The following is a 57,671-nucleotide window of genomic DNA, read 5'->3' on the forward strand; positions in this document are numbered from 1 at the left end:
CAGCAGCGCAACATCAACACCTGCAACAACAGCAACCAAAGATTAATTTTAGCTCGCCCACCCGTACTGTTTTTTAACGACCTACACGCCATGCTAAGAAAATATTTCATTACCGGTTTATTGATTTTAGTTCCGCTCGCGATCACGTTTTGGGTGATAAATTCGGTGATCGGTACGATGGATCAATCGCTGCTGCTATTGCCGCCTGAATGGCGTCCAGAAAATTTATTGGGCCGACATATTCCTGGCGTGGGCACAATCCTCACCTTGTTGATTATTTTCCTCACCGGCTTGCTGACACGAAATTACGTTGGTAATTATGTCGTGGCGGGCTGGGAATCATTACTCAATCGTATTCCGATTGTGAATTCGATTTACTCCAGCGTTAAGCAAGTATCGGACACATTATTTTCTAGCGACGGTAACGCGTTCCGCACCGCGGTGATGGTGCAATACCCGCGCGAAGGAATGTGGACAATTGCCTTTGTTACCGGCGCGCCGAGCCAACAAGTGCAGCAGCATTTAACCGGTGACTATGTGAGCTTGTACGTGCCCACGACTCCCAATCCGACATCGGGCTTCTTTTTGATGGTGCCCAAAGCCGATGTCATCGAATTAGATATGAGCGTTGATGTGGCGCTCAAACACATTGTTTCTATGGGCGTTGTCGCGCCTGAAAACCATTCAGCAACCAAGCATTAAATCGAACTACCTTTTTAAAATATTAACTGGAACTACCATTATGTCGATGCGAACTCATTACTGCGGTCAAACAACAGAAGCCGCGCTGGATCAAACCGTTAGTTTGTGCGGTTGGGTACATCGTCGTCGTGACCACGGCGGCGTTATTTTTATTGATTTACGCGATCGCGAAGGTTTGGTGCAAATCGTTTGCGCGCCAGAACAAGCGGATGTGTTTGCCGCTGCTGAATCAGTCCGCAATGAATTCTGCTTGCGTGTGACTGGCGTGGTACGAAGCCGTCCAGAGGGCACGATCAACAACAACTTAAAGTCCGGCAAGATTGAAGTCTTGTGCCAAGTTTTAGAAGTCTTAAATCCATCGGTGACGCCACCATTCCAATTGGATGACGACAACTTGTCTGAAACCACGCGCTTGACTCACCGCGTCTTGGATTTGCGCCGTCCGCAAATGCAAAACAATTTACGTCTGCGTCATAAAGTAACCATGGAAGTACGTCGCTACTTAGACGATTTAGGTTTTATCGACGTTGAAACACCGATGTTGACCAAATCAACACCAGAAGGCGCGCGCGATTATTTAGTGCCTTCGCGCGTCAATGCGGGCGAATTCTTTGCCTTGCCACAATCCCCACAATTGTTTAAACAATTGTTGATGGTGGCTAACTTCGATCGATACTACCAAATCACCAAATGCTTCCGCGATGAAGATTTGCGTGCTGATCGTCAACCAGAATTTACCCAGATCGATTGCGAAACATCGTTCTTGTCCGAACAAGAAATCCGCGATCTGTTTGAAAACATGATTCGCTTGATTTTCAATAAATGTTTGTCGGTAGATTTAGACGCTAAATTCCCTGTAATGCAATACAGCGAAGCAATGGCGTTATACGGTTCAGACAAGCCAGACATGCGCGTTAAATTAGCGTTCACTGAATTGACTCACGTCATGAAAGACGTGGACTTTAAAGTGTTCGCTGGTGCGGCCAACATGGTCGGTGGTCGCGTTGTGGGCTTGCGTATTCCGGGCGGCGGCGCAATGCCACGTTCTGAAATCGATGCTTACACACAATTTGTCGGCATCTACGGCGCAAAAGGTTTGGCTTACATCAAGGTCAACGACAAAGCTGCTGGCCGCGAAGGTTTGCAATCACCTATCGTTAAAAATATTCATGATGCAGCGTTAGCGCAAATCGTTGAATTGACCGGCGCTGAAAACGGCGATTTGATTTTCTTCGGCGCCGATAAGGCCAAAGTGGTCAATGACGCCATCGGTGCATTGCGTATCAAGATCGGTCATAGCGAATTCGGTAAAGCCAACGGCTTGTTTGAAGACGTCTGGAAACCATTGTGGGTCATCGACTTCCCCATGTTTGAATACGACGAAGAAAGCGCGCGCTGGTTTGCATGCCACCATCCATTCACCGCACCAAAAGACGGCCACGAAGATTTATTGGAAACCGATCCGGGTGCATGCGTTGCTAAAGCCTACGACTTAGTCTTAAACGGTTGGGAAATGGGCGGCGGTTCAATCCGTATTCACCGTGCGGATGTGCAAAGCAAAGTATTCCGCGCCTTGAATATCGGTGCCGAAGAAGCGCAGCTCAAATTCGGCTTCTTGTTGGATGCGTTACAATACGGCGCGCCTCCACACGGCGGTTTAGCGTTCGGTTTGGATCGTATCGTCACCATGATGGCCGGTGCAGAATCGATTCGCGACGTAATCGCTTTCCCGAAAACGCAACGTGCTCAATGCTTATTGACCCAAGCGCCTTCGGCTGTGGATGAAAAACAATTACGTGAGTTGCACATTCGTCTGCGCGCTACCGAACCGGTAGTCAAAGCATAAACGTGTAGTCTCATGCCAGCTTAGATCGCTAAGTTGATCGTTTTAATAAAAAGGCGCGACTTTACTGTTGCGCCTTTTTTATTTCATTGAGCCTTAAGCATGAACAAACCAAAGAAAATTCCAGAGTCAGTATTAGTCGTCATCCACACGATTGATTTGCAAGTACTGCTCATGGAGCGAGTCGATAAAGAAAATTTTTGGCAATCGGTGACCGGCTCTAAAGACACATTAGAAGAATCGACCCACGCCACGGCAGTGCGGGAGGTGATGGAAGAAACCGGCATCGATGCTAACCAATTCCAACTCACCGATTGGCACACCCAAAACGTGTATGAAATTTATCCAATCTGGCGTCATCGCTATTCAGACGGTGTTACCCACAATACCGAACACGTCTTTGGATTAACCTTGCCTGCGATAACTCCGGTCAAACTGGCCGAACGTGAGCATCGCCAGTTCATCTGGCTGCCTTACCAAGAAGCCGCAGATCGCTGTTTTTCCTCTTCCAATGCTGAGGCGATTTTGCAACTTCCACAGCGCATCAAACGCGCTTGAGGGTTCCATGAAACTGCACATCGCCACCTACAACATTCATAAAGGCGTGAGCTGGTTTGCCCAGCAACCGCGCATCCATGACATGCGCGCCGCGTTAGAAAGTTTAGATGCCGACTTACTGTTTCTGCAAGAAGTCCAAGGCAAGCACGATAGGCGCGCCGCGCGCCATGAACATTGGCCAGTGCAAGGGCAACACGATTATTTAGCAGGCGACCGACGTCAAGCGGCCTATGGCATGAATGCAGTCTATCAACATGGCCACCACGGCAACGCGCTGCTCAGTCGCTACCCAATTCTGCATCATCAAAACCAAGACGTGTCCGATCATCGCTTTGAAGAACGCGGGATTCTGCATTGCATCGTGCAAATGCCAGAGCAACTTGTCCATTGCTACGTCGTTCATTTAGGTCTATTTGCGGCGGGAAGACGGCGTCAAGCCAACCTATTGATTGAAGCGGTTCACAAGCAAACCCCGCCCGACATGCCATTAATAATCGCTGGTGATTTTAACGATTGGCGCAACCACTTAAGCGACTGCTTACGCCATGAGTTAGGTGTTGAAGAAGTATTCGATCATCTGTCCCCGGCGCACCTCCACAAATCGCATAAGGCTGCACTTACCTTTCCTGTCGGCGCTCCGTTTTTGGCATTAGATCGAATTTATGTTCGCGGCCTGAAAGTATGTGGCGCGCGGGTGTTGCGAGGCAAACCGTGGAGCAGCTTATCTGACCATGCGCCCCTAACTACTGACTTGGTGTTGTGATTAGCATTACAATTCTCGTAGCATTTTGTTTAGAGTCGCTTCCCCCCCGTCAGTCATTCATGCTTAGAGAGTGCAATGAACCTGCAACGCCCCGTCATTTTCACCGAGAACAATCAGCTCACTTTATTAAACAGTGGCGCTGAATTTTTTCCTGCTTTGATTAGGGCAATTGATTCAGCCAAAGCGGAAATCTACTTAGAAACGTATATTTTTTCTCAAGACATTACCGCCACCCTGGTGCACGACGCGCTGTGCAGCGCTGCTAAAAGGGGTGTTGCGGTGCATATCGTGGTCGATTGGCTGGGAACTGGAAATACGCGTGCCAAAGCGCTGAGCACTAGCTTTGCCGCTGCCGGAGTGCAGTTTCGGCAATTTAATCCGTGGTTTAGGCGCGGCTTTGCGCGCACCCATCGAAAACTGTTTGTCGCCGATCGGGAAGTGGCCATTATTGGTGGGATTAACATCAATCACGACTTATTCGCCGAGGGACAAAACAAGCGCGTGTTGCCGTTTCCGCGTTGGGATTTTGCCACCCATGTGTCTGGCCCGTTGGTGACGGACATTCATCAATTGATGACCGGGCAATGGGAAAAGCTAGGGCGACTTGATTGGCGCAAGCGCTTGTTAATGCTCAAACCTCCTACTCAAACCTATAAACACCTGCACCAACCGATTGTGGCCGCCCTCGCGCCGCGGGATAATTTTTTTTATCGCCGTACGATTCAAAAAGCCTATTTATTTGCGCTCGGCAACGCTAGACATACCGCCCTTATTGCCACGCCCTACTTCGCGCCGGGTCGCAAATTCCGCACCGCCTTAATCAATGCCGCCCAGCGCGGGGTGGATGTGACCTTGCTCATCGGCTGCGGTGACTTCAAAGCACAGGATGCGGTCGCGCATTCTTACTACCCAAAACTCTTAAAACACGGCGTAAAAATCGTCGAATACCGCAAGTCACAACTGCACGCCAAGGTGGCAGTCGTCGATAACGAGTGGGCCACCGTGGGATCGAGTAATTGCGATGGACTTAGCTTGTTTATCAACCAAGAAGCCAATTTATTAATTAAAAATCACGCTTTTTCTGAGCAACTTTCCGCCGCTATTTCGCAAGGCATCCAAGACGGCGTAGCAATTCATCCGGACGAGTATAAAAATATTTCGTTGGCGAGAAAATTTTGGTACGGATGTGCGTTTTTTATCTATAGTTCTCTAATAAGGTTAATTTCGGTGGAAGATTTGATGTAACAACCCTTTGTTGGCTTTAGTCAACATCGCGACTTTACCCAACGCCAACACTGAGTCTTACTTACTAGAAACTCTCCTCTAAAGTCCAGTTCTCGTTTGACTTTTAGCTCGTAGTGAATAATAGTACGGTCGTTCGTTTAATGTAATCCCGAAGGCTATTGCAACACTCACGTCACAATCAACCAACACACTAATAGACCAATGAGCAGCTCCATCAAAACCATGCGTAAAGGCGAATTAACCCGCTCGGCAATTTTAGAGGCGGCTTTAGCTGTTGCTTCGCGCGATGGTTTGGAAGGCCTCACCATTGGCTTGTTGGCAGATCAAATGCAGATGAGTAAATCAGGCGTGTTTGCCCACTTTGGCTCACGCGAAGATTTGCAATTAGAAGTCATCAAGCTGTACCACGCCAATTTTGAACAAGAAGTCTTTTATCCCAGCCTGAAACTTAAACGGGGCTTGCCGCGTCTAGAATCGATGTTTTCGCGCTGGGTAAAGCGTGTCTCGGTCGAAATCGCTTCGGGCTGTATCTATATTAGTGGCGCAGTGGAATACGATGACCGCCCCGGCGAATTACGCGAGCAGTTGTCGTCCATGGTCACGACGTGGCAACACGCATTACGCCGCGCCGCAGTGCAAGCCATCGAATGTGGCGACTTAAAAGCGGACACCGATCCAGATCAATTAGTGTTCGAGATGTATGGATTGATTTTGGCCTTACATCACGACGCACGGTTTTTAAAAATAGCAGGTAGTTTTGAACGTACACACCAAGGATTTCAGCGCCTGATTGCCCACTATGGCAGTACTGCAATGATTAGCAAAATTGGTGCAGCATCAGTAGCATCGGCAGAACATTTAGCAGCAAGTTCCGTCTCGAATTAATGGTAACTATTTAATACATAGTAAGTACATAGCAGTAAGTAACTTTACTCGAACAATTTCAATTTTCAGGAGAACATCATGGGTCAATACATCGCACCACAGCGCGACATGCAGTTTGTTTTACATGAATTATTAGGTGTCGAAGCCGAGCTCAAACAGTTGCCGGCCTATGAAGAAATCGACGCTGACATCATCAATCAAGTGTTGGAAGAAGGCGGTAAATTTACCTCCCAGGTCCTGTTTCCATTGAATCATTCGGGCGACCGCGAAGGCTGTCACTACGATAAAGAAAACCATACTGTTACCACACCAAAAGGCTTCAAAGCGGCCTACGAGCAATACGTTGCTGCTGGGTGGCCTGCATTGTCTTGCGATCCAGAATTCGGCGGTCAAGGTTTGCCGCTGGTGGTGAACAATTCATTCTACGAAATGATGAACTCGGCCAACCAAGCATGGACCATGTACCCAGGCTTGTCTCATGGTGCATACGAATGTATCCATGAACACGGTTCAGCAGAACAAAAAGCGCTCTACTTGCCAAAATTAATTTCCGGCGAATGGACTGGCACGATGTGCTTGACCGAAGCGCACTGCGGCACTGACTTAGGTTTGCTGCGCAGCAAAGCAGAACCGCAAGCAGACGGCTCCTACAAAATCACTGGTAACAAGATTTTTATCTCCGCTGGTGAACACGACATGGCAGAAAACATCGTGCATTTAGTCTTAGCACGTTTGCCTGGCGCGCCTGAAGGCTCTAAGGGAATTTCCCTGTTCGTCACACCAAAATTCTTGCCAAACGCTGACGGCACAATCGGTGCGCGTAATGCGATTACTTGCGGCGCGATTGAAGAAAAAATGGGTATTCACGCAAACTCAACCTGCCAAATGAATATGGATGGCGCAACGGGTTGGTTAATCGGCGGCCCCCACAAAGGTTTGCAAGCGATGTTCGTGTTCATGAACGCGGCACGTTTGGGCGTTGGTATGCAAGGTTTAGGCTTGACCGAAATCGCTTACCAAAATGCCTTGGTATATGCCAAAGATCGTATCCAAATGCGCAGCTTGTCTGGCGTTAAAGCACCCGATAAAGCAGCAGATCCAATCATCGTGCATCCCGATGTACGTCGTATGTTGTTGACTGCAAAAGCGTACGCTGAAGGCGCACGTGCATTCTGCTCCTACGTTGCGCTGCAATTGGATAAAGAATTAAATCACCCAGACGAAGAAGTTCGCAAAGAATGCGCTGACCAAGTCGCCTTGCTGACACCGATCGTTAAAGCCTTCATCACTGACAACGCGTGGACAGCGACTTCTGAATGTTTGCAAGTCTACGGCGGTCACGGCTTTATCGCTGAATGGGGCATGGAACAATATGTACGCGATGCACGTATCAACATGATTTACGAAGGTACTAACACCATCCAATCGTTGGATTTATTAGGCCGAAAAATCTTGATGGATAACGGCGCTAAATTGCGTAAATTCGGCGCGCAAGTTCAAGCGTTTGTCGAAGAAAACGGCACCGACGAAGCGATGAGCGAATTCATCACGCCATTGGCTGATCTGGGCGACAAAGTCACCAAGTTGACCATGGAAATCGGTATGAAAGCATTCCAAAACCAAGACGAAGTTGGCGCGGCGGCTGTGCCCTATTTGCGCGTCGTTGGTCACTTGGTTTATGCCTACTTCTTTGCTCGCATGGCAAAAATCGCCTTGGCGAAACAAGATTCTGGCGATAATTTTTACAAAGCGAAACTGGCAACCACCCGTTTCTACTTTGCGCGTCTTTTACCTGAGACAGCAACATTAATTCGTCAGGCGCGTTCCGGTTCAGCTAATTTGATGGCACTTGAAGCAGATCTGTTTTAATTAAGATGAAGGGCGTTTTTAAGAAATTAAAACGCCCTTCAATCATTGCAAACTCGAAGGTTTAATGAGGCTAATAATGACCAATTTCATAGTAAAAAAAGTCGCCGTTTTGGGCGCAGGTGTAATGGGTGCGCAAATCGCTGCACATTGTGTGAATGCAAAAGTGCCGGTCGTGCTATTCGACTTGCCAGCCAAAGAAGGTCCTAAAAACGGCATCGTCTTGCGCGCGATTGAGAACTTAAAAAAGCTCAACCCAGCTCCGCTTGGCAACAAAGATGACGCGGCATTTATCGAAGTCGCTAACTACGAAGACAATCTGGACGTATTAGCCGGTTGCGACTTAATCATCGAAGCGATTGCTGAACGCATGGATTGGAAACACGATCTGTACAAAAAGGTCGCCCCGCACATTGCACCAAACGCGATTTTTGCCTCCAATACTTCTGGTTTGTCGATCACTGCGTTGTCCGAAGGCTTTGACGCCGAATTGAAAGCCCGCTTCTGCGGCGTGCATTTCTTCAATCCACCGCGCTACATGCATTTGGTTGAATTGATCCCGACTGTTGCAACGGCTCCAGCCATCATCGATCAACTCGAAGGTTTCTTGACAACCACCCTGGGTAAAGGTGTTGTCCGTGCTAAAGATACGCCTAACTTCATCGCTAACCGCGTTGGTATTTTTGGTATGTTAGCGACGATGTACGAAGCCGAAAAATTCGGTTTGACGGTCGATGTGGTCGATGATTTAACCGGCAAAAAATTAGGCCGTGCTTCTTCCGGCACATTCCGCACCGCCGACGTGGTTGGTTTGGATACGATGGGTCACGTCATCAAAACGATGCAAGACACATTGCAAGACGATCCATTCTTCCCTGTTTATAAAACACCAGAAGTGCTGACTAAATTAATCGGCGCTGGTGCATTAGGTCAAAAATCGGGCGCGGGCTTCTACAAAAAAGTCGGCAAAGATATCCAGCGTTTGGATTTCGCCACCGCACAATATGTCACTGGCGGCGCGAAAGCGGACGATTTGGTTGGTCGGATTTTGAAAGAAAAAGATCCAGTCAAAAAAATGAAAGCATTGCGCGAATCCACTAACGCGCAAGCACAATTCTTGTGGGCGATTTTCCGTGATGCGTTCCACTACATCGCCGTTCACCTCGACACGATCGCTGATAATGCGCGCGACATCGACTTCGCCATGCGTTGGGGCTTTGGCTGGCAAGTTGGTCCGTTTGAGACATGGCAAGCTTCGGGCTGGCAACAAATTGCAACGTGGGTAAAAGAAGACATCGACGCAGGCAAAGCAATCTGCTCCGCACCATTACCAGCTTGGGTATTTGAAGCCGATCGCACTGGTGTGCATACAGCAGCAGGTTCATGGTCCGCGATTAGCAAATCGTATGTTCCGCGTTCGACTTTACCGGTCTACCAACGTCAAGCATTCCGCGCCACTGTGTTGGGCGAAGGCACTGCCACTGGCACCACGGCTGGCACAACGTTCTTTGAAGACGAATCCGTTCGTATCTGGCACAGCGGCACTGTTGAACAACCAGACGATGTATTGATTTTCTCCATGAAAACCAAAATGCACGTCATTGGCCCAGGCGTTATCGCTGGCATGGAAATGGCCGTTGCTGAAGCTGAGAAAAACTTCAAAGGTTTGGTCATCTGGTCAGCCGATGCAGCAGAAGGCGGCGCGTTCTCAGCCGGTGCTGATTTGCAATCGATGTTGCCACTGTTTATGTCTGGCGGCGTGAAAGCGATTGAACCAATGGTCGCAAAATTGCAGCAAGCACACATGGCGCTCAAATACGCCAATGTTCCAGTCGTAGCAGCTGTTGCAGGTCTGGCCTTGGGTGGCGGTTGTGAATTGATGATGCACACAGCAAAACGCGTTGCCTCGATCGAATCCTATATTGGTTTGGTTGAAGTTGGCGTTGGTTTGATTCCTGCTGGTGGTGGTTTGAAAGAAGCTGCATTGCGCGCCGCAGCGGATGCCAAAGGAACTGACATTCTGCAATTCTTGAAAAACTACTTCACCAATGCGGCAACCGCTGCGGTATCGAAGTCTGCATTAGAAGCCAAGAAAATGGGCTACCTAGCAGCCAATGACGTAATCGTATTTAACCCATACGAATTGCTGCATGTGGCCAAAGTAGAAGCTCGCGCCATGTTCGACGCAGGTTATCGCGCTCCGTTGAAAGCCCAAGTCGCTGTTGGCGGTCGCTACACCATGGCAACAATCACAGCACAATTGGTCAACATGCGTGACGGTGGCTTTATCTCAGCACATGACTACAAACTCGGCGCGATGATTGCAGAAATCGTCTCGGGCGGCGAAATTGAAAATGGCAGTATCGTCAACGAACAATGGTTATTGGATTTGGAACGCAAAGCCTTTATGGAATTGCTCAACCATCCAAAAACGCAGGAACGCATCATGGGCATGATGCAAACCGGCAAACCTGTTCGTAACTAATTGGCCAACCAAGCAATCTATTCGGAGCAATGAAAAATGACTAAACAACTTCAAGACGCTTACATCGTCGCTGCCACCCGCACCCCAATTGGCAAATCCGGTCGCGGCATGTTCAGAAATACTCGCCCAGACGATTTGCTAGTGCGCGTATTGCAAAACGTGGTCGCACAAGTACCCAATCTGGACCCTAAATTAATCGAAGACGCCATCATCGGCTGTTCTTTCCCAGAAGCTGAACAAGGTAGTAACTTAGCGCGTATGGCCGTGTTATTAGCTGGTTTGCCACAATCCATTGGCGGAGTAACGATTAACCGTTTCTGCGCATCCGGCATTACTGCGGTTGCGATGGCCGCAGATCGTATTCGCGTTGGCGAAGCCGATGTGATGATCGCGGGCGGCGCAGAATCGATGTCGATGGTGCCTATGATGGGTCACCACCCATCAATGAATATGGGCATCTTCAAAGACGAAAACATCGGCATGGCCTACGGTATGGGTTTAACCGCAGAAAAAGTCGCGCAACAATGGAAAGTCTCGCGCGAAGAGCAAGACGCCTTCGCTCTGCAATCCCACCAACGCGCTATCGCAGCCCAAAACGCCGGCTACTTCGATGCTGAAACAACCTCAGTCGATATCATCGAACGTATCCCGAATTTGGCGACCGGTCAGATCGAATTAAAAACTCGCACCGTCAACCGCGACGAAGGTGCACGTCCTGACACTTCCATCGAAGGTCTGGCAAAACTGAAAGCGGTGTTTGCTGCTAAAGGTACAGTCACTGCCGGTAATAGCTCACAAACATCCGATGGCGCAGGGGCATTGTTGTTGGTCAGCGAAAAAATCTTGAAGCAATTCAACCTGACTCCATTGGCACGTTTTGCGTCCTTTGCAGTACGCGGCGTTCCACCAGAAATCATGGGTATCGGCCCGAAAGAAGCCATCCCAGCAGCGTGCCGTGCAGCAGGTATTACGCAAGATCAAATCGACTGGTTTGAACTCAACGAAGCCTTTGCAGCACAATCGTTAGCGGTAGTTAAAGATTTAGGCTTGGATCCAGCCAAGGTGAATCCAATGGGCGGCGCGATTGCATTAGGCCATCCACTGGGCGCAACCGGCGCGATCCGCTCCGCAACTGTCATTCACGCCATGCACCGTAACAACCTCAAATACGGCATGGTCACCATGTGCGTAGGAACAGGTATGGGCGCAGCAGGGATTTTTGAACGTATGTAAGAGCAAGAAAAATAAGCCGCCGAGTGCGGCTTATTTTTTAGCGGTGAAATGATTTGTAATCGCCTCAAGTAACGTTGGACCTTGGCAGCTCAGTCAAATTTAATTTGCCAAGGCAGTTAAGCTAACGGATACCAGCAACCGAAAATCAGCTGAATCACGAATCAATGCGACACAAAGCACAGCGCAATCCAGTAAATCCAATTCAGATCAAAAATCAGATTTCATAAAATTCATCAGGAGCAAAAATTGGACATCCTAACCAAGATAGAAAACAGCACCCTAACCATTACCTTCAACCGCCCCGAAAAGAAAAACGCGATCACCGCGGCGATGTATCAGACCATGGCTGATGCCCTGCGCGCTGCCGAGACCGACGACAATGTGCGCGTGGTTCTGTTCAACGGTGCCGACACGGTTTTCACCGCAGGAAACGACCTCGAAGATTTCATGAAAAACGCCGCTCAATTAAGCACTGACGGCGAAACGAGCTCCATCATTCAATTCATGCTGGCCCTCAGTAGCTCGCCCAAGCCAATCATTGCAGCAGTGGCCGGTTTGGCGGTCGGCATCGGCACCACGATGTTGATGCACTGCGACTTAGTCTATTTGGCCGACAACGCCAAACTCAGCATGCCGTTTTCGCAATTAGGCTTGTGCGCGGAATTTTCCTCCAGCATCTTGTTACCGCGCGTAGCCGGTTACCACCGCGCAGCCGAAAAATTGCTGTTGGGCGAACCGTTCGGTGCACACGAAGCGTATGAAATGGGAATGGCAAACAAGGTTGTCCCAATCGCCGAATTAAATGACTATGCCCACCAACAAGCGGCCAAACTCGTTGCCCTGCCAGCGGCCTCGTTACGCGCCACCAAGCGCTTAATGAAATCCAGCCAAGTTGGCGTGGTCAATGAAGTCATGCAAGATGAGTTAAAACAATTCGGCAAGATGCTTAACGGCCCAGAAGCCAAAGAAGCATTCATGGCGTTTTTCCAAAAACGTAAGCCGGACTTTAGTCAGTTTTCGTGATTCAACTGTGTTCTAGCGAAACTCAGAAATCAGTTTCGATTGAAATGAGAGAAAATGCGGACTTAAGCCACTTTTTATAACCAGGATTCCCCCCCAACGAAAGCTGGCCCGCATTTTTGGAACATTTTTTAGCGTCAGGACATCGTGAAGTGGGTGCGCCTGGGCTCCACCAAATGAGAAATAACATGCTAACTCGGCACTTCAACAATGTTCGTACCAACAATGTTGAACGAACATTATTCGCAAAAAACGCGGTTACTAGACTCGACCGACTACCTCACCAGACTCAAGTTCAGAAGCCGGCGCAAACTCTGGATTATGTTTCACTGCAAAACTCGTCGAGTGATTTTGTGAATTTCCATGGCCATCATTTATCACTCGAAGTATCTGACTAACGCTTTCCGAAAGCGAACTCACGCTGGTATCAATCAATAACGATGGGCTACGTGGCGCTTCATATGGGCTGTCAATTCCGGTCATGTTTTTCATTAAGCCAGAACGAGCCTTCTTGTAGAGCCCTTTCGGGTCGCGCTGCTCGCATACCTCGATCGGTGTATTAACATAAACTTCAAAAAAATCAGCTTCACCAATTAATTTTCGCGCCAGTTCGCGATCTTTTTCAAATGGCGAAATACAGGTCACGATCACAATCAGTCCTGCTTCGTTCATCAACAACGCTACTTCGGCAATCCGTCGTATGTTCTCAGAGCGACATTCAGGTCCAAATCCCAAGTCTTTATTGAGATTCTTTCGCACGTTGTCACCGTCTAAAATATAAGTATGTTTACCGTTTGCGTGAAGTGCCAGTTCAAGAGCGTTAGCGATGGTCGATTTACCCGAAGCCGACAAGCCGGTAAACCAAATTACTTTGGCGCGTTGTTGCTTGATGTGAGCCCGTTCAGAACGACTCACCGCAAGCGATTGCTCATACGTCTGCTCATGAATAGATATACATGCATTCATTTTTATTAACTCTTAAGTCGAATAGTTAAGTTATTTACCGAAATTCGTCATTTTCTTCATCTTATTCCCTAAAACGTTTCTCGGTGTCATATTGGCGACACAATAATGACTATTTTATGTAACGAAATTTAAGTTTCTTCTCAAGAGTGTAATCAGGCAATTACATATTCATTGATGGATTTAACGTCAACTCAGCACTTACATCACAATCGATAATGTTAAAAATAGTTGCCAACGGGGAATATTCAAGAATTTCATCTACTAATTTGAAATCAAGTAATTCTTTAGGCACACATATCGACGACTAATACTTGACCAAGCAAGACAATTTTATTGACTCTTTGCAATAAATCTAGCTCGCGAATTGGCGCAAATTAGTTATTTATTGGATACCGAATCGATCAAAGTGGTACAAAAATAGTTCCAAAATTACTAATCTAAACTCAGCCTGCCCTTTCAATCCCACGGCACTTAGCAATGCACTGAGTTCTGGACGAAGTAAATAGATTCAACTAAACGTAAAACGCGGCAATGTTCGTTCGAACACTGCCGCGTTGGATCAAAGTGGATTCGCACAAATTTAGTTCTAACCGTCACTCCAATTTTTTATCCTTCAAGCGCTGCAACACGCCATCGGCCTCGATTTCGGCATTCTGCTTCATGCTGGTTTCCATTTGAAATAGAAGCTCGCGCAGATTGCCGGAAATATTCACCAGCGTGTCGCGCATTTTGATTAATCTGTCCAAGGTTTCCCGATCGAGATCACTGAGTTCCGCTTTGGGCGCATTGTTGTCCATGATGTGTACTTCCCCGCTGTAGGCCGCAGCGTTTTTGATTAGCGATTAAGACCCGTTAATCATCGTTGCTGGCATGTGTATCGATCAATAAATTAGTTGCTTTTCTCATTTGAATAGGTGGCTTGCCGCCCTCTGCTGGCTTTCGTGCTGCGTTAGTTGTAGAACTCGGTCGGGATGCTATCGGAGGCTGATCGGCGTCGTGATTTGCTCCTTGCTCAAGCTTGAACATGCTGACAACTTCATCCAAATGCGATGTTTGAACCTGTAAAACTTGCGCTGCTGCCGCCGCTTCGACCACCAATTGAGCATTTTGCTGCGTGACATAATCCATGTGCGTGATCGCCTGATTTATTTGTTCAACGCCCGAGAATTGCTCTTCACTTGCTGCACTAATTTCACCCATGATGTCGGTCACATGACCGATACTTTCGACGATGTTGTGCATCGTGCTTCCGGCCTGCTCAACTAATTTTGCGCCAATATCAACTTGCGTGACCGAATCACCGATCAGGATTTTAATTTCTTTTGCAGCGGTAGCGGAGCGTTGCGCAAGGCTGCGTACTTCGGATGCCACCACGGCAAATCCGCGCCCTTGTTCTCCCGCGCGCGCCGCTTCTACCGCGGCGTTTAATGCCAAGATATTGGTTTGAAATGCGATGCCATCGATGACGCCAATAATATCGACGATTTTTGTCGATGAGCCATTAATTGATCTCATCGTATCGACCACCTGCGCGACCACCGAACTACCTTTGGTTGCGATATCAGAGGCAGACACCGCCAGCGTATTGGCCTGACGTGAATTTTCTAAATTGTGCTTTACGGTGTTGGTCAGTTGCTCCATTGACGTAGCCGTTTGCGCTAAGGCGCTGGCTTGCATTTCAGTGCGCGCGGACAAGTCAGTGTTGCTGGACGCGATTTTGCGCGATGAACCGCTAATCGTATGCGCACCGGTGCGCACCTCACCGACGATATTGACCAAGCTCTGATTCATGTCATGTAAGGCCGATAGCAACTGCGCCGCCTCATCCCGTCCTTCAATCGTTATATCGCTAGTCAAATCACCGGACGCGACAATCTGTGCAAATTGCACTGCTGAGTTGATCGGTTGCGTGATTGATTTGGTTACTAACCACGCTGTTAATGTTCCAGCTAAAATTGCCGCTGACGATAAAATCAGCATCAATAGCAACGACTCATCAAACGTGCTGGTGGCTCTTTTTTCGTCTTCGATGCTGATCGCTTTTTGCGCCTCAATAAACTCATGAATGCTATCTAGCCATAGTTTTGTTTTTGGAATCGCATCCTTAAACAGCAGCTCCAGCGCTTGCGGCTTATTGACTTTTAGCTGTTCGATAAACTTGGTGTTGGCAACCGTGGCTGCGGCTTTGAGATCTTTCAATCGTCCTAAATGTGCTAGGCCAAGTTCACTGATCGGCATGTTCTCAATTGCGACAAAAGCCACATCGTAATTTTGATTTGCCACTCCAATTTCTTGCAAACCTTGTTCTTCTTGTTTGGCATCATCGAGCACGGCGATTGTGCGAGTCACGCGGGAAATCACATTGACTGTGTCCGCCATCTCTACCGACAAAGTGATTTTTTTTAAATTCACTTCAACGATATGACGCACTGCTTCATTGGAACGCTGCATTCCTAAAATGCCAAAAAAAGCGACTCCCACCATCAGCAACAAAACCAAGCCGTAGCCTAAACCCAACCTAGTTCCGATTTTTAAATTCTGAAGATTCACCATCATCTCCTCATTTTTTACAACGACAGAAAGCCAGTTTTTCATTGCATAGCCATCTGGTTCGGATTGAGTAGCAAGAAAAATTTGAGCGGCGAACATGCCTCACTCACTAAACACTTCTTGATCAATGAAAAAATAGTAAGCGACAGAAAATGGATTTTCAAGGCGAGCTAGGCCAAGCAGAATTCACATATTTGTAGTCACACTGAGAACAAACTAGACACGTTGCGCGCCAGTTTTTTTTAAAAAGAATGGTAGGGATTTCTGCGGAAAATTTGACGTCACCTCACTCGTATTCAAGGTGATTTTTAGCGTGGATAGGCGGTGGAGAATTAACCAATTCGGATTATAAATTTAAACATCCGATCATTAAAATTGATGAGGATGTTATCCAGAAGTCGAGACTATTTACTATTTTTTATGAAACAGATTTAACTAGATTTAACCTACTTCACAATTAATGTGGCGTGATTTAATAACTTGCTGTTGAGCTCACGCTCGGCAAGAAAATAATCGCAATCAATTTGAGTTAGTCGGCAATCGACCACAGTTGAATTTGGCGCAGCACTTGAGCGGAAACTTGATCACTTAAACAATCCAGCACCACACGATCAGGCATGGAACGCAACCACGTTAACTGCCGTTTAGCCAATTGCCGCGTCGCGATTATTCCGCGCTCGCGCATTTCCGCCGCATCGTACTCGCCATCTAAATATTCCCACGCTTGGCGATAACCAACACAGCGCATCGACGGCATTGATAAATTTAAATCGCCGCGTGCACGCAAAGCACGAACTTCGTCCAGAAAACCCTGTTGCAACATCGTGTCGAACCGCTGCGCAATCCGTTGATGCAAAACACTGCGCTCGCTAGGCTCTAATGAAAACGCATGAATGTCGAGCAACGGTTTAACCGTGGTTTGCTCGGCGAATAATGTGGACAAGGGCTTGCCAGTGAGTTCGATTACTTCTAAGGCGCGTTGAATGCGCTGCGTATCGCCAGGCGGCAAACGCTGCGCGGTAATCGGATCAAGTTGCTGCAAGCGCGCGTGCAAACTGGCGATACCGTTGGCAGCAATTTCCGCATCCAATTTAGCGCGTATCGCCAAATCCGCCGGCGGCAAATCACCTAGACCATGCATCAAGGCGTTGAAGTACATCATCGTGCCGCCCACCAAAACCGGCAACTTGCCACGCCCTTTGATCTGCTGCACTAAGTCGATCACTGCCGCTTGAAATTGCGCTACCGAATAGGCTTCGGCGGGATCAATAATATCGATTAAATGATGCGGTACTGCGGCGAGTTCAGCCGCCGACGGTTTGGCTGAGCCAATATCCATTTGGCGATAAATTAGGGCCGAATCAACCGAAATAATTTCGCACGGCACATGTTGCGCCAAAGCGAGCGCCGCCGCAGTTTTACCGGAAGCTGTCGGTCCCATGATGGCGACCACTTTGGCGGGCGATGGAGACAACGTATTCATCCGACTATTGTCCGCGCAAGAATAATTTATCCAAATCGCTCAATGCCAACTGCACCCAAGTTGGGCGGCCATGATTGCATTGATCGGCGCGCTCGGTGTGTTCCATTTGGCGCAGCAAGGCGTTCATCTCCACGGTCGTTAAGCTGCGATTGGCACGCACAGCGCTGTGACAGGCCAAGGTTCCGAGTAACTCATTGCGACGTTCTAACAAGACACGCGATGCGCCGAATTCAGCAACATCGCGTAGCACATCACGCGCCAGCGATTCAGCGTCGGCGTTTTTCAACAAGGTTGGGATTGCTCTGACTGCCAAGGTCGTTGGTGATAACACCGCGATATCAAAACCCAAGGAACGCAAAACTTCTTGCTGTTCCTCAACCACGCTCACGGCTTGCGGTTCGGCATAAAAGGTTACTGGGATGAGTAGATTTTGGACTGAGATTTCGCCTTCATCGAGTGCGACTTTTAACTGTTCATACAAAATCCGTTCATGCGCCGCATGCATATCCACTAACACTAAGCCACGGCTGTTTTGTGCCAATACATAAATCCCGTGCAGTTGAGCAATGGCAAATCCAAGTGGATATTCGTCGTCGGAATTCGCGGCTTGTGGCGCGGGCGCGAACGCTTGATTTAACGCTGAACCAGATGATGAAGCTGAGATTGCTGGATCAGCCGAAGAATTGAAGAAAGAGCCGTAACTCGCCGTAGTTTGCGCCACGCCAAATCCAGTTGGTCGCTGAAATAAAGGCTGCTGCGATTGTACCTGCGCACGCCAAGTGTTCATGTTCGATGCGGCGTCTGAGGTTTCGCCGCGCTTGACATCAAACAAGGATGACGAGGAAAGCGGAGCTGGCGCTGTACCAAATGCGGTGGCCGACGTTTGCGATAACGCCGCTTGAACCGCATGAAATACAAACTGATGCACCGCGCGACTATCTCTAAAGCGCACTTCGATTTTGGACGGATGAACGTTCACGTCAACCAAAGATGGATCAAGCTGCAAGGCCAAGACGTAACTTGGATAACGATCGCCATGCAACACGTCTTGATACGCGGCACGCACCGCATGGGTCAATAATTTATCGCGCACAAAGCGTCCGTTGACGTAGAAGAATTGCGCGTCAGGTCGGCCTTTGGATGCGGTCGGCAAACCGGCAAAGCCGTGCAAGCGCAGTGGCCCGGCAGATTGCTCAACCGGCAGGCGCGCTTCGGCAAAATCATTGCCCATGATTTGCGCGCTGCGTTTATCGATATTGGCGAGGTTCCAGTGATCGACGGTTTTACCGTTATGCATTAAGGTAAAAGTCACATCGGGACGAGCCAGTGCAATGCGGCGCACCACATCGGCGCAATGACCAAATTCGGTTTGCTCGGTCTTTAAAAATTTACGGCGAGCCGGTGTATTGAAATACAACTCTTGCACATCAACGGTTGTGCCTTGCGCTCCCGAGGTCGGCGTCACAACACCGTTTTCGATTTGGCTAGCATGTGCTGCATCAGCGGTGCGCGACGTTAATGTAAATTGCGATACCGAAGCGATGGACGCGAGCGCTTCGCCGCGAAAACCGAGCGTGGCAACATTTTCCAAATCGGTCAGCGACGCGATCTTTGAGGTGGCGTGCCGCGCGACGGCCAGCGGGAGTTGTTCCGGCGCGATGCCGCGTCCATTATCGGTAATCGCGATGCGCTTGACACCGCCTTGATCGAGCCGCACGGTGATCTGGGTTGCGCCAGCGTCGAGCGCGTTTTCTAACAGTTCTTTAACCACAGCGGAGGGACGCTCAACCACTTCGCCCGCGGCGATTTGGGAGATTAAATTATCAGGCAAAGCCTGTATGGGGCGGAATGGGGATGAAGTCATAGTGCGCGATTATAAATCGTATTGACGCGATATTAGATAGTGTATTATTTCGGCTCCACAAAGGAGATATATGGATTTAATGCAATTTTTCGACATGATTTTGCATGTTGACAAGACTCTTGGTCTGTTCATCGATCAATATGGAACAGCTATTTACGTGATCCTATTTGCCATTGTTTTTTGCGAAACTGGCTTGATCGTCCTGCCATTTTTGCCGGGGGATTCATTGCTGTTCATCGCGGGCACTTTCTGCGCTACTGGAGCGATGGATGTCTGGCTGCTTTGTGTGTTACTGATTCTGGCCGCGGTGCTAGGAAACACGGTCAATTATTGGGTCGGCAGTGCTATCGGGCACAAAGTGTATGAAAAAGATTATGCGTGGCTCGATAAAGCGGCGCTGCAAAAAACCCATTCGTTTTACGAAAAACACGGCGGCAAAACCATTATCTTGGCGCGCTTCTTACCTATCGTGCGTACCTTTGCCCCGTTTGTGGCGGGCGTGTCTGAGATGACGCACAAAAAATTCCAATTATTTAACGTGATCGGCGCGCTGTTATGGGTCGTTTTGTTGGTGTCGGCGGGTTACTTCTTGGGCGCCATTCCGCTGCTGCGTGACCATTTAAATACGATCGTCTTGGTTGGAGTGGGAGCGGCAATCGTTCCATTGTTGCTTGGCGGTGCTTGGAAACTGATCCGCAATTTCACGTCCTCAAAAGCCAGCAAGTAGGTAATCACCAGCAGTTTTTAAAGGCGGGCGCGACTTCAATCAATTCGATGAATACGACGCCCGCGTTGCAATTTATCCCCATCCGCATTACGCAAAATGTTTCACCAGTTGCGCAATATCTGGCGCAACCCATTCGGCTTCAACACATTCATGTAAATGCTCGGCCATAAAGCGAATTAACTGCATGGCCGCATAAGGCAAGCGCCGGTCTTTGCGGCTAACCAAATACCAATTGCTTTCTAGCGGAAATCCCGTCACCGGCAAGATCGCCAATTTCTCGCGTCCTTCTTGCAGCGTATGGTCAGAAATCACCGACAAACCCAACCCTGAAGCGGTACTTAAACGGATCGCTTCATTGCTCTCAATTTGCATGGTATTGGCCAATTCAATCCCCTGACTGCTCAGCCACGATTCAAACATCATTCTTGTGGCCGAACCGGGTTCGCGCATTAAAAAGCGCTCATTGCGTAACTCCGAAAAGCGGATATTGGGCTTACCTGCGGCCCAATGATCGAGCGGCGCGATGACTTGCAAGGGATTTTTTAGGATGCGGGTGGCTTGCACCAGATTGCCGCTTGGTGGATGGCTAAAAACGTATAAATCGTCTTCTTGCTTAGAAAAGCGTTCCAAAATATGAGCCCGATTGCCGATGTTGAGCGTCACGCTCACCTTGGGATATTGGCGATAAAAAGCACCTAAAATGCGCGGCAAAACATATTTTGCGGTGGTAACCAAACCGATATTAATGTGACCAGAACTGCCGCCACGAGCGCGCTCCAAAAAGCCGTTAAAGTCATCAAAGCGCACCAGCACATCGCATGCAGCGCGGTATAACTCTTCTCCAACATGGGTCAATTCCATGCGCCCCTCGCGCGTTTCAAACAGACTTTCGCCCACGGCTTCACGCAACTTCTTCAATTGCAAAGAAACGGTTGGTTGAGTCAAATGCAGCTCACGCGCTGCGGCGGAGATCGTTCCAAGCCGAACGACTTGCACATAGACCTGAAGCAGACGAAAGCTTAAATGACGGATATTCATGTGGATTTTGCTGGTTTAACTGCCTAAATATAGATAAAAGCCTATATTGCAGCGCTTATTAATTGAGCATTGAATATACGTAATAATCGCTGCGCCGGCAATTGAATTGCGAGTTAAAACCCACATCAATCGGCCCAAACCTGGCCTTTATGGCTCCCAATTCACTTGTCAAACTAGTTAGATCGCCCGCCAAATTAGCGTAATCCCCTTGCCGCATGTCTACTATTTACCCCCTGTCATGTTAAAATCGCGGGCTATTTCAAGCTCGCATCGCCATTCAGACGCTCGTGCTCAGGCGCAGTTTTCGGGCTTGCTAGTCGCAACGGCATTAAAGAATTCATGAGATACACCTCCCAACTCGACGTTTATTGGCTAACCTGTTCATAGCAACTGGTTGCGCAGCTTGATTCAATCAATATTTACAAGGAATTGTGATGACCGCAAAAATCGCCATCGTAATGGGCTCAAAAAGTGATTGGGAAACCATGGCACCCGCGAGCGAGTTATTAACCGAATTTAACGTCGCTTGGCGCGCTGAGGTGGTCTCTGCGCATCGCACCCCAGAACGTTTGTTCAACTTTGCGCGTAACGCCAAAGCCGAAGGCATTTCGCTCATCATCGCTGGCGCTGGCGGCGCAGCCCATTTGCCGGGCATGATCGCTTCCATGACACCGCTGCCGGTATTGGGCGTTCCTGTGCAAAGCAAAGCCTTAAGCGGCTTAGACAGTTTGCTATCCATCGTGCAAATGCCAAAAGGCGTGGCGGTTGGAACTTTGGCGATTGGCGCAGCGGGCGCATTTAACGCGGCGTTGTTAGCGATTCAAATGTTGGCCATTAACGATCCAGCCTTAGCAGAGAAGCTCGATGCATGGCGCGCTCAGCAAACCCAGACCGTATTGGACAACGCTCACATAGGACAGCATCCATGAAAGTCGCCGTACTAGGAAATGGTCAATTAGGTGCAATGCTGCAAGAAGCCGGTCTGCGTATCGGGGTTGACGTTACGACCTTAAATATCGATGGCGACACCCTGCCCGACAACGACACCATCATCACCGCCGAGCGCGAACATTGGCCAACTAACGCTTTTACCCAAGCGATTGAAAATCATCCTAATTGGTTAAACAAAGCGACTTTCGCCGCGTTAGCGAATCGCATTTCACAAAAGAAATTGTTGGATCAACTAGGCTTGGCGACCTCACCGTGGCTGGAGTTAAATCCCAGCATTTCGCAAGAAGCGATACACCAAAAATTAGGTCCTGACGTTTTCTTAAAACGCGCCAGCGGCGGCTATGACGGTTACGGTCAACTGCGCATTAAGCAAGCCACACCAACTGATTTAAGCGCTTGGCAAAACGATGTCATTGCTGAACAAGCCATTAACTTTGATGGCGAAGTTTCCATCATCGGTGCACGCAATCGCCAAGGCGAAACCGTGTTTTATCGCCTGACAGAGAATCGCCATACCAACGGTATTTTAATCATTAGCTTAAGCCAGCCTGCACGTCACGCTCAATTGCAAGCGCAAGCAGAACAGATGCTCAGCACGGTGATGAACGCGCTCGATTACGTCGGTGTGATGGCAATGGAATGCTTTATGGTCGGCGGCAAATTAATGGTCAATGAAATTGCCCCGCGTGTACATAATTCGGCGCACTGGACGCAAGCTGGCGCCTCGATTAGTCAATTTGAATTGCATCTGCGCGCTGTGTGCGGTTTGCATTTAGCCCAACCGGTGCAAACTGGTTCGAGCATGATGGTCAATCTGATCGGTGTACCTTACAACCCAGATTGGCTAAAACACGGCGCAGCTCGCTTGCATTGGTACGGCAAAGACTGGCGTGCTGGGCGCAAGATGGGGCATCTCAATTTCCACCATCCTGACCCTGCCCAATTGCGCCAATGGCTGACTGAATTAGAGTTGCCGGAGCAGTTTCAGTCAGCAAAAGAATGGGCGTTGAACAATCTTGGCGCTACTGCCTAGGTCAGCCTATAAAGCATTCGATTAAATATAAAAAAGGGTGAACTTCATCAGTTCAACCTTTTTTTACGCGCCATTTTTGCGTTTCTTTTAGGATCTCAAGGCGGATGGGCTGAAGATTTAATTCAACCCATCCATCCGTGATTACCTTCCACCGACAAGCGATTAACGCTCGCGTTTTTCCCTCTCGTCTTTCGCTTTCTCTTCTTTGCTCTTCACCTTAGCTTCTGGCTTGTTCTCGGCTGGATGAGGCTGAGCGTTGCGATTCTCTTGCTCATGCTGCATTTGCTGTTGCTTTTGTTGCAGTTCACGCTGTTGCTGCTCGCGCTGCTGTTGCTGCTGTTGCTGCTGTTGCTGTTGCTGCTGAATTTGCTGCTGCTTTTGTTGCTGTTCATGTTGTTGCTGATCGCGCTGCTGTTGCTCACGCTGCTGCTGTTGCTCGCGTTGTTGCTGCTGAGACTGTTGCTGTTGCATTTGCTGTTGCTTTTGTTGCTGCTCATGTTGTTGCTGGTCGCGCTGCTGTTGCTCACGTTGCTGTTGCTGTTGCTGCTGTTGTTGCTGCTGCGGCTGCGCTTGATTAGCAGCGTGCGCTTGCACGCTCTTGGCAAACGTTGGTGGAACCTCAGCGTGGACTACTTGAGCTTGCGGTAACGCGGTTGGCTGGCGACCTGCAACGTAAGCTGGAATTGCTCTATTCGAAGTCGGCATTGGCGCCATTGCTTTAACAACGGGAGGCTGAGCCGCTGCTAAATGTGGCTGAGCAGGCACTGCCGAATTTACCGCTTGTCCGTTGGCGGTTGCACCCGGTGGAGCGACGATGGTGACATTGGTCACGTTCGTCACGTTGGTCACATTGGTTACGTTACGCACGTTACTAACGTTGTTAATTGTGGTGTTATTGACGTTCGTATTGTTGATATTGGTGTTGTTGTTCGTAATGCGCATACCTTGATTGATAATCGGTGGCGCGCTGGTAACGACTGCCGGAGCGGTTCCAATCGGCGCAGGAACGATTAAGCCGAGATGTGAGCCGGGTGGCGCTGGAACAAACACACCGGAAGGTCCCATTGGACGCGGCCCAGCAATCACACCAGCGGCAACGATACCGATCGAGATATTAATTCCGACTGGCGGAGCAACGAAAGCAACGCCCGGGGCGGCCCAAAAACCATTGACGAATACGACTGAACCGCCGCGGTTTTCATAGTACGGATTAACCCAGCCATAACCAGGGCGCGGCGGCGCGGACCAGCGACCATGCGCCCAAACCCAGTTGCCTTCCCATACCCAATAACCACCCGTCCAAATCGCGCCGTCATAAGGCATTGGCGGCGGTGTTTCAACCAACATCGGGGGCGGCGCCCACGAAACCAAAACTGGCTCTGGCTGGGCTAATGGTGGCTCGACATACACGCTGACGACCGGCTGAGGCGCAGGTGCTTGGTAAGTCACTTCTGCTTGGACAGGTTGGTAAGTTGGCTGCACGTAGCGCACCGGCTGCACGTATACGTGTGCTGGCTCAACCACGCAGCCGCTCAACAACACAGCGGCACCTACTGCGGCAGCGATCATGATTTTTTTCATCAGTTATCTCACAATAATATTTTTAAATTAACTACTTCCCACTACTCATTAATGACAAGTCAGGCGTCAGCTAGAAAACGCAAGCATGGCGCATTGGTTGACAAAATTTAACAATCTTAATTGTAAGCAACTGAAACCGCAATTATTTAGAGCGATCCGCTGGATGGTTCACGCCATCATTGAGGGGAATATTGGGTATCTCAAACGGGTTGACGCCTTCTAAACAACCCACGTTATAGCCATATTCATTTGGGTTGGAGCGACGTTGGTGGTGGGTATAAATGCCGCAGATTGAGCAGAAATAATGACGCGCTGTGTTGGTATTAAATTGATACAGCTTCAGGACATCAGCGCCTTTAATAATTTCGATGCCATCCAAGGAAACGGACGCAACAATCGCTCCCTTTCTACGGCAAATCGAGCAATCACAGCGGCGTGGATTGACGATTCCATCCGGTAGATTTAGCAGCAGCGCAACTGCTCCGCAATGACAAGTGAGCGTATGCTTTGCGTTAATGCGGGTTGGGCCGACTTGTTTCATGATGATCAAATAGAATTCAAGTAAGGCGATTTTTCGCTAACGGAGGCTTTTTAGCGAAGTAACGATTAATCCCCTTTAAGATCGCATCGGCCATTTGATTTTGGTAATTTTCATCGGTCAATTTTGCTTCTTCTTCGGGATTAGAAATAAACGCCGTTTCAATCAATACACTAGGAATATCAGGCGCTTTTAACACGGCGAAACCAGCTTGTTCGACCGAGCCTTTATGCAAGCGATTAATGCCGCCGATTTCACCCAAAATTGCGCTGCCCAGCTTTAAGCTGTCACTGATTTGCGCTGTGGTCGATAAATCGAGCAGCACGCTAGCGAGCTGTTTATCGTGATTTTTAATGTTTACGCCACCGATCAAATCGGCTGAGTTTTCTTTGTTCGCCAGCCAGCGCGCCGCCGTGGAGCTAGCACCTTTATCGGACAAGGCAAACACCGAAGATCCGCGCGCCGAGGTTTCAATAAATGCGTCCGCGTGGATCGACATAAATAAATCTGCCTGCACCTTACGCGCCTTTTCCACCCGCACATTAAGCGGAACGAAAAAGTCCGCATCACGAGTCAGAAAAACACGCATATTGGGTTGCGATTCGATTTTGGCTTTTAAACGTTTAGCAATCGATAACACCACATCTTTTTCATAACTACCACCACGCCCGACGGCTCCTGGATCTTCGCCACCGTGTCCAGGATCCAGGGCAATGGTAATCATGCGCATGAGTTGCGGCGCGTTCTTTAGATCGGACGAACCGGGTAAAGGCGCTTCGGGATTAGGATTTAATTTTGGCTGCGGCATCGTTTGTGCCTGCGAGGGCAATTGGGATGGCGTTGGCGGCGTTGGCAGGGTTGGTGCCTGTGCAATTGGCGGCGATGCTTTCGGATCTGATTTCGCCAGCGGCTGTTCTTGCAGCCATTGCCCCTTTTCGATTAAAGCGGCAATTGGATCAACGGGATTGGTTGGATAGAGATCAAACACCAAACGATATTTGTATTCACCCACCGGCTTTAAGGTAAATACCTGCGGGTTGATTTCTTCTTTCAGATCAAATACCAAACGCACCACATTAGGCCGATTTTGGCCGACGCGCACTTGCTTGATGTAAGGATCATTGGATTGAATTTTGGCGATGATTTCTTTGAGCGTCGAATTGAGTTCTAAACCGTCAATATCGACCACCATACGCAATGGATCTTTGACTAAAAATTGGGTCGCTTTTAGCTCAACATCGCCTTCGAGCGTGACCCGCGTGTATTCTTCCGCAGGCCAAACCCGCACCGCTAAAATCTGGGCCGCATAAGATAGTTTCGGCACCAGCACGGACAGCAAAAGCGTGGCACCAGATTGCAAAAAAATGCGGCGGGATTTCTTCTTGGTATCCAATTGATTCACACTAAATCGCTAGTTAAATTACAAATTCGGGGCAAAATTGAGTCCATTGACACAAACCGCGGCGCGCTCCGAACGGGCGCATAATTCGACCTCACGTCCGCTGCCAGCGACTGTTAAATAAATATCTAAATCCGGCAACGGTAAAATTGATTCGCCTTTTTCTGGCCACTCCACTACACAAATCGTCGATTGGTTAAACACGTCGCGAAAGCCGGCTTCTAAAAATTCATCGGGACTGCTCATGCGGTACAAATCAAAATGCATCAATGTGACCGATTGTCCCGCCAATTGAATTTCATACGGCTCAGCCAACGTGTAGGTTGGACTTTTAACGTGCCCAACGTAACCGGCCGAATGCAGCAAAGCCCGGGTTAAAGCGGTTTTGCCAGCACCAAGATCGCCATGTAGATAAACGACTAAGCCAGCAACCAGTTGACGCGCTAAGCATTTACCTAGGGCGTCGGTGGCGGCTTCGTTTTTTAATAACGCTTTAAAGTGGGCTTTATAGTCTGGCATCTCGTAAAATACTGTGTTCGCTAAAAAACATTATCGCTTTGGGCTCAATTTCAACAACCAGCATGATAAACGACAAATACGCCATTCTGGCACGTAGCATTAAATCTTGGGGACAAGATTTAGGCTTTTCTGACGTGCGGATTTCGGATATTGATCTATCAGCCCACGAAGCGGGCTTGGCGGCGTGGTTGGAGGCGGGCTTTCATGGCGAAATGGACTACATGGCTGCGCACGGCATGAAGCGCGCTAGACCGGCGGAATTAGTGCCCAATGCGGTGCGCGCGATCGTGGTCAGAATGGATTATCTCGCGCCTAGCACGTCACCCAATTGGCGCGCGGCTGAACAAGCGCGTGGTCAACTTTCAGACCAAGCTGTCATTTCGGTTTATGCCCGAGGGCGCGATTATCACAAAGTCCTACGCAACCGGTTGCAACAACTCGCGCAAAAAATCGAAGCAGAAGTCGGGCAATTTGGCTATCGCGCTTTTACCGATTCAGCGCCCGTCATGGAAGTCGCCTTGGCAGAAAAAGCAGGTTTAGGCTGGCGCGGCAAGCATACCTTGTTACTCAATCGCGAAGCTGGGTCAACGTTTTTTTTGGGTGAAATCATTACCGATTTGCCGTTACCGATTGACGCTCCAATTAGCAACCATTGCGGCAATTGCACTGCATGCCTGAGCAGTTGTCCAACGCAAGCGATTATCGCGCCTTACCAACTGGATGCGCGGCGCTGCATTTCGTACCTAACGATCGAGCTAAAAAGTAGCATCCCCGAAGAATTTCGTCCGCTCATTGGCAATCGCGTCTATGGCTGCGACGATTGCCAAACCTGCTGTCCGTGGAATAAGTTTGCGCAAATCAGTCAGGAACCCGATTTCGCCGTGCGTAACGGATTAGATAATTCAAGCTTGATCGAGTTATTTAGCTGGAGCGAAGAAGACTTTATGCGCCGCATGGAAGGTAGTCCGATTCGGCGGATTGGTTATGTCAGCTGGCTGCGCAATTTGGCCGTGGGTTTAGGCAATGCGCGGCGCGCACGTCTGGCACAGCAATTGGATTGTGAACTCATCGATGCAGCCTTGTGCCGTCATTTGCAACACCCGTCTGACATTGTGCGTGAACACGTCAGTTGGGCGTTGCGACAAGGTGCCTAATTACTTCAAAAGACCGGCTAATTCCACCGCTGTTTTGACCGCCATTTTGTCAAAAATATTGGCGCGATGGACTTCTACGGTACGCATGCTAATTCCCAATTCGTCAGCGATCACTTTGTTCATTTTGCCCAGCAATATCAAATCCAGCACTTCGCGTTCGCGCGTCGTCAAACCGGCTAACCGCTCATACACTAACGCTAATTCACCTTCCTGACGCGACAAGGCCAACGCTTCTTGAACCCGATCAAAAAGAGCGTTATCGTCAAACGGTTTTTCGCAGAAATCAAATGCGCCGCGCTTTAATGCATCGACCGCCATCGGAACGTCGCCATGACCAGTAATAAAAATCACTGGCAAGCGCTTGGTTAATTGTTGCGCCGCCATCAAGTCAAAGGTCGCAATGCCGCTCAAGCCATCCATGCGCACGTCGAGCAACACGCAGTCACCAGCCGGATCGAATTTGAATTTATTGTCTTTGTTGGACTCGTCATTGGCAGCCGGATACAGATGCGCAAAGTGATCAAAAGTCGCCAAAAATTGTTCGCCACTGGAATAACTCACACACGGCAATTGGCGCGATTTCGCCATCCAAATGAGCGCGTCGCGCAAGTCTGCATCGTCGTCAACAATGTGTAACATGGTTATCCTTTTTGTGTGTCTGTTGGTAGATCTGTGGGTAGCTCAGTTGGTAAATCTATGGGTGTATCGGTTTGCGCATGCGCTTGCGGATTCGCCAGCGGCAACGTAAAGCTAAAAATTGTTCCGCCATTTGGATTATCCCGATACGTTAGCTGACCGCCGTGGAATTCGATAATCGTGCGGCAAATATTTAATCCCATTCCCATGCCTTCGGATTTGGTCGAAAAGAACGGGGAAAACAAACGTTCAGCCACTTCCGGTGGAATGCCTGTTCCGTGATCGATGACTTCGGTCAAAACGTAGTTATCGACCCGTTTTACTTCGATTTGCAAAATTCGCTGCGTTAAAGTCAGTTCTTGCATTGCTTGCAGCGCATTACGAGTTAAATTCAGAATCACCTGCTCTAATGAAATCGCGTCAACTAATACATCGGGCAGCGGATCATCGATGTAAATTTCTACTCCGATCAAATACGATTTGGCCTGCAATTTTATCAGAGGCAAGATGCTATTGAAGATGGCCATTAATTGCAGCGGCACCCGGTTCGGCTCACGCTTGGCGACAAAGCCGTGCACGCTACGAATAATCTGCCCCGCGCGCTGCGCTTGATTTTGCATTTGAGTCAACGCTGGCTGCAGCATTTCAGCATCGAGATTGCCCGACTTCATCATGTTTAATGCGCCCGTGGCGTAACTCGAAATCGCGGCCAACGGTTGATTTAACTCGTGCGCCATCACGGAAGCCAATTCACCCATCGTCGCCAAGCGGGCGCTGCTTTCTAAACGTTCTTCGTGTTCGCGTAACACTTGTTCCGATTTTTTACGTTCGCTAATGTCCAGAATCGAACCCATCCAGCCAGTTTGTTCGCCATCGTCGTTGAGCAACGCAGATTCATAAATCAAGACCGGAATTCGGTGCCCGTCGGCGTGTTTATAGACGGTTTCAAAGCCATTTAACGAATCGTAATTGCTTGAATTGGAGGAGCGCTTTTTATAACTCTCAATTGCCTCGGACGCCCAAAAAACCATAGGCGCTTTTTGTCCAAGCAACTGATCTTCGCGGTAGCCCACCATGTCGCAAAAAGCTTGATTCACATAGACCAATTCGCCGTCCATGCTGCGCACTCGCAGTCCAGTGACGACCGATTTTTCCATCGCGCTTCGGAATGCGATCTGCTCGCGTAACGCTGTTTCGGCTGCTTGGCGACGCAAAATATCGCGCCACAAGGCCCACAAACTCCACAGCAAACCTAAGCCCATTAAGACAACCGCCGCGACCAGATAATTGGAAAGAAGTTTCGGCGCTTCTTTAATGCTATTCGTTTTGAGGATTAAGTTAACTCCGGACAAATTCAGGCTACGGCTGTGCGTATATACATTGCGTCCGTAACCGCCATCGGAGCGCTGCGCAAAAACGTTATCGTCCAAATCGCTCAAGCTGATTTGATTGTCTTTGGCAAACCACCACGGCACCATGTTTTCCAAAATCACCGACATTTTGTAGGTCAACACCAAGCTGCCGATGTACTGATCATCCTTAAACAGCGGTAAGTGATAATCCATAAAAATGGCTCGATCTTGCGCTTCTTGCACCGCTGGTTCGCTGTATTGGGGAGTTCGACTTTCGCGCGCGTGTTCAATCGCTTCTTGCGACAACGGCGACATATCGTCGAGCTTAAATTCGCGTGTGCTGTATCGGACATGATCGTTGGCATCCAACCAAACTAATTGTTGTAATTCTGGGTGACTTTCAATCAAATCAGAAAAACGTTCTTTTAGCTGTTCAGAAACTTTACTATTAGCGATAATAGTATCTCCAAGGAAACGTAAATTTTCCTCGTTACGCAATAAATGAAAACGAATTCCCTGCTCAACCCATAACGTATCGGCAATTAATTGCTCTTGACGATTTCTGAATTCAATCTTTTGAGATTGCCAAGGAAGCAAGATCAAGACCGGCAAAATCAGTATCGCCATTAACATCGGCGTGACCCAATGCTGTTTTAGAAAGGGCAGGCGTTTTTCGGAGGGGTGGTTATCCACAGTGGCTTTTAGTTGAAAAATTACGGAAAATGTAAAATTACTTTACGTAAACATGATGTATCTCGGAGAACCACAAAATTGTCGCTGCAAAGCACGCATCACGTGCTGAAACTGAGTAATAGTTAAGTTGGCAGGCAAGGTTTTGCGCAAGTTCCAAAATAACCTAAGAAATCAAAAATGCAACGCTTCACACATTATGCCTTGTTATTTATTGCTCTGGCTATAACAAATGGTAGTTACGCTCAATCGACGATTGTAATCAAGTTCAGTCACGTTGCCAGCATCAGTTCACCACGAGGAATGGCTGCCGCTCGCTTTAAAGAGTTGGCCGAGTTGATGACAAAAGGTCGGGTTCGCGTCGATATTTATGCCAACGGACAACTTTATAAAGATAATGAAGAACTAGAAGCCTTGCAACTCAACGCCGTGCAAATGCTGGTGCCACCGCTGTCTAAATTTTCCGCCTTAGGAATCCGCGAATTTGAAGTGTTTGATTTGCCCTATTTATTTCCTAATTACGACGGCCTGCATCGGGTCACTCAAGGGCCGATTGGGCGCGACTTATTAAATAAGCTCGACAGCAAAGGCATGGTTGGTTTGGGTTATTGGGATGGAGGATTTAAAAATATCTCCGCCAATCGCCCCATCCACACTCCTAACGATATGCGCGGTCTGCGTATTCGAATTCCCCCTTCCAAAGTACTCGATAGCCAAATGCGCGCACTCGGAGCGACGCCATGGGCCTTAACCTACCCCGCTGTCGTCGAATCGCTGCGGAATAATTTCATCGATGGCTCGGAAAACCCGCCGACTAATTTTATTAGCCGCCCCGCTGGTGGCTCACAAAAGTTTTTGACGCTGACCAATCATGGTTATTTAGGCTACGCGGTGGTGGTGAATAAGGATTTTTGGGATGAGTTGCCTTCAGACATTCGGGTTCAACTCAGCAACGCGATGTTTGAAACCACGAAATACGCTAACAACATTTCTCAACAACAAAATGAGCAAGACTTGGCCACTATTAAAAAATCAGGAAAAACCGTCGTCTACGATTTGACCGATAACGAAAAAGACCAGTGGCGCAAGGCCCTCATTCCCATTCAGCAGCAAATGGAAAATCGTCTGGGCAAAGAATTAATTAATGCAATTAATCGCCAATTGGGTAACCCCAGCGATTTCAATTTAATGGTGCATTGAATAGACTAGCTAACCACATTTGCACAAGATTTCTGCAATTAACGCGCTTACCAAAATATTCTTGATAAGACAACTCAAATTTTATTCCTTTTGCGCGGCTTTTCTCATATTTACCACATTTTGTTCGTCTGGCTTATTTCTTGATATGTTCAAATTGCATATCTAAATACACTGTGCTATCTTCGGTTTCAGTCGAAGTTTTAGCAGGTGTAAAAAAATCGGAGCCATCCGAAACAACATCGAGGAGACCGCGTTTCAATATAGCTGAGCATGCATAAAACACATGACATTAGCAGTAGACGCGAAAGTAGTTTTGAAGGCATATCTTTTGATATGCCTTTTTTGTTTTTGGCGCCGCCATTACAATGACACCCACTATGTAAAGCTCGCTCTGACTATGGATATGCATTCACGCTTTTGCGCCATCATCCCCGCTCCTTTTGGTGCGATGGGAATTCGGACAGAAAACAATCAATTACGCGAACTCGTTTATCTGCCCGCCAACATCCCATTAAAAACACCCACGTCGGCGCTCGCCATCGAAGCGGCACAACAAATTACTAGCTACTTCGATCATCCCGCATTCCAATTCACTCTACCTTTGGCCGCCCTGGGAACCGAACATCAGCGCAAAGTGTGGCGCGCAATTGAGCAAATCCCAATGGGGCAAGTAACGAACTACGGCGCGATCGCCAAACATATCGGCTCCGCACCACGCGCCGTTGGTCAAGCTTGCGGCGCGAATTGGTTCCCGCTCATCATCCCCTGCCACCGCGTTACGGCGGCTAACGGCATTGGCGGTTTTGCCAATCACAACGAAGCGGCAGGTTTCCATTCGAATGTAAAAAAATGGTTGTTAGCGCACGAAGGTGTTCATGGATATTAATGCGTTAATGCAAGCGGAAATCGACGAATTTTGCGACACGCTTTGGTTGGAAGATGGTTTGTCAAAAAATACCTTGGAAGCGTATCGACGCGATCTAACGCTGTTTGCCAAATGGCGTCACGCGCAAAATATGATGTCGTTACTGGATGCTAGTGCCGACAACATTAACAACTATTTCACCTACCAAAAAGATAGCAAAGCCACGAGCGCCAACCGCCGCTTGGCGGTCTTCAAACGCTTCTACCAATTCGCCATTCGCCATCAAAAAATCAGCGTCGATCCAACCTTAAAATTAGCCTCAGCCAAAACTCCCTCGCGCAATATTCAAACGCTCAGCGAATCCCAAGTTGAAGCCCTGCTAGCGGCTCCTGACACCACAACGCCACTCGGATTACGGGACCGCTGCATGCTCGAATTAATTTACGCCAGCGGCTTGCGGGTGACCGAATTGGTGCTCATTACGATGCAAGAATTAAGCTTAAACGACAACGTCTTGCGCATCACTGGCAAAGGTAGCAAAACGCGTTTAGTGCCGTTCGGTGAAATCGCCAGCAACTGGATACGGCGCTACGTCAACGAAGCACGGCCTCAGATTATGAACGGTCAGATCGACGATGCGCTGTTCGTTACCGCGCGCGGCGCAGCGATGACGCGCCAGATGTTTTGGGTGCTGATTAAAAAATACGCACGTCAAGCGGACATCAACGCCCCACTCTCGCCGCACACCCTGCGCCACGCCTTCGCCACGCACTTAATCAATCACGGCGCTGACCTGCGTGTAGTCCAGCTTTTACTCGGTCATTCAGATATTTCAACCACCCAAATTTATACGCACGTTGCGCGCGAGCGATTGAAGCAATTACACAAAGATCATCATCCACGCGGATGAATTTACTTTCCTCGATTTAACATGAACCATCCCAAACACATTTCCGAAACTCCAGCCACGCAATTTCTGCGTAAAGCCAACATTGTATTTACCGAACATCCTTACGACTACGAAGAGCAAGGCGGTACTAAAGTATCCGCGCGCGAATTGGGGGTGGATGAGCATGCTGTGGTCAAAACATTGGTCATGCAAAATGAAACTGCTAAGCCGCTTATCGTATTGATGCACGGCGACTGCACAGTATCGACTAAAAATTTAGCGCGTCAAATTGGCTGTAAAAGTGTGGCACCTTGTGCTCCGGAGATCGCGCAAAAACACAGTGGCTATTTGGTTGGTGGAACGTCGCCATTTGGCACAAAAAAGCGCCTGCCGATTTATGTTGAGAAAACCATATTGGATTTACCAAAAATCTACATCAATGGCGGCAAACGGGGTTATTTGGTTGGCATTGATCCTAACGTCTTGGTCGTCCATCTAAATGCTGTTGCAGTGGAATGCGCCTTAACCTCGTGAGAACTTATCCAAGCGCTTGCCTAATGAATGATTGTTAAAAAAGCTGCTTGAACAGTGTAAATTCAAGAGCTATATTGAATCAATCGAGGCGCTATTTGCTGGCGCAAGCCAAACACACTTCCGAAAAGTTTTATGTTCTTGATAAATAAAACACTGCAAAAATCTGAGGAAGAGCATGGATCATCCAGATTTCAATGTATTGACTGAGAGTTTTTCTGGCTCGCATGCGAGCTTGAGTAAAAGCTTGCAAGCAATACACGAAGCAATTGGCCTGCGTTATCCCTACATTGATCGCGTGGCAATTGCCCTGTATGAACCGCACACCGATCTGCTAAAAACCTTTATCAGCAGCAATAAAGACGATCAAAAATTGGTGCGCTATGAAGCCCATTTGAAGGATGTACCTTCGCTACTATCCTTAGCCACGTCCCATCAAAGCCGGATTATTTCGGACATACCTGCGACCTTATGTACCCCAACGACCCACACCAATTGGCTCAAGGAACACGACTACCATTCCAGCCTGACTGTTCCGATTTACCGCGCCAATAAACTGAACGCATTTTTATTCTTTGATTCAAAAATTGCTCATTCATTTGATGCAGAATCGGCTCGTTTTTTAGAAGTTTTTGCTGATTTAATCTCGCAGCTATTTCTTTTGCAAATCAACCAAATTCATAGCTTAGTTGGAACAGTTCAAGTTGCTAGCGGATTGGCGCGGATTCGCGATTTAGAAACCGGTCAACATCTTGAACGCATGGCCAATTACGCTCGCTTGATGGCGCAGGCGTTGGCGCACACTTATGAACTCGATGATGAGTTTATCGAATACCTGTATTTGTTTGCGCCGCTGCACGATATTGGCAAAGTTGGCATTCCCGACAGTGTTCTTCTCAAGCCCGGCAAACTCGATGCCGCCGAGTGGGACATCATGCGCCGCCACGTGGAAATAGGCGTGACGATCACCAAAAAAATCATCGCCGATATGGATTTGGAGGATTCGGTCATCACCCGCATCATGCACAACATCGTCGCCTATCATCATGAACGGGGCGACGGAAAAGGGTATCCGTATGGAATGCAGCTTGAGCAAATTCCGATCGAAGCGCGGATAGTCGCCGTCGCTGATGTGTATGATGCGCTGTCCAATAAGCGGCCCTACAAAGAGCCTTGGCGCGAGGAGGAAATTGTTGCCGAGTTGCGCAAAGAAGCGGGATTAAGACGTTTAGATTCGCAGTGCGTGGAAGCCTTGATTGCCGCTAAGGAGCAGCGTTTAGCCATTCAAGTGCAGTTTGCTGACAAGATCGATTGAGTCAACCGAGCGCAACTACCTCGTGCTTAGACGCTCAGCGCCCACCCAATAAACGCGCAGGTAAAAACAAAATTGCTCGCAGCAGCGCCAACAGCGCGCTCAAGACGATAGCGACAATCCGAAACGGAATCGATAACAGCCAAAGCAGCGGCCAACTAATCAATACCACTAAGCCCAGCGGCCAGCATAAAAAGAACAAAATACATAATCCAACAAAGAGCAACATTGGATTCACCTCTCGGTTTAGTCATCATGGCAGGAGTATATAAACCGCGAACGTGCTTGGCTATGCCCTAAATAGGGCATTTTTGGGCTTATTTTCGCTGATTTAGTGCTAATTTGACCTTAAAGTGGTATTAACTGGGGTTTACTGTTGTCGCAACCACCACAGGAAGTATTAGCGAGAAAGTCGTGCCGTGACCCAATCGGCTTTTCACTGTAACGTCACCATCGAGCACTGATTTGATGATGTTATAACTAATGCTTAAACCTAGACCGTTGCCGCCACGGCCTAATTTGGTGGTGAAAAATGGATCGAAAATTTTCTCTAAATTCTCGGGCGGAATTCCCACACCGTCGTCCGTAAAACGCAGCATGACGTGATTCTTTTTTATCGGGCCAGCCGAGATTGCCAACGTTCCGTGACTGCGTCCCTCGAACCCGTGCATGAGCGCATTCTGCATTAAATTCATTACGACCTGCCCAAGCGAGCCAGGATAACTATCCATCGAAATCGCACTCGGCACCGACAACTCAACTGCCACGCCTTTATTGATAAATTGATTGCGCATGGTCGCCACAATATCGCTCAACAATTTATGTAAATCAAATACTCGACGTTGGGCATTAGTTTGATCGACCGAAACCTGTTTAAAGCTCATCACCAAGTCAGCAGCGGTTTGGAACGAGCGGAAAATTAAATACGATCCGCGTTGGCATTCGTCCAAATAATCAACTAAGTCCGAACGGCGCATGGTGTTGTCTTTGTATTTCTGCGCGATGTCGCTCGATTTTTCGTTCAGGCTACTAGCGAGCAATAAACCGTTACCAATCGGAGTATTGAGCTCATGCGCAACACCAGCAACTAGCGAACCCAAGGAGGCCATTTTTTCGTTGTAGACCAATTGCTTTTGGGTAGTTTGTAATTGCTGATAAGTTTGCGCATTGTCCAAGCCAATCGCGGCATAGGCGCACAAACTGCGGAAGATTAAAAACTCGCGCTGTCCAAAGGCATTCGCGCGCAACGATTCGACCGACATCACGCCAATCATGCGCTCACCGATCACCAAGGGGAAAAATAAGCCGGTCAAGGTTTGCAAAGTACCTTCGATTAAGGTCACATGCTCTTCAATCGAAAAGTCGCAAATCATTTCCAACCGCTCACGGAAACAGCGCGCCGAGTTCGCCGTTGGGTCGTTCAAATCGACATAACTGACTTCGTATTTCTCGCCATTTTCGACGCAGTAAATCATCTGCAATTGCTTGTGATCGTGGTCGACTAAATAGACTTTAAACGTGTTGATATCGAGCAGCGAATGCACATAGCGATCCAACACTTGAAAAATATCATTGAGATCAAGATGGGTTGTAATCTCACAGCCAATCGCGCCAAGTTGCTCTAAGGTGGTGGTAATTTGCTGCAATTCTTCTGCGCGTCTGGCTTCAGTAATCGCAAGTTCGCGATGCACTTCACTCTCTTCGCGCACCCGCTCCATTTGATGGAACACCTGCATCGTGGTGGCGCGCGCAATCGTTTCATTATTCTGTATCTTTTCTCTGGCAGAAATTGCCTTTTGCGCCATTAAGTACGCTTGCTCAAATTCGCCGACAGCAGCATGTTCTTGACTAAGCATCTCGTAGAGCCGGCTAGGAATCACAAAACCCGAAATGCTTTCGGCAATTTCTAATGCTTGGCACAGGTAATCAAGTGCAATGGCGCGTTCGGTATTGGTCTTTTGAAATAAGTGTGGATAGCGGCGCGAGATGTCGGCCATCATCATCAAAATTTCAATTTGTCGAAAACTTTCACCATCTTCGTGCGCTAAACTCAATGAGGCATCAATAGCGAGCAGGGCCTCTTCCGGTTTTTCTAAGAACGACAATGCTGTCGCTTGGCCGCGCAAGGCCGCGATTTTGAAATCAACCAGTTTTAACTCAATGGCACGCTGCTCTAATTGGCGAAAGGACTCAAAGGCGACATCGTAATCTTGCCGACTTAGGGCAAGATTCCCTTGATAATAAAGCGCCAAGGTGTAGGTTCTGGAACTGGGAATCGGTGCCAACGTGGTCAACGCTTCATTCAACATATCTTGCGCCGCGGACAAATTATTGATGAAGCGCAGCGTTTCCGACATGACTAATAAACACGACGCAATACTGCGTGCCCAGGATGATTTACGCGCTAAATCCAAGGCGCGTTGCACCCACTCCAAAGCCATTAAATTTTCGTTGAGTTGATTGAGCTCGTCCGCAATATTATTCGCCGTCATAATGGCAAAATAAATCTGGCCGATTTCCAGCGCTTTTTTGTAGGTTTTAATCGAGTGACTCATTGCATTGGCAATGTCGCCGGTGCAATAAAACAAAACGCTCAAAAATTCATTGCTCCACATCGCTCGCGCTGGATTGGGATCGTTGGCTAATTGCGCAAACTTATCGTGCCAACGTTCGTACGCCAAACTAGGATTACTGAATGCCAGCCAGCGCGCCGCTGCGGCTTCGGCAATATCCCTGCGTACTAGGTCGCCACCGCGTCGCGCGGCTTCTGCCATTTCGGCATACTCCCGATCTCGCACAGCCACATTGCCGGCATCGACTGCAATCCAAGCCAACAACCAATGCGTGTCGGCGCAGCCGCGCCAATCATTTATCTCGGTAAATTGTTGTAACGCCAAGTGCGCTAAATTCTCGGCCTGCGGCAACGCCAGTTTTAAGCGCTGCACTTCGGCGTACACCAAGTTCAAGCGGGCACTGTATTTTTTTTGTGCGACGACAGCGGTTTTGTTGCTGACTGAGTGGTGTTGCTCGGCATCGTCGATCGCTTGTTTGGCTTGATCGGCGTACTGAATCGCTTTAGCCGAGTCGCGCTGATGCAATTTCCAGGCAAGCCGCACCAAGGCGTCGAGGTGCGCTCCGCCGGACAAATGCGGCAGTTGGAATTCCAGTTCAGCAATATCTTGGTCGGTATCGAACAAATCCATTGAACATGCCCAAGCGATAAGTATGTAATTAAAGTAACTGGCTTAATTCGACAAAAATGTTTTACACAAGCTTTGTCGTTCGCACATGCGAAAAAACCATGCAGGACACCAACTCAATCTTCGTCGTTTCCATCAGTCAACTGACGAGCACCGCACTACAGAATAGCAAAGGGTTTTACATTGTGCCAGCGAGCAAGATACATTTCGACAATATTAATGCTTTATAGAAACATTTTCTGGTATTTTTGGTCGTTTTAGGTGCTTTCGCTTAAAATAGCGCCCATTCCAACTTAACGTGCATCAACTTCATGCTCAATTCTCCTCTTGCTACCATTGGTTTTGTGATTGCTTCCTACTTGATCGGCTCGATTTCGTTCGCTGTCATTGTTAGTAAGTTATTTGGATTGTCTGACCCGCGCACTTATGGCTCTAAAAACCCAGGCGCAACCAATGTGCTGCGCAGCGGGAATAAAGCGGCGGCGATGTTGACCTTGATTGGCGATGCGTTCAAAGGTTGGTTGGCGGTATGGTTAGCGGTGCGCTTTGATTTACCCACAGCAACGATTGCGCTAGTCGCGATTGCAGTGTTTTTGGGCCATCTTTGGCCGATATTTTTTAAATTTGTCGGCGGCAAAGGCGTGGCTACCGCAGCGGGTGTTTTACTGGGCTTGAATTTGTGGCTCGGCTTGGGAACCTTGGCGACGTGGTTGGTGGTGGCATTCTGCTTCCGCTACTCGTCCTTGTCGGCCTTAATGGCGTCGATTTTTGCACCGTTTTATTCAGCACTGATTTTTGGTACTGCAAGCCCGCTGTTTTGGTCAGTGTGTGCGATGAGCGCTTTGCTGATTTATCGCCATCAACAAAACATCCGCAATCTGATTGCGGGCAAAGAAAGTCGGTTGGGAAGTAAAAAGACAGCGAGCTAAGGGCAATTTTTAAATCGCCTTGAGTTCCGCCAAAGGCCATTTCGGGCGCACATTGAACGCATAATCGCACTGCGCTTGAGCCGGATCGGCCTTCAAGCGCATCGCGCCCGCAAACGCAATCATCGCGCCGTTGTCGGTGCAGAATTCCAATTCTGGGTAGTACACCTCAAAGCGTTTTTTAGCCGCCGCTGCATTTAATCCAGCGCGCAATTGGGTGTTTGCCCCCACTCCGCCGGCAATCACCAGACGCTTTAAACCCGAATGACGCATCGCTGAACTGCATTTGGCGACAATCACATCCACCAACGCATCAACAAAAGCGCGCGCTAGATTGGCTTTATCTTGCTCGCTCAATTCGCCCGGATGATTTTTTACCACGGTTAGAACGGCAGTTTTTAAACCCGAAAAGCTGAAATTAAAATCCTTGGAATGCAGCATCGGACGCGGCAGCGTGTACACGCTTGGATCGCCCGATTCAGCTATACGCGAAATTGCCGGTCCACCGGGATACGACAAACCCAGCAGCTTGGCTGATTTATCAAAAGCCTCACCCGCCGCATCATCCAAGGTTTCACCAAGCAAGGTGTATTGTCCGATGCCTTCAACCCGCATCAACTGGGTATGTCCACCAGAAACCAGCAAGGAAATAAAAGGAAACTTGGGCGGTTTAGATGCCAGCAACGGCGAGAGCAAATGGCCTTCTAGGTGATGAATTGGGATCATCGGCTTACCTAACGCCAAACCCAGCCCGCAAGCCACCGATGCGCCCACCAATAGCGCACCAGCCAATCCTGGGCCTTGGGTGTAGGCAATCGCATCAATGGCTGATTTGTCGATCTTAGCTTCGCGTAGCACTTGTTCTAATAGCGGTAAGGCCCTCCGAATATGGTCACGCGACGCCAGTTCCGGCACCACTCCGCCGTATTCCTGATGCATGGCAATTTGGGAATATAAGGCGTGCGAAAGTAAGCCGGTTTCGGTATCCACCAAAGCCAGGCCAGTTTCGTCACAGGAGGATTCAACGCCGAGAACGATCATAGTTGCTGCCGATTTTTTGCAAAGCGGTATTGTAGTTGAAGTGAGCTCGCAACTTGAAGCGCTGCAAGACTATTATTTGCGGAAAATTTCTGGGCGCGATTTGTTGCGTTGCTCGTACACCGTTTTGGCGTCTTGCTGGGCGCGTTCCAGCGTACGCATTTCCTCGTGATCGTCATGCAGGGTAAAAAAGTCCGCCGCTTGGGCGCGCATGACGTATTTGATGGCGGCAGCGTCCGACAAATCAAACATTTCTGTCATTAATGTGGTGACTTCGTCTAGGTATTCTTCGTACGTCATAGCAGTTTCCAATCGGGTGAATATAAATCCTAGTATAGAGGGCAATTTGCACGACAACTAGGGCGAGGCGAATTTTGCCTTAAGTTAGCGCGTGTTGCTATCAAAGACGCATAAAAAAGGGCATCCCAAAAAAAGATGCCCTTTATACAAAACCAACAACGAGTTCAAGCCAGCACTTAAATCAGCGTGTCCGCATTGACATAATCCGTCCCGATTTCACGCGCTACCGCTTCGTAAGTCACTTTGCCATTGCAGACATTTAAACCATGTTTTAAATGCACATCATCACGGCAAGCTTGCTTCCAGCCCTTATCGGCTAACGCAACGGCATGACGAATCGTGGCGTTATTGAGTGCGAAGGTAGAAGTACGAGCGACTGCGCCTGGCATGTTAGCGACGCAATAATGCACCACGTTGTCGACCACAAAAGTCGGCTCAGCATGCGTGGTTGCGTGCGAGGTTTCAAAACAGCCGCCTTGGTCAATGGCCACATCAACCACCACCGCGCCAGGCTTCATTTTCTTAATCATGGCGCGTGTGACCAGTTTCGGCGCCGCAGCTCCGGGAATCAATACGCCGCCAATGACTAAGTCAGCCGCTAACACTGAGTCTTCCACGGTTTGTTCATTGGAATACAAGGTCGTAATGCGGTTGCCATAAATCAAATCGAGATGACGTAAGCGGTCGATATTTTTATCTAAAATTGTCACGCGCGCGCCGACACCGACAGCCACTTGTAACGCGGCAGTTCCCACGACACCCGCACCCAAAATCACCACATGGCCCGGCGCCACGCCCGGCACGCCGCCAAGCAGCAAGGCCATGCCGCCTTTGGATTTTTCTAGATGGGCCGCGCCTGCTTGAATCGACATGCGGCCTGCGACTTCACTCATCGGTGCTAACAAGGGCAAACCACCGCCCGCGCCAGTGATCGTCTCATAGGCAAAGCAGATTGCGCCGGAAGCGATCAGTGCTTTGGTTTGCTCTGGATCGGGGGCTAAATGCAAATAGGTATACAGAATTTGGCCTTCGCGCAGCATGGCGCATTCGACTGGTTGTGGCTCTTTAACTTTAACGATCATCTCGGCACGTTTAAAGATTTCAGCGGCGGTGGCGACAATTTCTGCTCCCGCGGTTTCGTAATCTTTATTGAGCAAACCGATCGCTGTTCCGGCATCGCTTTGCACCAGCACTTGATGCCCGCGTGAAGTCAGTTCCCGCACGCTGGCTGGGGTTAAGCCGACACGGTATTCGTGGTTTTTGATTTCCTTTGGTACGCCAATTAACATGTTGTCTCCCTGTGTTTTTTTATATCGGAATGTTGCTCTGGACTTTGTTACCAATTCAGCTCGATTTCCCATTCTAGGAAACCTAGTGGATTTATTCTATTCGGGCGGATTTCGACCATAAATGCCAGTTTTTGAATGTCAGGTTATCGATTTGTGCAACTTAGGTGGGCTATGAGCACTTATCAAGCGACCAACAAAAAAGCCACCTAAACACTGTTTAGATGGCTTTGTATTGAAGAACACAGTGTGCGCTTAACGCATTACTCCACCGCTTTGACCATATCTTCAATCACTTTTTTCGCATCACCGAAGACCATCATGGTTTTATCCATGTAGAACAACTCGTTGTCCAAACCGGCATACCCGGAGGCCATCGAGCGTTTGTTGACGATCACGGTTTTGGCTTTGTAGGCTTCTAAGATTGGCATACCGGCGATGGGGGATTTCGGATCTTTAGCTGCAGGATTGACCACATCGTTGGCACCCAAAACCAACACAACATCGGCTTGTGCGAATTCGTTGTTGATGTCTTCCATCTCAAAGACTTGGTCATACGGCACTTCGGCCTCTGCCAATAACACGTTCATGTGGCCCGGCATACGACCTGCGACTGGGTGAATGGCGTATTTAACGGTAATGCCTTTGTGGGTTAATTTCTCGGTCAATTCTTTTAACGAATGCTGAGCGCGAGCCACCGCTAATCCGTAGCCCGGAACGATGATGACGGTTTCGGCATTGCTTAACAAAAACGCGACGTCGTCAGCCGAACCGGATTTCACATTGCGCGCGACTTGTCCGCCTACCGCCGCTTCTGCTGGCGCGCCGCCGAAGCCACCTAAAATCACATTGAAGAACGAACGATTCATCGCTTTACACATGATGTAAGACAGAATCGCGCCGGACGAACCAACCAAGGAACCCGCAATAATCAACATCGAGTTATTGAGCGAGAAACCAATTCCGGCGGCTGCCCAGCCAGAATAACTATTCAACATCGACACCACCACCGGCATATCTGCGCCGCCGATAGGGATGATGATCAGTACACCGAGCACGAACGCAATCGCGGCCATGATGGCAAACGGCGTCCAGCTTTGGGTCACACAGAATGCGATACCGCAGCCAACCATCGCCAACGCCAACACCAAATTCAACATATGTTGACCAGCAAAACTCACTGGCGCGCCTTGGAATAAGCGGAATTTATACTTACCCGATAACTTACCGAACGCAATCACCGAACCAGAGAAAGTAATCGCGCCAACAAAGGTTCCAATGAACAATTCAATCCGATTACCAAACGGAATTGCGCCGCCTTTTTCGGTCAGGTTAAATGCCCAAGGCTCCGATACCACCGCCACCGCGATACACACTGCGGCCAAACCAATGAGCGAATGCATGGCCGCCACCAATTCAGGCATCTTGGTCATTTCAACCCGTTTAGCCAGCGTTGCACCAATCACGCCACCAATCACAATGCCACCGGCAACTAGGGCTAAGCCAAAGCCTGCGCTGTCCAAATGCGATTTCAATTCCATCATCATCGCAATTGTTGTGACGACGGCAATCGCCATCCCAGTCATGCCGAACGCATTACCGCGCCGCGCCGTGGATGGATGAGAAAGCCCTTTTAACGCTTGAATAAAACAGACCGATGCAATCAGATACAGCATCACAACTAAGTTAATACTCATTATTGATGCTCCTTAGTAGTTGCCGCTACTTGTTTAGGTTCTTTTTTCTTGAACATCTCTAGCATGCGTTGCGTGACTAAAAATCCACCGAATACATTAACCGCTGCTAACACCACCGCCAAGGTTCCCATTACTTGCGCGAGCAAGCCTTCGGTCAAGCCGGCGGCCAACATCGCGCCAACAATAATAATGGCTGAAATCGCGTTAGTGACTGCCATCAATGGCGTATGCAAAGCGGGCGTTACCGTCCACACGACGTGGTAGCCGACGTAAATTGCCAGCACAAAAATAATGAGATTGGTAAGGGTATGACTGACTTCCATATTGACCTCTTCGTTTAAATGTTTTTGATTGATTTGTTGTGGATTAGGTGCGGGCGCAACTTATTTTCTAAGCACTTCGCCGCCGGAACAAATCAAGGTCGCGGCCACGATTTCGTCTTCACGGTTAATCTCTAAGCCAGCGTCTTTGTTAATAATTAGCTTGAGGAAATCCAAGATATTGCGCGCATACAAAGCGGAGGCATCGGCTGGAACCAAGGTCGCTAAATTTGGCTCACCGATAATGTGCACGCCGTATTTGGTGACCGTTTTACCGCTTTCGGATAAAGGGCAATTACCGCCCTGCTCGACCGCCATATCGACAATCACCGAACCTGGCTTCATCGCTTTGACCGTTTCTTCGGAGATCAAAATCGGCGCTTTACGACCGGGGATTAATGCGGTGGTAATAATGATGTCGGCTTGTTTAGCGCGCTCGTGCACTAACTCGGCTTGACGGCGCATCCAGTCCGCTGGCATTGGGCGGGCATAGCCGCCGACGCCTTGGGCGATTTCTTTTTCTTCGTCAGTAATAAAAGGCACGTCGATAAATTTTGCGCCGAGTGATTCGACTTGTTCTTTGACCGGTGGACGAACGTCTGATGCTTCAATCACCGCGCCTAAGCGTTTTGCCGTTGCAATGGCTTGCAGACCCGCCACGCCCACACCCATGATTAATACGCGCGCGGCTTTCACCGTACCTGCAGCCGTCATTAACATCGGCATAAAACGACCATAAGTATTGGCCGCCATCATCACAGCCTTGTAACCAGCGATATTGGCTTGCGACGACAGCACATCGAGCGACTGGGCGCGCGTGATACGCGGAGCGGCTTCCAGCGCAAAGGCCGAAATACCGGCGGCGGCCAAGGCGGCGGTATTGTCCGCATCAAAAGGATTGAGCATTCCCACCAGCACGCTGCCTGATTTCATCAAAGCACGCTCGGCGCTATCGGGGGCGCGTACTTTTAACACCAATTCGCTGCCCAATGCTTGCTCGGCGCTGCCTATGGTTGCGCCAACCGCAAGGTAGGCTTCATCGGGAATGCTGGCCGCAATGCCTGCGCCGGATTGCACCACGACTTCGTGCTTGGCCGCGATGTATTTCTTAATTGTTTCTGGGGTTGCCGCGACCCGAGTTTCTCCTGATCTGGTCTCAGCGGGGATGCCAATTTTCATACAGTTACTCCCTTTTAATAAAAATCTGCTGGTGCTTGGGTGCTTCATTCCTCGAACAATTACGGTCCAGGCTGGGGTCAACATAATGTGAGCGGATGGCAATTCGTTACACCGAACGCGTAAAAATAGCACAACTGTGCTATTTCCATAGACCAACCTTTGCAAATACAACACTGAACTTAGTGTGGCACAAACGCGTGACAACATTTTTTACGATCTTTTCATCATGTTGTAAAAATGTTGCACCAAACTCGTGCGGCGTTGCGATCGCGACCCCGTACTATATCGCGATAAGACGCCAAGTTTGTCTAATACGCACGAATTCTTATACAAATTTCGAATAAGTAAATTACAACCATCCGCACCACAACTGGCGATGAATTTATTCTGGATTAGCGCTTAATAATGCAAGAACCGTTAAAATAGCGACCTTGTTAAATCTGGAATGCCGCACGCTCTCTCCGCAGTCCATTATGAGGAACCCATGTCAGATGTCTGGAAACCCGCAGTAACGGTAGCTTCAATCATTGAACGTGATGGCTTGTTCCTCATGATCGAAGAAGACACTTCCGACGGACGCCGCATTAATCAACCCGCAGGCCACTTAGATCCGGGCGAGTCGCTCATCGAAGCGGTGATCCGCGAAACCAAAGAAGAAGCGGCGGTTGAATTTAAGCCTAGCTATTTAGTTGGTACTTATCTTTCCCGTTATATGTCCAAACGGCGCGGTATTCCGGTGACCTATTTACGCTTCGCGTTTGCCGGTGAGATCGGCCAAACCTACGATCATCCACTCGATGTCGGCATCGTGCGCAGCATGTGGATGAGCTACGACGAATTGGTCGCTACCAAAGACCAGCACCGCAGCGAGTTGATCTTAAAATGCATCGACGATTATTTGGCTGGCACACGCATTCCATTGGAAGCGATTTACACCGACAGCAGTGTTGCGGGTGAGATTAAATAAGTTTTAGCAGTTCACGTTGGTCATTCCTATTCAAGAAATTCGAGTTAGTCATCATGTCAAAAAAGCGCGTCGTTATCGGGATGTCAGGCGGGGTCGATTCCTCGGTTTCGGCACACCTACTCAAAGAACAAGGCTATGAAGTCATCGGTCTGTTTATGAAAAATTGGGAAGATGACGACGATTCGGAATATTGCTCCACGCGCGAAGATTGGATAGACGCTGTTAGCGTAGCCGACGTGGTGGGTGTGGATATTGAAGCGGTTAATTTTGCCGCGGAATACAAAGACCGCGTTTTCTCCGAATTTTTACGCGAATACCAAGCTGGTCGCACACCCAATCCCGATGTGTTGTGTAACGCTGAAATTAAATTCAAAGCTTTTTTAGATCACGCCATGCATTTGGGCGCGGACTACATCGCCACCGGACATTACGCTCGTGTGCGTGAAAATAATGGTCGCTTTGAACTGCTCAAAGCGCTCGATTTAAGCAAAGACCAAAGCTACTTTTTGCACCGCTTAAATCAAGATCAGTTACGCAATACCTTGTTCCCTTTGGGTGAAATTCACAAAACCGAAGTACGCCGCATTGCCGAGCAATTAAAGCTGCCGAACGCAAGCAAAAAAGATTCGACCGGCATATGCTTCATAGGCGAACGCCCTTTCCGTGATTTCCTCAATCGCTATTTATCCAAGCAACCCGGTCCAATGAAAACGCCCGAAGGCGACATCGTGGGCGAACACATCGGTTTGAGTTTCTACACTTTAGGCCAACGCAAGGGCATCGGTATAGGCGGTATCAAGAGTCACCAAAATGCCGACGGCAGCAGCGATGCATGGTATGTGGCGCGTAAAGACATTGCCAATAACACGCTCTATGTGGTGCAAGGTCACGATCATCCTTGGTTGCTTTCGCCCACTTTAGCCGCAGACCAAGCGAGCTGGATTGCGGGCGTTGCACCGGATTTAGACAATCTGAAGGCCAAAACACGCTATCGCCAAGCCGACGTGCCAGCGCACTTTGCGGCGGATGGAAACGCGCAATTCAATTTACATTTCACCGATGCGCAATGGGCGGTAACACCGGGACAATCGGCTGTGCTGTATCAGGGCGAAGTGTGTTTGGGCGGCGGGATTATTTGTAATTAATTCGTGTGCCTGTCTGTTGGGTTAAGCATCAAAACAAGTAATCGCTCAATCAAGTAAGTGGATTCACATCGAAATCGCCCAACCATTTAATGGAGCCTCGTGATGCAAAACATGTTATTGCGCTACACCACATTCCTGATTTCTATCTTGGTATTTGTTCTTAGCGTGGTGTTTTACGATGTGCACGAAAGCATACATTGGTTCTTAATTATTTCGGCGCTGTTAATCGTCATCGGCATCCATGACATTATCCAAACCAAAAGTTCTATTCTGCGCAATTACCCGATTCTGGCGCACTTCCGTTTTCTGTTTGAATTAATCCGCCCTGAGATTCGTCAGTATTTTTTAGAAGACGATACCTCGGCCAATCCGTTTTCACGCAATCAACGCTCCATCGTTTATCAACGCGCAAAACAGCAAATCGACAAACGCCCTTTCGGGACTCAGTTGAACGTGTATGAAACTGGTTATGAGTGGATGAATCACTCGATTAAACCCGCACCAATTTCCACTCATGATTTTCGCATCACCATCGGAGAAGGACGCGCACAACCTTATTCGGCGAGCGTGTTTAATATTTCCGCGATGAGTTTTGGCGCGTTGTCCGCCAATGCTGTCCGCGCGTTAAACCAAGGTGCAGAGCGCGGCAACTTCATGCACGACACAGGCGAAGGCAGCATCAGTCGTTATCACAAACCAGAATTGCCGGGACACCAAGGCGGCGCTTTGGTCTGGAATATCGGCTCTGGTTATTTCGGTTGCCGCAATCCAGATGGTAGTTTTAGCGAGGCTAACTTCGCTGCCAACGCGACCCAGCCGCAAGTCAAGATGATTGAAGTGAAGCTGTCGCAAGGAGCGAAGCCGGGCCACGGCGGCTTGCTGCCGGGTAGCAAAGTCAGCATCGAAATCGCCGAAGCACGCGGCGTCACCGCTGGCGTTGATTGTGTTTCACCTGCCTCGCACAGCGCCTTTGGCACGCCAATTGAACTGCTGCAATTTATCGAAAAATTACGTCATTTATCCGGTGGCAAACCAACTGGCTTTAAGTTTGCGGTCGGTCACCCTTGGGAATTTTTTGGCATCGTTAAAGCGATGTTAGCGACCGGAATTCATCCCGACTTTATCGTGGTCGATGGCGCCGAAGGCGGAACTGGCGCGGCACCTGTCGAATTCACCGATCACGTTGGCGTGCCACTGCAAGAAGCGTTGTTATTGGTGCATAACACGCTGGTCGGTTGCGGTTTACGCGACAAAATTAAAATCGGCGCGTCCGGCAAAATCGTTACCGCCTTCGATATCGCCCGCACCTTGGCATTGGGTGCGGATTGGTGTAATTCAGCGCGCGGATTCATGTTCGCGCTAGGTTGCATTCAATCCCAAAGCTGCCACACCGACCGTTGCCCGACGGGTGTCGCCACCCAAGATCCGCTGCGCCAAAAAGCCTTGGTGGTTCCAGACAAGGCCGAGCGCGTGATGCACTTCCACGACAACACCTTAAAAGCCTTATCGGAATTGATCGCCGCTGCCGGATTAACGCATCCAGATCAGCTACGCCCGCACCACATCGTACGCCGCGTGTCCGCTAACCAAGTCCGCTTGGTGTCGAGCTTGTTACCCTATTTGGATGACGGTCAATTGCTTGATCCAGAACAGTTGTCGCGACTGCCAGAGGTCTATTCCCGCTACTGGCCGATCGCTCAGGCTGAATCGTTTCATGCCATGGGCTAAGACCGCACAAAAACGCGGTGCGTCGCCATTGTTATCACTGCAAAAACTGACGCGCCGATGATTTATGTGTTCGACGTAATTCCAATATACACATCCACCGCCTGCGCTCCCACATAGTGTTCAAAGTCAGTTTGAAAACTGCGTACTAATTCTGGGCGCTGCACAAAATAGGCCCAGATTTTTCCCCATGTTTGTATCAGCGCCGCGGGTAATTCGCCGCGTGCCTGAAAGACCAGATAATCCCCGGGACAGATATCAACATATCTAAATTCACTGCTAGGCTCATCAATCAATGCGCCAACGGTTAAATCATATTCTCCGCTCGCATCCGATTCGTAATGGGAATACACCGCATAAACTGCCTTGGAGACAGGCTGATTCGGGATTTTTTCTAATGCCTTGGTGGTGAAAACGGCATTCCATAAATTAGGAATTTGCGCTTTGGTCGGATCAAATTCATCGCTATTTTTAGTCCGAACGGCAAGCCCTGCCACTCGAAAGGTCTGCATCCGCTTCAATTCTGTTTGCATTGGCGCTCCCATAAAATGGCCTAAATTATCACAAAATCGCTGATGACTCGTCTTGAACGTGCTACTCCTTTTCCGATAAAAATTGCCCGCAATCAAGCATCGGCGATTCGTGCAAACTATTTACGCAGATCGCTTGCTTTTCCTTCTTTTTTCAATAACAATATAAATGAGAATCATTCTCATTTAATCAAATTCTCTGCCGTCGTTACTTAGCGCAATCACCTATCCCAGCGAGGAAATCAATGATCACCATAAACCAAAGTCCAGCCTCTCCAGAGCAATTTACCAGCGCGAGCAAACCTGAAATGCTAATCGCCGCCGTGCTGCATTTGATGTCGCATTACAGTTCGCGCAGCGCATTCAGTAAAGATAGGCATGCGTGCGTGAAACTGGCTGCGGTGATTGAGCGGCATTTGTCTATTTTGTCGGAATTGAACGAATTAGGCCCGATTCTGCGGGAAACCTGCGCACAATTGTCGGAACAGTGGCAACTCGTTATCGAGCACACATTACAAGAGCAGCGCAAAGAGAGGCTGGCAAAACGGTGGCGTCAATTTACCCAATTCACCTGAGCAATTACTACAACGTCGAGGTACAAAATGATTGTTTGCATTTGCCGTAATGTGTCTGAAGCACGCCTTAAAGCTGCTATCAAACAAGGAATAAACAGTTTGCCTTTGCTACGCACGCATTTGGACGTCGGCACTTGCTGCGGCCGATGTCACGAGTGCACCAAACAAATTTTGCAGGATTGTATGCAGCGCAGCGACACTATCAGCGACGCACCGCAAGTTATTTACTTTCAAAAACTCACCAGTTAATCGATTCACAAAAGAGCTGAAAACGCGCGCCAACAAGTCACAAAAAAACCTAATGTCAGCGATAGGCAGTTGGTTATTTTTCACTATAGTCTAGGGGAGTCGAGCTTACTGGCTTGGCGATTTGAGTCGGCGGACTTGAATATTTCCCCCGTAACTTCTTTGCGAGGTAGAGCTATGTTAGGCGACGCTAAAGTGATTCAACTCTTGAATGATCAATTGACCAACGAACTCAGTGCAATCAACCAATACTTTTTGCATTCACGGATGTATCGGAACTGGGGGCTGGATAAGATTGCGAAAAAGGAATACGAGGAATCTATCGGTGAAATGAAGCACGCTGATAAATTGATTGAACGCATTCTGATGATTGAAGGCCTGCCCAATTTGCAAGCACTGCACAAGCTGATGATTGGGGAAAACACCGAAGAAATGCTGGCCTGCGATCTCAAACTAGAACTCGCTGCGCAAAAAACCTTAAAAGAGGGAATTGCCGTGTGCGAAGTGCAGAACGATTATGTGTCGCGCGAGCTGCTAGAAGATATTCTAGAAGATACCGAAGAACACATCGACTGGCTCGAAACCCAGCTCGACTTAATCGGCAAAGTTGGCATACACAATTATTTGCAATCCCAAATGAGCCATTCAAGCTAAGCTCAATTGGATAGGCAATAAAAAAGGACACCCGTTTTAAACTGGCGTCCTTTTTTAATCGGAACGAGCTAATTTTAGTACGGCACAGTTTCTTTAAACGATGGCCGTTCAGACAGTTTCTCAAACAGTCGCGCTAAATTAGGATAATCAGCACGCCAATCCAATTCTGGGAAGCGAAAACTCAACCAACCTAGGGCGCAGCCAACAGCCACATCCGACAAGCTATAATGCGCGCCGCTGCAAAATGCGGAATCACCCAAATCGATAGACATGGTTTTCAAACCAGCATGCACCTTACTCATTTGGCGCGCAATCCAATCATTGCTTTGTAATTCCGGCGGACGTTGAGTTAATTCCAAGCGCACTAAAATCGCTGCATCCAAAACACCATCTGCTAATGCTTCCCAACATTTCACGCTGGCCCGTTCGCGTCCGTGGGTAGGAATTAATTTACTGACAGGAGTGAGCGTATCTAAGTATTCAACGATGACGTGGGAATCAAACATCGGGCTGTTGTCTTCCATGATCAAACACGGAACTTTACCCAGAGGGTTAGATTGTTGAATGGTCGTCTCGGGCGACCAAACGTTTTCTAAAATCAAATCGCATTCCAGCTTTTTTTCAGCTAAAACAATACGAACTTTTCGCACATAAGGGCTTGCTGTTGAGCCGATTAGTTTCATAATTTCTCTATAGTTAGTGTGATCAAATTATAACATTGCACATATTCAATTCAGTTACGCATCTGAAATATAACTATTGAACAACATATCCAGCGTTTTTAAGGTAAGACTAGTCGGGGAAAACGACCTAAGAAATGGTAAAATCACGCCTTATCAATCAATGCTGCTGATCTCTTCGCTGCCGTAATACTGATTTTTTGATAAGTTTGCTAAAGTCTCACTTTATCAGTGTAGCCGATGAATTCAAACTATTTTACGCATTGTCCTCCACTTTTTTGCATTCAATCCACATCATGCCACTTACAACTCTCTCCGCCCTTTCTCCTCTCGACGGTCGCTACGCTAGCAAAGTCGATCCGCTACGCGCCATTTTATCGGAAACCGGTTTTATGCATCACCGGGTTAAGGTGGAGATTTCTTGGTTGCAAGCGCTTGCTAATGCTGGCTTTGCCGAGATCAAACCTTTCTCAGCTGCAGCAACGAACTTCCTCGATAAATTAGTCAGCGAATTCGGCGAAGCTCACGCAGCACGAATTAAAGAGATTGAAGCCGTGACCAATCACGATGTAAAAGCCGTGGAATATTGGATCAAGGAGCAAGTGAAAGATATTCCAGAATTATTAGCCGCATCCGAATTCATCCATTTCGCCTGCACATCGGAAGACATCAACAATACGTCGCACGGCATGATGTTGTTGGCGGCACGCGATCAAGTGATGCTGCCAACGCTGCAAAAACTGATCGATAAACTAACCGAAATCGCGCACGACAATGCGACTTTGCCGATGTTATCCCGCACACACGGACAGCCTGCTAGCCCAACCACATTGGGTAAAGAAATTGCCAACGTAGTAGCCCGTTTAAAACGCGCCCAAACGCGTATCGCAGGCGTAGAAGTGTTAGGCAAAATGAACGGTGCTGTCGGTAACTACAACGCGCATTTGTCGGCCTATCCCCAAACTGATTGGGATGCATTCTCGAAAGCTGTCATTGAGCAGCGCTTGGGGTTAACCCATAACCCGTACACAATCCAAATCGAGCCGCATGATTACATGGCCGAAATGTTTGACGCCTTCGCCCGCGCCAACACGATTTTGCTCGATTTAAATCGCGACATTTGGGGCTATATTTCGATCGGTTATTTCAAACAACGCACTAAAGCCGGTGAAATTGGCTCCTCCACCATGCCGCACAAAGTGAATCCAATCGACTTTGAAAATTCCGAAGGCAATCTGGGTTTAGCTAACGCGGTATTAAAGCATTTATCCGAAAAATTGCCAGTCTCGCGCTGGCAGCGTGACTTAACCGATTCCACCGTGTTGCGTAATATCGGCGTGGCCTTCGGTTACACCTTGTTAGCCTACGACAGCTGCCTGCGCGGTTTGAATAAACTTGAAGTCAATCCAGTTCGCCTAGCCGAAGATTTAGAGGCAACGTGGGAAGTTTTGGCCGAGCCAGTACAAACGGTGATGCGCCGTTATGGCATTGAAAATCCCTACGAGCAACTCAAGGAATTAACCCGCGGCAAAGGCATTTCAAAAGAAGGCTTGCGTGAATTTATCACTGGCTTAGCAATTCCAGATTCCGCCAAGCAATTATTATTGGAAATGACGCCGTCGAATTACATCGGTATCGCGGCGGAGTTGGCGCGTAAGATTTAATACGTCGTTCGCCCCTTAAAAAATTCACTTATTTTGCACAGGTGAATTTTTTTTGCTATGATTAGTTCTCATTAGTACTAATTATCACTAAATTAATATTATGACCAAATACACCAAAACCGCGATGTTGCTGCACTGGCTTACCGCCCTGCTCATTATTAGCGCCTTCTGGCTGGGCGTCACGATGGTGGATATTCATGGGATTACGCCGACCAAGTTGAAATACTTCTCTTGGCATAAATGGATAGGAGTAACCGTGTTGGGGTTGAGTTGTATTCGGCTGCTGTGGCGCTTAACGCACCAACCGCCGCCAAATCCGCCGATGCCCGCATGGCAAGAAAAGGCCGCGTCTGGATTGCATGGTTTGCTGTATGTGCTCATATTTGCCATTCCCGTCTCCGGCTATCTGTACAGCATGGCGGCCGGTATACCAGTGATTTACTTAGGCTTGTTTGAACTTCCGGTAGTAATGGACCCTAATCCAGAACTAAAACCGCTATTAAAGGAAATACATTACGTGCTTAACATGACCTTATTAGCAAGTTTCTGTTTGCACGTTTCAGCAGCATTGAAACACCAGTTTATCGACCGTGATAACATCTTCAAGCGGATTTTTCCCTAATTTAACGAGAACGGAATTCATCATGTCATTTTTAAAAAGCCTCAAAAAACACTCAGGTTGGATGGCACTTGCCGCAGTTTCGCTGACTGTTTCCAGCTTGGCATTTGCCGCCTTAAAGTTCGACAGTAAAGCCAGCAACGTCGTCATTACATTCAAGCAAATGAATGTCCCGGTGAGCGCCAAGTTCACCAAATTTAATGCCGCAATTGATTACAACCCAGCGGCACCTGAAGCCGCGAAAGCCAGCGTTGAGATTGACATCACTAGTTTTGATTTAGGCGACCCTGAATACAATAAAGAAGTAACGAAAAAAGAATGGTTTAACGCCGCGCAATTCCCAAAAGCCAATTTCGTCTCCAGTAGCATCAAACCAGCGGCGAATGGCACATTAACCGCAACCGGTAAATTAACCATCAAAGGTAAAACTACCGACGTCAGCTTCCCAGTTAGCATCAAAAAAGAAGGTAATAACCAAGTGTTTGACGGTTCATTACCGATCAAACGCTTAACCTTTAATATCGGCGAAGGTGATTGGAAAGACACCAGCATGGTGGCCGATGATGTCATGATTAAATTTCACGTAGTAGCCGCACCGTAATTCGCAGTAATCCAGCAACGTGGTAACGCAGTAACGCAGTAACGCCGTAATTTAAGCAGCACGCAGCACCAATCCCTAACAGGTTGTTTTATTTAACTTTCACTTTCTCAAAGGATCTTTCCAATGAAATTAGCAAAACTTTTAGCCATTGCCTTAGTTGCAGCCGCTCCGTCGGTCTTCGCACAAAGCTATAACATCGACCCAAGCCACACTTTCCCAAGCTTTGAAACTGACCACATGGGAATCTCGGTTTGGCGCGGTAAATTCAACAAAACTAGCGGCACTGTTACTTTAGACAAAGCAGCTAAAACTGGTACTTTGGATATCACTATCGATGCCAGCTCGATCGACACTGGATTTGCAAAACTGAACGAACATCTGCAAAGCCCAGATTTCTTCAACGTCGCTAAATTCCCAACAGCGACTTACAAATCCACTAGCTTCAAATTCGATGGCGACAAGCCAGTAGCTGTACAAGGCAATTTGACATTATTAGGCGTGACTAAACCCGTTGAATTGACCATCAATAAATTCAAATGCATTATTCATCCAATGATGAAACGCGAAGTATGCGGCGCGGATGTATCAGCCTCATTCAAACGCACTGACTTCGGTATGAATACTTACTCACCACCGTTTGATCCAGTCATCAAATTGGCAATCCAAGTTGAAGCAGTATTGGCCAACTAATATTTGCCGATTAATTGTTGAATACCTTTATTACTCACACAATCAACCAACATGAGTGAACGTTATCTACGCAGTATTCGCCTGCTGGTTGAATGTGTGCAGCAATTTGAAAAACTGTCGGATCCTTATATCCGGCAGTTTGACCTGACCCAAGCCCAGTTCGACATCATCGCCACACTCGGCAACACCCAAGGTTTTAGCTGTAAAGAACTCGGTGAAAAAACCTTAATCACCAAAGGCACGCTGACTGGCGTATTAGATCGGCTGCAAAGCAAACATCTGATCGAGCGCGTCCAGTGCAAAGAGGACCGCCGCCTGCACTACATCCGCCTGACCAAGAAAGGCGAGAAGCTGTTTGAAGAAGCTTTTCCGTATGTTATACAAAACATGAAAGCGCGCTTTAAAGGCTTCACCAAAGACGATTTTGCGGCGCTTGAAGAACAATTGATTCGGTTACGAGAAGCCATTAGCGACTAGTTTTGCTGCCAAATTAGCGTAACGCGGCCGAGTAAAAAGTAGTTAACCAATAAAAAAGCCAGCAATCAGTTCGCTGGCTTTTTTACATTCTAAAACGAAGACGAAAACTTAAACTACCGCTCCATCCGTTTCATCTTTCGGTTTAATTGGCTTAATCAAATCTTCACGCTTCACACCCAACCACATCGCAATCGCAGCAGCCACGAACACGGAAGAATAAATACCGAAGCAAATACCAATCGTCAACGCCATCGAGAAACCGTGCAACGTTGCGCCACCAAAGAAGTACATCGACAACACCATCATCTGAGTAGAACCGTGGGTGATGATGGTACGTGAAATGGTGCTGGTGATCGCGTTGTCAATCACTTCGGTCACCGATGTTTTGCGCTGCTTGCGGAAGTTCTCACGAATCCGGTCAAAAATAACCACCGATTCATTGACCGAATATCCCAGCACCGCCAACACCGCCGCTAAAACGGATAAGCTAAATTCCCATTGGAAGAAGGCGAAGAAACCAATAATAATCACCACGTCATGCAAGTTCGCGATGATTGCCGCGACCGCGTATTTCCATTCGAAGCGCACCGCTAAGTAAATCATCACACCGGCGACCACCATCATCAGCGCATACAAACCATTGGTGAATAATTCTTCACCAACTTGCGGACCAACGATTTCAACCCGCTGTTTGGCCACACTGGTGTCGTGCTTTTGCAAAGCCGCCAAAACGGTATCGGTTTGTTGCGCAGCGGTTTGACCGGCCTTGGGCACTGGCAAACGGATCAACACGTCTTGCGCGCGACCAAACACAGCCACGCCGGCATCGTGGAAACCGATTTCTTCCAAACTCTGCTTAATCTCTTCCACCTTAGCGGCTTGCGAGTACGACACTTCCATAATCGTGCCGCCGGTGAATTCAATCGACAAATTCAAGCCGCGATGCAGAATAAAAAACACCGCTGCCACAAACGTAATTGCAGAAATGGCGTTGAATATCAGCGCATGGCGCATGAAGGGAATATCTTTTTTGAAGCGGAATAATTCCATAATAAATCCTAACTATCTGACGTAAGGTTGCGAACGCACACTAAAACCTTGGGGTTAAATTAATTCGACGGTTTCCAAATTTGACCGATAGCCAACGTGGTCAATTTACGCTTACGTCCATACCAAAGATTCACCACGCCACGCGACACAAACACCGACGAGAACAGCGAAGTCAAAATACCTAAACAGTGCACCACCGCAAAACCGCGAATCGCACCAGAGCC

General features: G+C 48.5%; 56 protein-coding genes (2 of these 56 only partly in view). 32 read left to right on the plus strand and 24 right to left on the minus strand.

What is annotated here, in order from left to right; genetic code table 11:
- The 11 genes from E2I14_RS08725 to E2I14_RS08775 all read left to right on the plus strand — a co-directional run.
- Positions 1-46, plus strand: partial view of an FmdB family zinc ribbon protein gene (locus E2I14_RS08725; protein WP_133327526.1) — the 3' portion only. It extends 278 nt beyond the left edge of the window; 46 of the gene's 324 nt are visible here — the last part of the coding sequence; its start codon lies off the left edge, out of view; it ends in the stop codon at positions 44-46.
- A 44-nt stretch (positions 47-90) separates the two neighbouring features.
- Complete coding sequence (locus E2I14_RS08730) at positions 91-702, plus strand: DUF502 domain-containing protein (protein ID WP_133327528.1); 612 nt, start codon at positions 91-93, stop codon at positions 700-702.
- 40 nt (positions 703-742) lie between these two features.
- Entirely contained in the window at positions 743-2,548 is a 1,806-nt protein-coding gene (aspS, locus tag E2I14_RS08735; protein ID WP_133327530.1) for an aspartate--tRNA ligase, read from the plus strand.
- Between the two features lie 99 nt (positions 2,549-2,647).
- Entirely contained in the window at positions 2,648-3,103 is a 456-nt protein-coding gene (gene nudB / locus E2I14_RS08740) for a dihydroneopterin triphosphate diphosphatase (protein ID WP_133327532.1), read from the plus strand.
- Positions 3,104-3,110: 7 nt separating this feature from the next.
- Positions 3,111-3,866 (plus strand): endonuclease/exonuclease/phosphatase family protein, encoded by a 756-nt coding sequence (locus E2I14_RS08745; protein ID WP_133327534.1) that lies wholly within the window; start codon positions 3,111-3,113, stop codon positions 3,864-3,866.
- 75 nt (positions 3,867-3,941) lie between these two features.
- Entirely contained in the window at positions 3,942-5,111 is a 1,170-nt protein-coding gene (locus E2I14_RS08750; RefSeq protein WP_133327536.1) for a phospholipase D-like domain-containing protein, read from the plus strand.
- Positions 5,112-5,333: 222 nt separating this feature from the next.
- Entirely contained in the window at positions 5,334-5,996 is a 663-nt protein-coding gene (locus E2I14_RS08755) for a TetR/AcrR family transcriptional regulator (protein ID WP_133327795.1), read from the plus strand.
- Positions 5,997-6,074: 78 nt separating this feature from the next.
- A complete protein-coding gene (locus tag E2I14_RS08760; RefSeq protein WP_133327538.1) occupies positions 6,075-7,865 on the plus strand; it encodes an acyl-CoA dehydrogenase C-terminal domain-containing protein in 1,791 nt (596 codons plus the stop codon).
- A gap of 76 nt (positions 7,866-7,941) precedes the next feature.
- Positions 7,942-10,347, plus strand: coding sequence for a 3-hydroxyacyl-CoA dehydrogenase/enoyl-CoA hydratase family protein (locus tag E2I14_RS08765; RefSeq protein ID WP_133327540.1), 2,406 nt, complete (start codon positions 7,942-7,944; stop codon positions 10,345-10,347).
- A 36-nt stretch (positions 10,348-10,383) separates the two neighbouring features.
- The gene (locus E2I14_RS08770) at positions 10,384-11,580 is read left to right on the plus strand and encodes an acetyl-CoA C-acyltransferase (RefSeq protein WP_133327542.1); all 1,197 of its coding nucleotides are present in this window, start codon (positions 10,384-10,386) and stop codon (positions 11,578-11,580) included.
- 246 nt (positions 11,581-11,826) lie between these two features.
- Complete coding sequence (locus E2I14_RS08775) at positions 11,827-12,603, plus strand: enoyl-CoA hydratase (protein WP_133327544.1); 777 nt, start codon at positions 11,827-11,829, stop codon at positions 12,601-12,603.
- Positions 12,604-12,861: 258 nt separating this feature from the next.
- On the opposite strand, the gene cysC is transcribed toward E2I14_RS08775, so the two are convergent.
- The 5 genes from cysC to mutL form a co-directional block, all read right to left on the minus strand.
- The gene (gene cysC, locus E2I14_RS08780) at positions 12,862-13,566 is read right to left on the minus strand and encodes an adenylyl-sulfate kinase (protein WP_133327546.1); all 705 of its coding nucleotides are present in this window, start codon (positions 13,564-13,566) and stop codon (positions 12,862-12,864) included.
- Between the two features lie 593 nt (positions 13,567-14,159).
- A complete protein-coding gene (locus tag E2I14_RS08785; protein WP_133327548.1) occupies positions 14,160-14,363 on the minus strand; it encodes a hypothetical protein in 204 nt (67 codons plus the stop codon).
- Between the two features lie 55 nt (positions 14,364-14,418).
- Positions 14,419-16,215: a methyl-accepting chemotaxis protein gene (locus E2I14_RS19895; protein WP_206105608.1), complete on the minus strand. Its 1,797-nt coding sequence runs from the start codon at positions 16,213-16,215 to the stop codon at positions 14,419-14,421.
- Between the two features lie 430 nt (positions 16,216-16,645).
- Positions 16,646-17,599: a tRNA (adenosine(37)-N6)-dimethylallyltransferase MiaA gene (miaA, locus tag E2I14_RS08795; RefSeq protein ID WP_133327550.1), complete on the minus strand. Its 954-nt coding sequence runs from the start codon at positions 17,597-17,599 to the stop codon at positions 16,646-16,648.
- Positions 17,600-17,603: 4 nt separating this feature from the next.
- Positions 17,604-19,463 (minus strand): DNA mismatch repair endonuclease MutL, encoded by a 1,860-nt coding sequence (gene mutL / locus E2I14_RS08800; RefSeq protein WP_133327552.1) that lies wholly within the window; start codon positions 19,461-19,463, stop codon positions 17,604-17,606.
- Positions 19,464-19,533: 70 nt separating this feature from the next.
- On the opposite strand from mutL, the gene E2I14_RS08805 reads away from it, so the two are divergent.
- Entirely contained in the window at positions 19,534-20,190 is a 657-nt protein-coding gene (locus E2I14_RS08805) for a VTT domain-containing protein (protein ID WP_133327554.1), read from the plus strand.
- A gap of 87 nt (positions 20,191-20,277) precedes the next feature.
- Here E2I14_RS08805 and E2I14_RS08810 read toward each other — a convergent pair whose 3' ends face one another.
- On the minus strand, positions 20,278-21,228 hold the full coding sequence (locus tag E2I14_RS08810; RefSeq protein WP_133327556.1) for a LysR family transcriptional regulator: 951 nt from the start codon (positions 21,226-21,228) through the stop codon (positions 20,278-20,280).
- Between the two features lie 434 nt (positions 21,229-21,662).
- Here E2I14_RS08810 and purE point away from each other — a divergent pair, with 434 nt between their 5' ends.
- Together purE and purK are read left to right on the plus strand one after the other, a co-directional pair.
- Positions 21,663-22,157 carry a 5-(carboxyamino)imidazole ribonucleotide mutase gene (gene purE / locus E2I14_RS08815; RefSeq protein WP_133327558.1) on the plus strand — a complete coding sequence of 165 codons (495 nt, stop codon included), beginning with the start codon at positions 21,663-21,665 and terminating at the stop codon, positions 22,155-22,157.
- Complete coding sequence (purK, locus tag E2I14_RS08820; RefSeq protein ID WP_133327560.1) at positions 22,154-23,212, plus strand: 5-(carboxyamino)imidazole ribonucleotide synthase; 1,059 nt, start codon at positions 22,154-22,156, stop codon at positions 23,210-23,212. Before purE ends, purK begins: the two co-directional genes overlap by 4 nt.
- Positions 23,213-23,374: 162 nt before the next feature.
- On the opposite strand, the gene E2I14_RS19485 is transcribed toward purK, so the two are convergent.
- The 4 genes from E2I14_RS19485 to tsaE all read right to left on the minus strand — a co-directional run bounded on the left by E2I14_RS19485 (position 23,375) and on the right by tsaE (position 27,249).
- Entirely contained in the window at positions 23,375-24,793 is a 1,419-nt protein-coding gene (locus E2I14_RS19485; RefSeq protein ID WP_206105609.1) for a hypothetical protein, read from the minus strand.
- 142 nt (positions 24,794-24,935) lie between these two features.
- Complete coding sequence (locus E2I14_RS08830) at positions 24,936-25,334, minus strand: GFA family protein (RefSeq protein WP_206105610.1); 399 nt, start codon at positions 25,332-25,334, stop codon at positions 24,936-24,938.
- Positions 25,335-25,350: 16 nt separating this feature from the next.
- Positions 25,351-26,733 (minus strand): N-acetylmuramoyl-L-alanine amidase, encoded by a 1,383-nt coding sequence (locus tag E2I14_RS08835; protein WP_133327562.1) that lies wholly within the window; start codon positions 26,731-26,733, stop codon positions 25,351-25,353.
- A gap of 18 nt (positions 26,734-26,751) precedes the next feature.
- A complete protein-coding gene (gene tsaE / locus E2I14_RS08840) occupies positions 26,752-27,249 on the minus strand; it encodes a tRNA (adenosine(37)-N6)-threonylcarbamoyltransferase complex ATPase subunit type 1 TsaE (RefSeq protein ID WP_133327564.1) in 498 nt (165 codons plus the stop codon).
- A gap of 62 nt (positions 27,250-27,311) precedes the next feature.
- Here tsaE and queG point away from each other — a divergent pair, with 62 nt between their 5' ends.
- Positions 27,312-28,403 (plus strand): tRNA epoxyqueuosine(34) reductase QueG, encoded by a 1,092-nt coding sequence (gene queG, locus E2I14_RS08845; RefSeq protein WP_133327566.1) that lies wholly within the window; start codon positions 27,312-27,314, stop codon positions 28,401-28,403.
- Here the strand turns inward: queG and E2I14_RS08850 are convergent, their stop codons facing one another.
- Entirely contained in the window at positions 28,404-29,042 is a 639-nt protein-coding gene (locus E2I14_RS08850; protein WP_133327568.1) for a response regulator transcription factor, read from the minus strand.
- Between the two features lie 2 nt (positions 29,043-29,044).
- A complete protein-coding gene (locus tag E2I14_RS08855; RefSeq protein WP_227544672.1) occupies positions 29,045-31,084 on the minus strand; it encodes an ATP-binding protein in 2,040 nt (679 codons plus the stop codon).
- A gap of 177 nt (positions 31,085-31,261) precedes the next feature.
- Here E2I14_RS08855 and E2I14_RS08860 point away from each other — a divergent pair, with 177 nt between their 5' ends.
- The 5 genes from E2I14_RS08860 to E2I14_RS08880 all read left to right on the plus strand — a co-directional run bounded on the left by E2I14_RS08860 (position 31,262) and on the right by E2I14_RS08880 (position 35,881).
- Entirely contained in the window at positions 31,262-32,281 is a 1,020-nt protein-coding gene (locus tag E2I14_RS08860) for a DctP family TRAP transporter solute-binding subunit (RefSeq protein ID WP_133327570.1), read from the plus strand.
- Positions 32,282-32,678: 397 nt separating this feature from the next.
- On the plus strand, positions 32,679-33,167 hold the full coding sequence (locus E2I14_RS08865; RefSeq protein ID WP_133327572.1) for a methylated-DNA--[protein]-cysteine S-methyltransferase: 489 nt from the start codon (positions 32,679-32,681) through the stop codon (positions 33,165-33,167).
- On the plus strand, positions 33,157-34,056 hold the full coding sequence (xerD, locus tag E2I14_RS08870) for a site-specific tyrosine recombinase XerD (protein ID WP_133327574.1): 900 nt from the start codon (positions 33,157-33,159) through the stop codon (positions 34,054-34,056). The genes E2I14_RS08865 and xerD overlap by 11 nt, the downstream gene beginning before the upstream one ends.
- Positions 34,057-34,077: 21 nt before the next feature.
- On the plus strand, positions 34,078-34,569 hold the full coding sequence (gene ybaK, locus E2I14_RS08875) for a Cys-tRNA(Pro) deacylase (protein WP_133327576.1): 492 nt from the start codon (positions 34,078-34,080) through the stop codon (positions 34,567-34,569).
- 175 nt (positions 34,570-34,744) lie between these two features.
- Positions 34,745-35,881 carry an HD domain-containing phosphohydrolase gene (locus tag E2I14_RS08880; RefSeq protein ID WP_133327578.1) on the plus strand — a complete coding sequence of 379 codons (1,137 nt, stop codon included), beginning with the start codon at positions 34,745-34,747 and terminating at the stop codon, positions 35,879-35,881.
- 34 nt (positions 35,882-35,915) lie between these two features.
- On the opposite strand, the gene E2I14_RS08885 is transcribed toward E2I14_RS08880, so the two are convergent.
- Both E2I14_RS08885 and E2I14_RS08890 read right to left on the minus strand, forming a co-directional pair.
- Positions 35,916-36,107, minus strand: a complete 192-nt coding sequence (locus E2I14_RS08885) for a hypothetical protein (RefSeq protein ID WP_133327580.1) — start codon at positions 36,105-36,107, stop codon at positions 35,916-35,918.
- A gap of 130 nt (positions 36,108-36,237) precedes the next feature.
- On the minus strand, positions 36,238-39,081 hold the full coding sequence (locus tag E2I14_RS08890; RefSeq protein WP_133327582.1) for an ATP-binding protein: 2,844 nt from the start codon (positions 39,079-39,081) through the stop codon (positions 36,238-36,240).
- A 308-nt stretch (positions 39,082-39,389) separates the two neighbouring features.
- Between E2I14_RS08890 and plsY the strand changes: the two genes are divergently transcribed.
- A complete protein-coding gene (gene plsY / locus E2I14_RS08895) occupies positions 39,390-40,007 on the plus strand; it encodes a glycerol-3-phosphate 1-O-acyltransferase PlsY (protein ID WP_133327584.1) in 618 nt (205 codons plus the stop codon).
- A gap of 9 nt (positions 40,008-40,016) precedes the next feature.
- Here plsY and tsaD read toward each other — a convergent pair whose 3' ends face one another.
- The 6 genes from tsaD to E2I14_RS08925 form a co-directional block, all read right to left on the minus strand.
- Entirely contained in the window at positions 40,017-41,045 is a 1,029-nt protein-coding gene (gene tsaD / locus E2I14_RS08900; protein WP_133327586.1) for a tRNA (adenosine(37)-N6)-threonylcarbamoyltransferase complex transferase subunit TsaD, read from the minus strand.
- 72 nt (positions 41,046-41,117) lie between these two features.
- Positions 41,118-41,342, minus strand: coding sequence for a hypothetical protein (locus tag E2I14_RS08905; protein WP_133327588.1), 225 nt, complete (start codon positions 41,340-41,342; stop codon positions 41,118-41,120).
- 176 nt (positions 41,343-41,518) lie between these two features.
- Complete coding sequence (gene ald, locus E2I14_RS08910) at positions 41,519-42,631, minus strand: alanine dehydrogenase (RefSeq protein ID WP_133327590.1); 1,113 nt, start codon at positions 42,629-42,631, stop codon at positions 41,519-41,521.
- A gap of 260 nt (positions 42,632-42,891) precedes the next feature.
- Complete coding sequence (locus E2I14_RS08915) at positions 42,892-44,325, minus strand: NAD(P)(+) transhydrogenase (Re/Si-specific) subunit beta (RefSeq protein WP_133327592.1); 1,434 nt, start codon at positions 44,323-44,325, stop codon at positions 42,892-42,894.
- The gene (locus tag E2I14_RS08920) at positions 44,325-44,648 is read right to left on the minus strand and encodes an NAD(P) transhydrogenase subunit alpha (protein WP_133327594.1); all 324 of its coding nucleotides are present in this window, start codon (positions 44,646-44,648) and stop codon (positions 44,325-44,327) included. Before E2I14_RS08920 ends, E2I14_RS08915 begins: the two co-directional genes overlap by 1 nt.
- Positions 44,649-44,708: 60 nt before the next feature.
- Positions 44,709-45,824 carry a Re/Si-specific NAD(P)(+) transhydrogenase subunit alpha gene (locus E2I14_RS08925; RefSeq protein ID WP_133327596.1) on the minus strand — a complete coding sequence of 372 codons (1,116 nt, stop codon included), beginning with the start codon at positions 45,822-45,824 and terminating at the stop codon, positions 44,709-44,711.
- 484 nt (positions 45,825-46,308) lie between these two features.
- Here E2I14_RS08925 and E2I14_RS08930 point away from each other — a divergent pair, with 484 nt between their 5' ends.
- From E2I14_RS08930 to E2I14_RS08940, 3 genes are all read left to right on the plus strand, one after another.
- Positions 46,309-46,791, plus strand: a complete 483-nt coding sequence (locus E2I14_RS08930; RefSeq protein WP_133327598.1) for an NUDIX hydrolase — start codon at positions 46,309-46,311, stop codon at positions 46,789-46,791.
- Between the two features lie 53 nt (positions 46,792-46,844).
- Positions 46,845-47,936 carry a tRNA 2-thiouridine(34) synthase MnmA gene (gene mnmA / locus E2I14_RS08935; RefSeq protein ID WP_133327600.1) on the plus strand — a complete coding sequence of 364 codons (1,092 nt, stop codon included), beginning with the start codon at positions 46,845-46,847 and terminating at the stop codon, positions 47,934-47,936.
- A gap of 111 nt (positions 47,937-48,047) precedes the next feature.
- Complete coding sequence (locus tag E2I14_RS08940) at positions 48,048-49,664, plus strand: FMN-binding glutamate synthase family protein (RefSeq protein ID WP_133327799.1); 1,617 nt, start codon at positions 48,048-48,050, stop codon at positions 49,662-49,664.
- A 62-nt stretch (positions 49,665-49,726) separates the two neighbouring features.
- Here the strand turns inward: E2I14_RS08940 and E2I14_RS08945 are convergent, their stop codons facing one another.
- Entirely contained in the window at positions 49,727-50,194 is a 468-nt protein-coding gene (locus E2I14_RS08945) for a GyrI-like domain-containing protein (RefSeq protein ID WP_165967803.1), read from the minus strand.
- A gap of 242 nt (positions 50,195-50,436) precedes the next feature.
- On the opposite strand from E2I14_RS08945, the gene E2I14_RS08950 reads away from it, so the two are divergent.
- The 3 genes from E2I14_RS08950 (at position 50,437) to bfr (ending at position 51,666) form a co-directional block, all read left to right on the plus strand.
- The gene (locus tag E2I14_RS08950) at positions 50,437-50,766 is read left to right on the plus strand and encodes a hypothetical protein (protein ID WP_133327604.1); all 330 of its coding nucleotides are present in this window, start codon (positions 50,437-50,439) and stop codon (positions 50,764-50,766) included.
- Between the two features lie 27 nt (positions 50,767-50,793).
- Entirely contained in the window at positions 50,794-51,015 is a 222-nt protein-coding gene (locus E2I14_RS19975; protein ID WP_133327606.1) for a (2Fe-2S)-binding protein, read from the plus strand.
- A gap of 174 nt (positions 51,016-51,189) precedes the next feature.
- Positions 51,190-51,666: a bacterioferritin gene (gene bfr / locus E2I14_RS08960; RefSeq protein WP_133327608.1), complete on the plus strand. Its 477-nt coding sequence runs from the start codon at positions 51,190-51,192 to the stop codon at positions 51,664-51,666.
- A 74-nt stretch (positions 51,667-51,740) separates the two neighbouring features.
- On the opposite strand, the gene E2I14_RS08965 is transcribed toward bfr, so the two are convergent.
- The gene (locus E2I14_RS08965) at positions 51,741-52,349 is read right to left on the minus strand and encodes a glutathione S-transferase N-terminal domain-containing protein (protein ID WP_133327610.1); all 609 of its coding nucleotides are present in this window, start codon (positions 52,347-52,349) and stop codon (positions 51,741-51,743) included.
- A 293-nt stretch (positions 52,350-52,642) separates the two neighbouring features.
- On the opposite strand from E2I14_RS08965, the gene purB reads away from it, so the two are divergent.
- From purB to E2I14_RS08990, 5 genes are all read left to right on the plus strand, one after another.
- Positions 52,643-54,010: an adenylosuccinate lyase gene (purB, locus tag E2I14_RS08970; protein ID WP_133327612.1), complete on the plus strand. Its 1,368-nt coding sequence runs from the start codon at positions 52,643-52,645 to the stop codon at positions 54,008-54,010.
- Positions 54,011-54,110: 100 nt separating this feature from the next.
- Complete coding sequence (locus tag E2I14_RS08975) at positions 54,111-54,632, plus strand: cytochrome b (protein WP_133327614.1); 522 nt, start codon at positions 54,111-54,113, stop codon at positions 54,630-54,632.
- A gap of 22 nt (positions 54,633-54,654) precedes the next feature.
- The gene (locus tag E2I14_RS08980) at positions 54,655-55,230 is read left to right on the plus strand and encodes a YceI family protein (protein WP_206105611.1); all 576 of its coding nucleotides are present in this window, start codon (positions 54,655-54,657) and stop codon (positions 55,228-55,230) included.
- A gap of 123 nt (positions 55,231-55,353) precedes the next feature.
- Positions 55,354-55,920 (plus strand): YceI family protein, encoded by a 567-nt coding sequence (locus tag E2I14_RS08985; RefSeq protein ID WP_133327616.1) that lies wholly within the window; start codon positions 55,354-55,356, stop codon positions 55,918-55,920.
- A 51-nt stretch (positions 55,921-55,971) separates the two neighbouring features.
- Positions 55,972-56,397, plus strand: a complete 426-nt coding sequence (locus E2I14_RS08990; RefSeq protein WP_133327618.1) for a MarR family winged helix-turn-helix transcriptional regulator — start codon at positions 55,972-55,974, stop codon at positions 56,395-56,397.
- A gap of 108 nt (positions 56,398-56,505) precedes the next feature.
- Here E2I14_RS08990 and secF read toward each other — a convergent pair whose 3' ends face one another.
- Both secF and secD read right to left on the minus strand, forming a co-directional pair.
- Positions 56,506-57,447, minus strand: a complete 942-nt coding sequence (gene secF / locus E2I14_RS08995) for a protein translocase subunit SecF (RefSeq protein ID WP_133327620.1) — start codon at positions 57,445-57,447, stop codon at positions 56,506-56,508.
- Between the two features lie 59 nt (positions 57,448-57,506).
- A protein-coding gene (gene secD, locus E2I14_RS09000) for a protein translocase subunit SecD (RefSeq protein ID WP_133327622.1) crosses the window boundary here: on the minus strand, positions 57,507-57,671 show its end. It continues 1,695 nt past the right edge of the window; only the last 165 of its 1,860 coding nucleotides appear in the window; the start codon falls outside the window, past its right edge; its stop codon occupies positions 57,507-57,509.

It is taken from the genome of Sapientia aquatica (assembly GCF_004358105.1).
Classification (GTDB): Bacteria; Pseudomonadota; Gammaproteobacteria; order Burkholderiales; family Burkholderiaceae_D; genus Solimicrobium; species Solimicrobium aquaticum.

What these genes read in the sequence shown, in the direction of transcription:
- E2I14_RS08730 (WP_133327528.1), top strand. Translation starts at nt 91, where the DNA reads ATGCTAAGAAAATATTTCATTACCGGTTTATTGATTTTAGTTCCGCTC.
- aspS (WP_133327530.1), top strand. Translation starts at nt 743, where the DNA reads ATGTCGATGCGAACTCATTACTGCGGTCAAACAACAGAAGCCGCGCTG.
- nudB (WP_133327532.1), top strand. Translation starts at nt 2,648, where the DNA reads ATGAACAAACCAAAGAAAATTCCAGAGTCAGTATTAGTCGTCATCCAC.
- E2I14_RS08745 (WP_133327534.1), top strand. Translation starts at nt 3,111, where the DNA reads ATGAAACTGCACATCGCCACCTACAACATTCATAAAGGCGTGAGCTGG.
- E2I14_RS08750 (WP_133327536.1), top strand. Translation starts at nt 3,942, where the DNA reads ATGAACCTGCAACGCCCCGTCATTTTCACCGAGAACAATCAGCTCACT.
- E2I14_RS08755 (WP_133327795.1), top strand. Translation starts at nt 5,334, where the DNA reads ATGCGTAAAGGCGAATTAACCCGCTCGGCAATTTTAGAGGCGGCTTTA.
- E2I14_RS08760 (WP_133327538.1), top strand. Translation starts at nt 6,075, where the DNA reads ATGGGTCAATACATCGCACCACAGCGCGACATGCAGTTTGTTTTACAT.
- E2I14_RS08765 (WP_133327540.1), top strand. Translation starts at nt 7,942, where the DNA reads ATGACCAATTTCATAGTAAAAAAAGTCGCCGTTTTGGGCGCAGGTGTA.
- E2I14_RS08770 (WP_133327542.1), top strand. Translation starts at nt 10,384, where the DNA reads ATGACTAAACAACTTCAAGACGCTTACATCGTCGCTGCCACCCGCACC.
- cysC (WP_133327546.1), bottom strand. Translation starts at nt 13,566, where the DNA reads ATGAATGCATGTATATCTATTCATGAGCAGACGTATGAGCAATCGCTT.
- E2I14_RS08785 (WP_133327548.1), bottom strand. Translation starts at nt 14,363, where the DNA reads ATGGACAACAATGCGCCCAAAGCGGAACTCAGTGATCTCGATCGGGAA.
- E2I14_RS19895 (WP_206105608.1), bottom strand. Translation starts at nt 16,215, where the DNA reads ATGTTCGCCGCTCAAATTTTTCTTGCTACTCAATCCGAACCAGATGGC.
- miaA (WP_133327550.1), bottom strand. Translation starts at nt 17,599, where the DNA reads ATGAATACGTTGTCTCCATCGCCCGCCAAAGTGGTCGCCATCATGGGA.
- mutL (WP_133327552.1), bottom strand. Translation starts at nt 19,463, where the DNA reads ATGACTTCATCCCCATTCCGCCCCATACAGGCTTTGCCTGATAATTTA.
- E2I14_RS08805 (WP_133327554.1), top strand. Translation starts at nt 19,534, where the DNA reads ATGGATTTAATGCAATTTTTCGACATGATTTTGCATGTTGACAAGACT.
- E2I14_RS08810 (WP_133327556.1), bottom strand. Translation starts at nt 21,228, where the DNA reads ATGAATATCCGTCATTTAAGCTTTCGTCTGCTTCAGGTCTATGTGCAA.
- purE (WP_133327558.1), top strand. Translation starts at nt 21,663, where the DNA reads ATGACCGCAAAAATCGCCATCGTAATGGGCTCAAAAAGTGATTGGGAA.
- purK (WP_133327560.1), top strand. Translation starts at nt 22,154, where the DNA reads ATGAAAGTCGCCGTACTAGGAAATGGTCAATTAGGTGCAATGCTGCAA.
- E2I14_RS19485 (WP_206105609.1), bottom strand. Translation starts at nt 24,793, where the DNA reads ATGAAAAAAATCATGATCGCTGCCGCAGTAGGTGCCGCTGTGTTGTTG.
- E2I14_RS08830 (WP_206105610.1), bottom strand. Translation starts at nt 25,334, where the DNA reads ATGAAACAAGTCGGCCCAACCCGCATTAACGCAAAGCATACGCTCACT.
- tsaE (WP_133327564.1), bottom strand. Translation starts at nt 27,249, where the DNA reads ATGCCAGACTATAAAGCCCACTTTAAAGCGTTATTAAAAAACGAAGCC.
- queG (WP_133327566.1), top strand. Translation starts at nt 27,312, where the DNA reads ATGATAAACGACAAATACGCCATTCTGGCACGTAGCATTAAATCTTGG.
- E2I14_RS08850 (WP_133327568.1), bottom strand. Translation starts at nt 29,042, where the DNA reads ATGTTACACATTGTTGACGACGATGCAGACTTGCGCGACGCGCTCATT.
- E2I14_RS08860 (WP_133327570.1), top strand. Translation starts at nt 31,262, where the DNA reads ATGCAACGCTTCACACATTATGCCTTGTTATTTATTGCTCTGGCTATA.
- E2I14_RS08865 (WP_133327572.1), top strand. Translation starts at nt 32,679, where the DNA reads ATGGATATGCATTCACGCTTTTGCGCCATCATCCCCGCTCCTTTTGGT.
- xerD (WP_133327574.1), top strand. Translation starts at nt 33,157, where the DNA reads ATGGATATTAATGCGTTAATGCAAGCGGAAATCGACGAATTTTGCGAC.
- ybaK (WP_133327576.1), top strand. Translation starts at nt 34,078, where the DNA reads ATGAACCATCCCAAACACATTTCCGAAACTCCAGCCACGCAATTTCTG.
- E2I14_RS08880 (WP_133327578.1), top strand. Translation starts at nt 34,745, where the DNA reads ATGGATCATCCAGATTTCAATGTATTGACTGAGAGTTTTTCTGGCTCG.
- E2I14_RS08885 (WP_133327580.1), bottom strand. Translation starts at nt 36,107, where the DNA reads ATGTTGCTCTTTGTTGGATTATGTATTTTGTTCTTTTTATGCTGGCCG.
- E2I14_RS08890 (WP_133327582.1), bottom strand. Translation starts at nt 39,081, where the DNA reads ATGGATTTGTTCGATACCGACCAAGATATTGCTGAACTGGAATTCCAA.
- plsY (WP_133327584.1), top strand. Translation starts at nt 39,390, where the DNA reads ATGCTCAATTCTCCTCTTGCTACCATTGGTTTTGTGATTGCTTCCTAC.
- tsaD (WP_133327586.1), bottom strand. Translation starts at nt 41,045, where the DNA reads ATGATCGTTCTCGGCGTTGAATCCTCCTGTGACGAAACTGGCCTGGCT.
- E2I14_RS08905 (WP_133327588.1), bottom strand. Translation starts at nt 41,342, where the DNA reads ATGACGTACGAAGAATACCTAGACGAAGTCACCACATTAATGACAGAA.
- ald (WP_133327590.1), bottom strand. Translation starts at nt 42,631, where the DNA reads ATGTTAATTGGCGTACCAAAGGAAATCAAAAACCACGAATACCGTGTC.
- E2I14_RS08915 (WP_133327592.1), bottom strand. Translation starts at nt 44,325, where the DNA reads ATGAGTATTAACTTAGTTGTGATGCTGTATCTGATTGCATCGGTCTGT.
- E2I14_RS08920 (WP_133327594.1), bottom strand. Translation starts at nt 44,648, where the DNA reads ATGGAAGTCAGTCATACCCTTACCAATCTCATTATTTTTGTGCTGGCA.
- E2I14_RS08925 (WP_133327596.1), bottom strand. Translation starts at nt 45,824, where the DNA reads ATGAAAATTGGCATCCCCGCTGAGACCAGATCAGGAGAAACTCGGGTC.
- E2I14_RS08930 (WP_133327598.1), top strand. Translation starts at nt 46,309, where the DNA reads ATGTCAGATGTCTGGAAACCCGCAGTAACGGTAGCTTCAATCATTGAA.
- mnmA (WP_133327600.1), top strand. Translation starts at nt 46,845, where the DNA reads ATGTCAAAAAAGCGCGTCGTTATCGGGATGTCAGGCGGGGTCGATTCC.
- E2I14_RS08940 (WP_133327799.1), top strand. Translation starts at nt 48,048, where the DNA reads ATGTTATTGCGCTACACCACATTCCTGATTTCTATCTTGGTATTTGTT.
- E2I14_RS08945 (WP_165967803.1), bottom strand. Translation starts at nt 50,194, where the DNA reads ATGCAAACAGAATTGAAGCGGATGCAGACCTTTCGAGTGGCAGGGCTT.
- E2I14_RS08950 (WP_133327604.1), top strand. Translation starts at nt 50,437, where the DNA reads ATGATCACCATAAACCAAAGTCCAGCCTCTCCAGAGCAATTTACCAGC.
- E2I14_RS19975 (WP_133327606.1), top strand. Translation starts at nt 50,794, where the DNA reads ATGATTGTTTGCATTTGCCGTAATGTGTCTGAAGCACGCCTTAAAGCT.
- bfr (WP_133327608.1), top strand. Translation starts at nt 51,190, where the DNA reads ATGTTAGGCGACGCTAAAGTGATTCAACTCTTGAATGATCAATTGACC.
- E2I14_RS08965 (WP_133327610.1), bottom strand. Translation starts at nt 52,349, where the DNA reads ATGAAACTAATCGGCTCAACAGCAAGCCCTTATGTGCGAAAAGTTCGT.
- purB (WP_133327612.1), top strand. Translation starts at nt 52,643, where the DNA reads ATGCCACTTACAACTCTCTCCGCCCTTTCTCCTCTCGACGGTCGCTAC.
- E2I14_RS08975 (WP_133327614.1), top strand. Translation starts at nt 54,111, where the DNA reads ATGACCAAATACACCAAAACCGCGATGTTGCTGCACTGGCTTACCGCC.
- E2I14_RS08980 (WP_206105611.1), top strand. Translation starts at nt 54,655, where the DNA reads ATGTCATTTTTAAAAAGCCTCAAAAAACACTCAGGTTGGATGGCACTT.
- E2I14_RS08985 (WP_133327616.1), top strand. Translation starts at nt 55,354, where the DNA reads ATGAAATTAGCAAAACTTTTAGCCATTGCCTTAGTTGCAGCCGCTCCG.
- E2I14_RS08990 (WP_133327618.1), top strand. Translation starts at nt 55,972, where the DNA reads ATGAGTGAACGTTATCTACGCAGTATTCGCCTGCTGGTTGAATGTGTG.
- secF (WP_133327620.1), bottom strand. Translation starts at nt 57,447, where the DNA reads ATGGAATTATTCCGCTTCAAAAAAGATATTCCCTTCATGCGCCATGCG.